Source organism: Photobacterium arenosum, from assembly GCF_014841115.1.
Classification (GTDB): domain Bacteria; phylum Pseudomonadota; class Gammaproteobacteria; order Enterobacterales; family Vibrionaceae; genus Photobacterium; species Photobacterium arenosum.
On the sequence record NZ_JACYTP010000011.1, the window covers coordinates 1 to 57671 of the forward strand.

Consider the following 57671-nt stretch of genomic DNA (forward strand, 5'->3'; position numbering starts at 1 on the left):
GGCTTCAAGTTTAAACTCGGGGCTAAATGTTCTTCTGCTAGGTTTTGTCATTGTGTCACCTGTTAACTTCTGAGGTGATGATATCACCTCTAATCAGGTGGCCAAATTAACTATGCCACTACAGTAATCCGCCAGATGATAGGGGATTCCTTCTTGCGTGCTGTTGTTTTGGCCAATAAAAGGATAGAGGTAAGCCACACTGGCTTTGGGATTGCGCGAGTTATCGAGACGGAATTGGACTGACGTGAAGTCTGATGTTTCCGGTGTTTCAGCTATACCGGCACGGACGGGGTTTAAATCGACATACGCCATAGCTGCGGCCAGTGCTTTATCATCCAGCAGGGCCTGACTTTTGAATCGTCCCTCCCAGAAGTGTCCGCTACAGCCATCTTCTTTATTCGCTTCGGAAGCAATGAATTGATTGAGCAACCGCATAAACCAGCTGATGCTGTAGAGACGCTGTCGCCAGGTCTGAATGATGGAACAGACTGCGTTGTATTCATCCTGGGTATGAATATCACCCCGCAGATAGCGTTGGATCAAGACGGGAGGATTGTGAAATGATAGCCAGCGATCAATGACGTCACTGTCAGTCAAAGAGTCGGCTTTGGCTTTGTTAATATGCAGCACAAGGTGATAGTGATTACTCATGATGGCGTAAGCACAGAGGTCGATGCAAAACACTTTTGCTAATGCAAACAGCCTGTCTTCAACCCAGCTACGGCGGTGCTCATAACTGACACCGGACTCCTTATCCTGTCCGCAGAGGAAAGCGCGACGCACACACCGGGAAATGCAGTGGTAATAGGCGGTGGCTTCAAGGCAAATTTGGTGGTGTCTGGCTGTTGTCATGGAAGCGTTCACAAATAAATGACTGGATGTATGAACAGTATATGAGGGCGGTTTGGATGAGAAGTCGGATAGTGAAAAAATCGATGCGATGCACAGTGAGGTGTAATTGAGATAGCTGTAACTTTCAGGTAATCCGCAGAATCTGTCTTGAAGTGCCTGTCCTTTTATGGGTCCGTCCTTTTATGGATCCTCTTGCGAGCTTTAATCAGAGGAGAAAGAGTGACAGCTTTTATGCTGCCACGCTTGGTCATTCTTTGTTGATAATCAGCTCTGCGCCCTTTCGGCAAAAGTGCCTGTCCCGTTAACTAGCTTCCCATGCAGAGGCTAGCTTGCTCTCTTCAGCATTCCTGCTGTTTCAATAAACTCGATGATGGCTTCAAGTCCTTGTTTTTCTTTGAGGTTGGTAAACACATATGGTTTGGTCGGACGCATGCGCTGGGTGTCGGCTTCCATCACTTCCAGAGACGCGCCTACATACGGGGCAAGGTCGATTTTGTTGATGATCAGCAGATCGGAGCGGGTAATTCCCGGGCCACCTTTACGGGGTATTTTTTCCCCTTCTGCTACATCGATGACATAGATGGTTAAATCAGCCAGCTCCGGGCTGAAGGTGGCACTGAGATTGTCGCCACCGCTTTCTACAAAGACCACGTCCAGTGTTTTATGGCGTTTCGCCAGTTCCTCCACAGCGGCCAGGTTCATGGAGGCATCTTCACGAATCGCGGTATGAGGGCAGCCGCCGGTTTCTACACCTATGATGCGGTCGGCTTCCAGCGCTTCGGCACGAGTCAGAATTTTGGCATCTTCCTGGGTATAGATGTCGTTGGTAACCACCGCGATGTTGTATTTATCACGGATGGCTTTGCACAATACTTCCAGTAAGGCGGTTTTTCCTGAACCGACCGGGCCACCGACGCCAATGCGAAGAGGTTGTTTGTAATCCATTATCATGTCTCCTTAGGAACGGAATAAGCGTGTGTATTGGGTTTCATGCCGGCTGGAGGCAATGGCTTGCGCCGGAGCGAAGCTGCTCACATCATCATCTTGTATGGCTGCAGAACATGCGACTGCCTCCGCCAGCAAGGACGACAGTTCCAGCAGTAGCTGTTGTCCCGCCGTTTGTCCCAGAGGGATGAGTTTCACGCCCGCCATAGTGGTATTTTCCAGCCAGCTCCACAGGTAGCCACGACAAAGCGCATCCAATTCTATTCCCCAATGCGTGGCAGCCAGAGCAAAGCCGGAAAGCTGGTTATCTCCTACCAGTCCCACATGTTGTGGCAACGGTATCTCCAGTTGTTGCAGCAGTGTGGCCGTTGCCTGCCCACGCTGTTTTTCTTCCTGTCTGAGTTCTTTGGTTTCCCGGCTGGCGTATAGCCACTGATTCCATTTTGCTATCGCCTGTGTGTCTTCACATTGCCAAGCCTGATACAGCCGTCTGAGAACAGGCAGTTCAAGAGTGATCAGGCTTTGATTCAGCATGTCTCTGAGCCAGTTCCCCAGGGTGATTTTGTCATGGATCCAGCCTTGTTCGACCGCCCATTCCAGTCCCTGCGAATAGGTAAAAGCACCGATTGGCAGGGAAGGGCTGATCAACTGATAGAGCCGAAACTCAGCCGTGGTATCAGAAAAAGGGGTAACCATCACTAGGAAGCCAGAGCCAGCATTACGCCGCTAAAAGCCAGTACCGGACTTAGCCAGCGGGCCGGAACTGCCCGGCCAATGAAATTACCGGCAATCAGGATTCCGGTAGCGCTGACCAGCATACCCGGCGCAAAAGACAACAGCGCTGAGGCCGGTGCTTCAACACCGTGTGCCCAGCCGTGTGCCAGTAACATGGCGACAGATAACATTGAGCCGAGGGTTGCAAGGTAACTGCGGCCAAAGGCTTTAAAGCCCAGCGTAGCGGCGGCGACAAATACTGAACCCAGAATCAGGATTTCCATACCACTGAAACCGCCGGTGATCGCACCAAACGCCAGGCCAAGCAGAATGCTGGCCAGTGCGCTGACCATGAGAGACATCTGCTTTTTCAGTCCCGGGGTCTGCGCTGACAGGAAACCCACCCCCAATAGCATGGCCAGGTGATCAAGGCCGGTCAGTGGGTGAGTTACGCCAGCCATAAAAGAATTGATGATGGTGCCGGCTTCCTGGCCATGACCGACGTGGGCAAACGCCGGCGCTGACAGTAAAATGCCTGTCCCGATAAAGGCAATACGTTGTTTATTTGAACCTTGGTGCATGTGAAGTTCCTTTTCTTATGAAAGTCATTCTATGGTGGAAAAACAGGTGTGATCCGGGCTTAATGCTCGTGCTCATGATGGTGGTGATGGCTGTGTCCGCCACCTTGCTGGCCGCCATATGCCCCGGATTCGGGCTCAAACGGCGCCTGTTCTACAGTGACTGTCCCGCCAAGGCCATGCACCATGTCATCGAGCACATGATCATGTTGATAACGCAGCCAGTTCGCATGAATCTGTAAAGGCACATGGCGGTTGCCAAGGTGATAACACAGGCGGGCCAGCAGGTGTGAATCGTCGCAGTAGACGCTGGAGACAGACTCTGGCGCGGCCAGGACAGTCACTGCAAAGCCGTCATCGTTTGTGAGCAGATCACCATCGCGCAAAATGTAGCCGCGCGGCAGAAAAAGCCCGGCGGCACGACCATCATCCAGAGTGACTTTCAACCGGCTTTTTTTACGAGAATCGATGGGCAGGCTTAAGGTGGCATTGCTCGCATTGTCTGTGCGTTCCGCGGCGGGAATAAAGCGGGTTAACTCAATCATAATTGCATCCTGCTGTTTTGATTAGAATAAGAAATAACGCTGTGCCATAGGCAGTTCAGTGGCCGGTTCGCAGATCAAGAGTTCGCCATCGGCACGAACCTGATAGGTTTGTGAGTCCACTTCAATATTGGGCAACCAGTCGTTGAGTTTCATGTCTGACTTACGGATGGTACGGCAACCCTTCACGACGCCGATTCGGCTTTGCAGCCCTAGAGATTGGGCCACACCTTCTTTGTAGGCCAGCTGAGACAGAAACAGCATAGAAGTCTGTTGGCTGGCTTTGCCAAAGCTGCCGAACATAGGGCGGTAATGCACGGGCTGCGGTGTCGGGATCGAAGCATTCGGATCGCCCATAGGTGCTGCCGCTATCATGCCGCCTTTGATAATGGCACTGGGTTTGACGCCAAAAAAGGCCGGTTTCCACAGCACCAGATCAGCCAGTTTACCGGGTTCGACTGAGCCGACTTCGTGGCTGATCCCATGAGTTATCGCTGGGTTAATGGTGTACTTGGCGATATAACGCTTAAGGCGGAAATTATCATGATGTGACGGGTCTTCTTTCAAGCTACCACACTGTACTTTCATTTTGTGTGCCGTCTGCCAGGTGCGAGTGATCACTTCGCCAACACGGCCCATGGCCTGTGAATCTGAAGAAATCATCGAGAAAGCCCCCAAATCATGCAGTATGTCTTCAGCGGCAATGGTCTCGCGGCGTATCCGGGACTCGGCGAAAGCCACATCTTCGGCAATCGAGGGATTCAGGTGATGACATACCATCAGCATATCAAGGTGTTCATCCACGGTATTGATGGTGTACGGCCGGGTCGGATTGGTCGACGATGGCAGCACATTGGCGATCCCTGCGGCACGAATAATGTCCGGCGCATGGCCACCTCCAGCCCCTTCTGTGTGATAAGTATGAATCACACGATCGCCGATCGCAGCCAGGGTCGATTCCACAAAACCGGATTCATTCAGCGTGTCGGTGTGGATGGCAACCTGGATATCGGTGTTCTCTGCAACGCTCAGGCAGCAGTCAATGGATGCAGGCGTAGTTCCCCAGTCTTCGTGCAGTTTCAAGCCAATGACACCGGCGGCGACCTGTTCGTACAATGCGTCCGGCAGGCTGGCATTGCCTTTACCTAACAAACCGAAATTCATCGGAAAGCTATCCAGTGCTTCTAGCATGCGGTGAATATTCCACGGCCCTGGCGTGCAGGTCGTCGCATTGGTGCCAGTCGCCGGTCCGGTACCACCGCCAATCATAGTGGTGATGCCCGACATCAGCGCTTCTTCAATTTGCTGGGGGCAGATGAAATGGATGTGAGCATCAATGCCACCGGCTGTCAGTATCTGACCTTCGCCGGCGATGATTTCAGTACCGGGGCCGATGATGATATCGATATTCGGCTGGATATCCGGGTTGCCTGCTTTACCAATGGCACTGATGCGACCGTTTTTGACAGCCACGTCGGCTTTGACGATACCCCAATAATCGAGGATAACGGCATTGGTGATCACCAGATCCGGGGTCTGTGATGAAGGTCGCTGACTCTGGCCCATGCCGTCCCGGATCACTTTACCGCCACCAAATTTTACTTCGTCGCCATAAACGGTGTAGTCTTTTTCCACTTCCAACCACAGCTCGGTATCCGCCAGCCGAAGCTTATCGCCCGTTGTCGGACCAAACATTTCCCCATAGGCCTGTCTGGACATGGTTGCCATAATTATTGCTCTCCCTGCTTATCATCCGTGGGCCTGTCGCCGGCCTGGTCCAGCGATCCCATAACCTTTCCCTGAAAGCCATAGACTTTCCGGTCTCCGGCAAAAGCAACCAGCTCTACCGTGCGGCTCTGGCCCGGCTCGAAACGAACTGCGGTGCCCGCTGCGATATTGAGCCGGAAGCCTCGGGTCTTATCACGATCAAACTGCAGCGATTCGTTGGCCTCGCAGAAATGGTAATGCGAACCGATTTGCACCGGACGATCGCCGAGATTTGCCACACTCACCTGACAGGTTTCGCGGCCAGGATTGAGGGTAATGTCGCCGGCGGCGGTTCGCAGCTCACCGGGGATCAGTGTGGATACTGGTTTAGCCTGTCTGTCCTGATTCGTTTCCTTACTCATTAAAGTGTCTGTCCTTTTAGAAGTCGCTATACGATGGGTTCATGAACCGTGACCAGCTTGGTGCCATCCGGAAAGGTTGCTTCAACTTGTACATCGTGAATCATGGTGGCGACACCTTCCATGACGTCATCCTGGGTCAGAATTGTGCGTCCGTAGTCCATCAGTTCAGCGACTGTTTTGCCCTCGCGGGCACCTTCAAGAATTTCGGCACTGATCAGCGCAATAGCCTCGGGGTAATTGAGCTTGAGGCCTTTGGCCTTACGGCGTTCAGCCACCAGAGCCGCGGTGAAAATCAGCAACTTATCTTTTTCTCTTGGTGTTAATTCCATGTTTGAGCCTTGTGTCAATCAGGTTGCCCATATCCGGGGTGGCAGGGGAAAAGTGCCAGACCAGTGCGCACGTGTGTGCTGCCAGATACGGGTGAAAAGTTGTAAGAGAGGTTCTGTGCCCTGTGCCAGAGCACGAACCGCAAGCAGGCCGTCAATATGAGTCACACCTGCTATCAGATTGTTTTTACTTGCACTCTCATGATGCTGATTTAGCAAATCCTGTACCACAATGAGCAGTTCGTCGTTTTCTCCGGCAATCAGTAGGGTCGCATTCATCGGAAAATCGCGCAGGCTGGCGGCACGAGAAGGCTGGGACAGCGAGGCATTGAGGTTCATGCCTTCGGCCAATACGAGGGCGTCGTCAAGAAATACCCGACAGTGCCCTGCGATATGCCCTGTTTCGAAGCACTCATTCAGTGCAGGGCGTCCAAAACAGTGCATTTCCCAGCCGATAAAGCGCCCGCCTGGTGCAATGTGAATATCTGTGTTGAATCTGACCTTCGCTCCTGGGAAGTGGATGTTTTCCTGAGGCAGCCACTCCAATTGTGCCCCCGACGTCACGCTGAGGATTTGTCGCTGGTGTGCCAGCTTGCCGTCAGAGCGATAAAATTTCGTCGCTCCGGGTGTTGTCACCAATGCGTGAGCACCTTCGCTGACGTGCGCTGTTATCGTCAGTTGATCACCACCGACGACACCGCCGGGCGGGTGAAGCAGATAGGTGTGACAAACCGGGCCTTCGGGATAAAGGGGTCGCTGTACCGCCAGCGGTCCTTTCTGGCTTCGTTGCCTGAGCACGGTTTTGTCTCCGCGATCAGCAAAGCCCAGCTGTATCTCTGCCAGCCAGCCTCTATTTGTGTCTGTCCCGTTTAGATTGCTGCGCTCACTGGGCTGAAGTGACAGTCCCTTTAGTTTTTCGCGTGGATTGCCCGCTGCTGATTGTGTCTGTCCCATTAGAGGTAATGTGCCTGTCCCTTTAAGTTGGGCTGCCTTCAGATCGCTCTGCGTCATACGGTGAGGTACTCCTTGATGTGAGTCTCAGAGAGGTTGGCCATTTCTCCACTGGTGACTGTTCGTCCCCTGTCCAGCAGACAAAAGCGATCGCCGACTTTACGTGCAAAAGGCAGTTTTTGCTCCACCAGCAGCACAGTCAGGCCGAGCTCGTGGTTTAGCTTTCGGATGATGTCACCGATTTCTTGTACGATATTGGGCTGTATGCCCTCGGTGGGTTCATCCAGTAAGAGTAATGTCGGGTCCAGCACCAGTGCCCGGGCGATCGCTAGCTGTTGCTGCTGCCCGCCTGATAAGTCGCCACCCCGTCGGTGCAGCATGTCTTTTAACACCGGGAACAGGTCGTAGATGTAGGAGGGAATACGTCTGTCACCGCGCGGGCGAACTGGCAGGCCAATCTGCAGATTTTCTTGTACAGTCAGTAGGGGAAAGATTTGCCGTCCCTGAGGCACATAGCCCAGGCCGCAGCGCGGGCGGGCTTCGGTTGTCAGCGGTAATAAATTCTGCCCGTTAAAGGTAATTTGCCCGCTGCGGGCTTTGATTAAGCCCATGATGCATTGCAGCAGTGTGGTTTTGCCCACGCCGTTCCGACCCATCAGCACGGTGCACTGGCCTTCGGGGACAGACAGTTCAAGATCCCACAGGGTATGGCTTTCACCGTAAAACTGGTTCAATCCTTGTATTTCTAACATAGTGATTCCTTTTTACGATCAGTGAGAAACTTACTGACCTAAATACACTTCCCGGACTTTGTCGTTGCTCTGAATATCTGCCATGTTGCCTTCTGCTAGTACATGTCCCTGATGGAGAACGGTCACTGTGCTGGCGATGGAGCGAACAAAGTCCATATCGTGCTCGACAACTACCACAGAATGCTGTCCTGCCAGTGAGCGCAACAGCTCAGCGGTCCGGTCCATTTCCTGGTGCGTCATGCCTGCTACCGGCTCATCGACCAGCAGCAGTTTGGGTTTCTGCATCAGCAGCATGCCGATTTCCAGCCACTGTTTCTGACCGTGGGATAAATTTCCCGACAGCATCTGGCGCTGCTCGGTTAATCCAATCAGTGCCAGCACCTGTTCAATGTTGTCTTTTTGTTCGCCAGACAGCTGGGCTCTGAAGGTCTGCCAGACCCCTCTGGTTCCTGTCATTGCCAGTTCCAGATTGGTCCGGACCGACAGGCATTCAAAGACGGTGGGTTTTTGAAATTTACGGCCAACACCGGCAGTGGCAATCTCAGCTTCATCCATCTCCAGCAGGTTGAGGTTCGAACCAAGCCAGACCTGACCGCTGTCAGGGCGCGTTTTTCCGGTAATGATGTCCATCATGGTGGTTTTACCGGCCCCGTTTGGCCCTATGATGCAACGCAGTTCCCCTTCTTTTATGTAGAGGTTGAGATCCTTGATGGCCTGAAAACCATCGAAAGAGACGGAAACCCCTTCAAGGTACAGCAGAATGTTGTGTCGGGTATCGATAAGCGGATGGTGCTGAGGTTTCAGGAAATCAAAGACTTCATGACGACGGGTCAGCGGCTGTAACGGATTGTGCGTCAGCAGCTTATCCAGCCGTGATGGCGTTGTGCTCGGGTGAAGCGTGGTGACTGTTGTCATGCGGATACCTCCCGACGTTGCAGCAGGCCGGCAAGGCCTTTGGGCAGAAACAGGGTGGCGAGGACAAACAGGCTGCCGAGAGCAAAGAGCCACACTTCCGGGAACTCCACCGTGAACCAGCTTTTGGCATAGTTGATAAGTACTGCACCGATGACGGCGCCATACAAAGTGGCACGACCGCCAAGCGCGACCCATACCACGATTTCAATGGAGTTCAGCGGGGCGAATTCTCCCGGGTTGATGATGCCAATTTGCGGTACGTACAGTGCACCGGCAATGCCTGCCAGCACCGCGGACAAGACAAAAATCGCCAGTTTGACATGCTCCACTTTATAGCCAATGAAGCGCGTGCGGGCTTCGGCATCGCGGATGGCGATCACCACACTGCCTAACCGGCTGGCGATGACTGCGCGACAAACCAGATAGCCAAGGATCAGGGCCAGCACACTGGCAACAAACAGGGCCATTCGCGTGGTGTCGGCCTGCAAGTCGGCACCAAGCAAGTCTTTAAAATCCGTCAGGCCATTATTGCCGCCAAAACCCATCTCGTTGCGGAAAAAAGCCAGCATCAGCGCAAAGGTCAGTGCCTGTGTCATGATAGACAAATATACCCCAGACACCCGTGAGCGAAAGGCCAGCCAGCCAAACACAAACGCTAGTGCCCCGGGGATCAGCACTATCATCAGGCAGGTAAACCAGAAGTTATCGAACCCGTGCCAGAACCAGGGTAATTCTGTCCAGTTCAGGAAGACCATGAAGTCCGGCAGTTCGGGGTTGGCGTACACCCCCCGATCACCAATCTGGCGCATCAGGTACATACCCATGGCGTATCCGCCCAAGGCAAAGAAAGCACCGTGGCCCAGACTGAGAATGCCCAGGTAACCCCAGACGAGATCGACGGCCAATGCCAATAAGGCGTAACACAGGTATTTGCCCAGCAACGAGACAGTGTAAGTTTCCAAATGAAGCGGATGCCCCTGCGGGACAGCAAGATTGAGGACAGGCACGATGACCGCGGCCGCAATCAACAGGGTCAGCAACACCTGTCCTCCGCGATCCTGTCTGAGTATTGAGGTCAGCATAATGAATCCTTTTATTATCCTTCAACGGCTCTGCCGCGTTGCGGGAACAGGCCACGCGGGCGTTTTTGAATAAACAGAATGATAAAAACCAGTACCAGAATTTTCGCCAGCACGGCACCGGCCCAGGGTTCGAGGATCTTGTTGAAAATGCCCAGGCTCAGGCCGGCAACCAAGGTGCCCCACAGGTTGCCGACACCACCAAATACCACCACCATGAAGGAATCAATGATGTAGCTCTGGCCCATGTTCGGCCCGACATTGGTCAGTTGGGAAAGCGCAACTCCGGCGATACCGGCAACGCCGGATCCCAGTCCGAACGTCATGGCATCGACCCATTCGGATCTGACCCCCATTGCTCGGGCCATGCCTCTGTTTTGCGATACGGCGCGAACCTGCAGGCCAAGCGAAGTTTTTTTCAGCACCAGCAGCAACAGGGTAAAGATCAAAATACAGAAACCTATGATGATCAGTCGGTTCCAGGTCAGGCTGAGCATAGGGGTGATTTCCAGCATCCCACTCATGAAATCCGGCGTCGTCACTGAGCGGTTCAGCGGAGAGAAAATACTGCGAACGGCTTGTTGCAGGATTAGGCTGATGCCGAATGTGGCCAGCAGGGTTTCCAAAGGGCGGCCGTACAGAAAGCGGATCACGCTGCGCTCAATGGCGACGCCGACAAGTCCCGACACCACGAAAGCCGCCGGAATGGCAAGGAGCAGGGCCAGTGCCGTTTGCTGGGGCATGAGTTGCTGCAGCACATAGGTAGTATACGCCCCCAGCATAATCAGCTCGCCATGGGCCATATTGATCACCCCCATGACCCCGAAAGTGATGGCCAGACCAATACCGGCCAACACCAGCACCGACCCCATGCTCAATCCGAAATACAGGGTTTCGACACCGTTGTAGACGCGTTGCCGCTGCTCATAGGCGCTGAGCGCACGTGTCAGTGCGCTGCGAATCTCGGGATCTTTTGCCAGGGGTTCGGCTTGAGCCAGAGCGCGTTGCGCGGCAGGGTGGGCGGCATCTGATAACGACTGAATCAAGGCCAGCTGGCTTGCATTGCTGTCTGCGGCACCGCCACGCTGGTTATCATCGGCCTCGTTGTCAGTGGCCTGGCTGAACTGGCCCAGTCTGGCGATGTTGAGCGCCAGATTTATGGCCGCTTTGATCTCTGGGCTGGTTTCCTGGCTCAGTTGCTGGCGAAGCGCTTCAATGATGTCCGATTCGGTGTTGCCTGTCAGCGCCTTGACTGCTGCTAATCGGACAGACAGATCAGTGCTGCTCACATCAAGTGTGGAAAGCCGCCGTTGAATCGCAGTGCGCAGCGCATTATTGATGGCCACTTTTTTGTAATCACGCGGGTTATCGAGCGTCACCGGCTTATTACTGCTTAGCAGTAACGCATTACGATTATCCTGTAACAGTACCAGAGCGTGAGTGTGTTTCTGGTAAGCAATGGCGCGATTGAGCAGGCCATCAAGAATGGTTTTGGTTTGCGGATGGTGCTGTGTAATCAACCATTCAATGGCTTCGGCTTTGCGCTCGAAATTGCGCTGGGCGAAGCTGTTTTCCACATCGGTGAAGTTGTTGACTGAGCTGGCGTAAGCCGTCGAAACCACTATAGGCAAGCAGATCAACAGCATCAGCAGTTGCCGAACATAAGCGATGGAAGTCTGGAGCAAAGTCAGCAGTCCAGACAGTAGCTGTTTGGTCATGAGTGTCGTCCGTGAGTGCAGGAACAGGTCCAATCGTCCGGCAATCCGGGCCGGACGATTGAGTGACGCGGGAAGGTGTTATTGATTGCTACCCGCACATTTGCCTGAGACAACATTGAAGCTGCCGCAGGACATGGGCTTTTCCCAGCTGGCGAACAAGTCTTTTGAACCGGGCAGAAAATCGGACCAGGCGTCACCGGCCACTTCGTCTTTGGTTTCCCATACTGTCACGAACTGGCCGTCATCCTGGATCTCGCCAATCAGCACCGGTTTGGTGATGTGGTGGTTCGGCATCATGGTGGCATAACCGCCGGTCAGATTCGGGACAGTCACCCCAATGATGGCATCCTGTACTACATCGGAAGCTGTTGTCCCGGCTTTTTCGACCGCTTTCACCCACATGTTGAAGCCCAGATAAGAGGCTTCCATCGGATCGTTGGTGACACGCTGGTCATCTTTGATGAACTTATGCCATTTTTCGACAAACTCGTTGTTCTGCTCTGTGTCCACACTCATGAAGTAGTTCCAGGCGGCGAGGTGGCCAACCAGAGGCGAGGTATCCATGCCGGACAATTCTTCTTCACCGACGGAGAAGGCAACCACCGGAATGTCTGAAGCTTCGACCCCCTGAGCGGCGAGTTCTTTATAGAAGGGAACGTTGGCATCGCCATTGATGGTGGAAACAACGGCCGTTTTCTTACCCGTTGCGCCAAATTTCTTGATATCAGAGACGATTGACTGCCAGTCGGAATAACCGAACGGCGTATAGTTGATCATGATGTCACTGTCGGCGACCCCTTTATCTTTCAGGTAAGCCGCCAGGATTTTATTCGTGGTACGCGGATAGACATAATCGGTACCGGCCAGCACCCAGCGTTTCACGCCCATCTCGTTCATCAGATAATCTACAGCCGGAATGGCTTGCTGGTTGGGTGCCGCACCTGTGTAGAAAACGTTCTTGGACGATTCTTCTCCCTCGTACTGCACCGGATAGAACAGCAGGCTGTCGAGTTCTTCAAAAACGGGCAGCACAGATTTACGAGAGACAGATGTCCAGCAGCCGAACACCACATCCACCTTGTCTTTCTCGATCAGCTCACGCGCTTTCTCAGCAAACAGCGGCCAGTTAGAAGCAGGATCGACAACAACAGGCTCCAGCTTTTTACCCAGAACGCCGCCTTGTTTATTTTGCTCGTCGATCAGCATCAGCATAGTGTCTTTGAGAGTGGTTTCACTGATCGCCATGGTGCCGGAGAGAGAATGAAGGATACCGACTTTAATGGTGCCTTCTGCGGCTAACGCATTGAAAGATAAAGCCATTGAGGCGGCAAGTGCTGCCCATTTAAGTGTCACTGCTTTTTTATCCATTATGTTTGCTCCTTTTTAGTGTTGTTACAGACAGAAGCAAGGGGCAGGCCAGAAAATCGTCTTCAGATAAAAATAAAAGAGTAAATGAAAAACAATAAGTTACCTTGGTAGAGTTGAAGGCGCATTGGGAAAGTATTGCGGAACTGTCCATTTGTGGTGCAAGCTGATGAGCTGGTGCACAATGTTGAGTCAGGTGTCAGTATCCACTACTTGTTGATCCTGTACCCAAGTAGGACTTGGGAACAGCAGTGCGGCGCAGAGTGACTGATTCAACTGCCAATTTCAGGTTAAGCCGGGCACATGTTTTTACTCTGGTATTGGCTTTCTGGGAGCGAATTGGCAGGTTTATGGTCTGTGCTGGCGGTATACTGCTTGTTAATAAACACAAATAACAGTGAGAAAGCTATGTTGAAATACATTGTGATTGCCCTGGTGGGCCTGGGGATTTATATCGGAGTGACCTATAAAGATCAGATCGAAGATGCGATGAACGCACGTCCGATGGAGGAGGCGCAGGATCTGTTTGAGGATATGGGTGATCAGGCCGCAGAGGCCAAAGATGCCTTAGACAAGCAGTTGGAGACATTACAAAACTGATTGGTATCGTATGATTTTTTAAGTCATTCATACAACAATGGCGACCTTAGGGTCGCCATTGTTGTTAGGTGCTAATGTCAGATGCTCAGATAAAGCGTTAAGCGTTATACTCAGGCTTTAACTGGATTAGCAGCGGCTTCTTGCGCTTCTGCAGCACGGCATGCAGCCGCAGTGAAGATTACGTCAGTCGAGCTGTTCAGAGCTGTTTCAGCTGAATCCTGAATAACACCGATGATGAAACCGATAGCAACAACCTGCATCGCAACTTCGTTGGATACACCGAACAGGCTGCAAGCCAGTGGGATCAGCAGCAGAGAGCCACCGGCAACACCGGATGCACCACATGCAGACACGGCAGCCACCACGCTCAACAGCAGGGCAGTACCCAGATCAACCTGAATACCCAGCGTATGGACAGCAGCCAGAGTCAGAACAGTGATGGTAATCGCTGCACCTGCCATGTTGATGGTCGCGCCCAGAGGAATCGATACTGAGTATGTATCTTCGTGCAGATCCAGATCTTTACACAGCTGCATGTTCACCGGGATATTTGCCGCTGAACTACGGGTAAAGAAGGCGGTGATACCACTTTCGCGGATACACTTCAGAACCAGAGGGAATGGGTTCTGTTTAGTTTTGTAGAACACGATAACCGGGTTAACCACAAAGGCAATAATCGCCATTGAACCAAGCAGTACGGCCAGCAGGTGCGCGTAGCTGGACAAAGCAGAGAAGCCAGTCTCAGCGAAGGTTTGTGATACTAAACCGAAGATACCGATAGGTGCCAGACGGATAACAAAACGAACGATCAGCGTGACGCCGTTAGACATGTCGTGGAACACTTGTTTGGTCGCATCGGATGCAGAATGCAGAGCAAAGCCCAGACCTACAGCCCATGCCAGAATACCAATGTAGTTGCCGGTCAGCAGAGCGTTGATTGGGTTATCAACAACTTTGAACAGCAGAGTATTCAGTACTTCTGCAATACCTTCAGGAGCAGCCTGATTTGCAGTACCTGCGTCCAGAGTCAAAGTAGTCGGGAAAAGGAAACTCATGGTAACGGCAGTTAAGGCGGCCATCAGTGTACCGAACAGGTACAGCATAATGACGGGCTTCATGTTGGTATGTGCGCCTTTTTTCTGATTTGCAATCGAAGATGCAACCAGAATGAACACCAGCACAGGAGCTACAGCTTTCAGAGCACTGACGAACAGGCTGCCCAGGAAACCGACTTTCAGTGCGGCATCAGTTGAGACAGCGGCTAGGACGATACCTGCCACGATACCAATAAGGATCTGGATAACCAGACTGCCATTGGCAATTTTAGCTAGGAATGGTTGTGGTTGACTCATACTACATCCTGAATGTTTTGAGTTGGTGTGGAAGCGTTTTATGTTGTTTGCGGGAGGTTTTTTAACAGGATAATCGAACGATTTCCACTACTCTTTTTAGAAACTTTTAGGTTACACATTTTTAACGTTACTGAACGCTGATATTTGTGAGCGGTTTATCACTAACATTTATCTGCTTCTGGCGGTATTGGCCTGCTATTATTCCGCTTTAGGCAGTGTCCATCAAACCTTGCTCTGAGTCTGGATGCTGAACAAATAAAAAATCCTGCCCGAAGGCAGGATTAACTATCACGCAATCTTTCAGTCACGGCTCCTCACAGTCACACAAGGACGGATGAAACTCGCGCTCTGAGAGCAGGCATCTTAACGGGTCAGCTGAGTCATTTTCGGTCTGCCGCCGGTATCTCAGGCACCAGAGGCTCCAGCTCATTGGCCGTTTGCGCCTTTTTGCGGCTTTTCTGCTGGCGTTGCAGCAGAGCCAGCAGATCACTCTTGTCCCACGTTTGCGGGGACTCACTGTAATATGCAGCCATCATGGCGCTAACCGCCTGATCCAGTTGTTGTCGGTGTTTCGCTGGCAGGTGCGATTTATCCCAGGCATTGTAGTAAGTTTGCACCTGCATGGGCTGACATGCTGTCACTGCAGCGATCAGCTTGTCTGAGATGCTGCTATTGGCACTGGCAGAACTGACGGATTCTGTGGTAAGTGGAGGCTGTTTTCGGCTCCGCAGCCACATCATCAGAGTACCAAGCCAGAGAAGGGTGACGACCAGCGTCAGCCAGGGCCACCAGGCAGAGACGCCCTGAACCTGCTGATTCACGGCAGCAGGATGTGCATTGCTACCCTGCGGATTACTGATCCCGGCCTGTGAGGCACCGTTACTGTGTTCATCCGATGGACGCATGGCGCCGGGAATACTGGCTGTGGCATCTGGCTGAACCTGCAGCACTTTACCTTCAACCTGGCTGATGACTTTTTCCCCTTTATCGGTATTCCACCAGTTAACTGTCAAAGATGGCAGGGTAATCGTTCCGCTCCTGCGGGGTATGATGACCTGTTTCAGCGTCATGACACTGTAATCGTTCTCTTGTTGGTAAACGGGTTTCTCGCTGTATACCCGGACTGAGTCAGGGTAGATCAGGGATAAGTCAGGCAGATTACTTTGTGGTGTGCCTTTCATTTTCAGTGTCAGGGTGCGCGAAACCGGCTCACCCACCTTAATGTGCGGCTCGTCCTTGTTCCATGTCTGTTCCAGTTGAAGATCTGCAGTTGGTAACCACAACCCTTTATAGTCATCAGGCTCAGCAAGGACAGTCAATGGCATAGGTTCGGCCTGAATATTGACGGGGATCCGCATACCAAAACGCCGGCTGCTGTCACTTTTGAAGGCTGTGCCAGTGAGTTTGGCGCCCTGAAGGGTGATATCACCCGGTTTGGTTGCTGTGATTCGGTACTTACGGTTAATGATGGTGTAGCGTCTGCCATTCAGTACGGTATCTGCCTGGTGATCATCACCCACCTGAACCACTTCCAGTCCTTCGCCCTGAGGGGCGATTAAACTGGCTTTTTCCAACTGTTCTCCGAGCTTGATTTGTACCATGTAGCTCTGACTTTCACCGACATAAAGGCGGCTTTTGTCCATACGCCCGTTGACCTCAATTGCAAGATCGGTAGTGGAAGCGGCAGCATCTGAATGCTCACTGACCTGAATCCGGATAGGATCTGACGCGGACGCGCCAATACGAAAGGCCGGAATGGTGAAATCACCTTTCGCTTTGGCAGCGAGCGACACTTGCCACTGGGTTTGTCTCGACACTGAACCGTTAATAAAACGGTTCATGGAGCGGGTACTGGTAGTACCGACAATGAAATCATTGTTGAGTGGCGATAAGTCAAGGGCACTGGCGCTGACATTGTCATCTATGCTGACTGTCAGCTCAAAGATCTCATTCACCCCAACCTGGTTGGATGACACAGTGGCCACAACCTGGGCGGCATACGCCGAATAAGAGAGCAGGCTGCCAATCAGCAGCACGACACTTAGCCAGAGCTTTGTCCGGCAAAATGCGGAAAGAAAAGTAACATACTTAGAATGCATTGTGAGTCCTTGCTTCTGTAACTGTCTGTGGCTACCAACGATTTTCAGGTGCGTCCGGGGCTGGCTTTTCTCTTGCCTGGAGAATGATCTGAGCCCTGAGCAATTCCCGGGTGCTGTCTGGTATCTGCTCCAGTTTTTTTAATGTCGGATGGCTTGCACTCAGGCCACTGGTTTCATCGCCACTGTCTTCATCGCTAACGTCTTCATTATTACCGGCTATTGGCTGCTCGCTTTTCTCAGCGTTTGCATTGGCTTGTTCGCCAGCGGGCTCAATGCGCGACTGGGCTGCATTGCCAGCGGAATTGGCTGGGTTAGGATCTGAACCGGCCTGGACTGGATGTCCCGCTTGTGATGGCTGCTGACCGTCAGCCGAAGGAGGGGATACTTCTCCGGCACTGTCATCATTATGACCCGATGCCTGCTGGCTTTGTTCATCTTGCCGTGATTGCCTTTCTTGCTGCGCATCGCCAGCAGACGCAGAAGCTGTCTGGTCAGACTGACTGGCGTTACCAGACTGGCCGGTTTGACTATTTTGCTGGCTGGATGGCTGCTGCCCTGAAGCAGACTGTACATTGCTATCTCGGGATGAGTTGCCAGCTTGTTGCCCGGACGGCGATCCTTGGCCTTGCTGACCTTGCTGACCTTGCTGACTCTGCTGGTTCGCTTGTTGCTGGCTGAGCTGCTGCTCGACGATATCCAGATTGGTTTTTGCATCTGTGTTATCCGGATCTGCGTTCAGCAAGTCCTGATAGATATCGCGGGCCTTATCCAGCTGGCCAGCTTGTGCGTACGCATTGGCCAGGTTGTAACGAGAGGCCGGGTCAGTTAAACCTGACAGGGATTCGATGGCGCCTTCATAATCGCCCGCCTGATATTTGGCCGCTCCTTGCCAGGCGGGTGACTGGAACAGATCCGCCGCTGCCTGATATTCCTGTTGCTGATAGTGTTGATAAGCGTCTTGATCCTGATTTAGCCAGGGAGACGCAACGCTTTTCTCAACCGGCAGGAAAACGATCAGTAAACAGGAAAATGCGATGCCTTTGCGGCAGGCGGGCAAAAAGAGCAGGATCAGCGGAATCAACAGCCAGAATCCACCATTGAGTTTTTCCTCAATGGTCTTGTTTTGCGCTTGTTCAGACTGCGCTGTGAGATGAGTCGTAGCCTCAATAAGAGCCAGAATATCCTGATCATTACCCCGCCATCTCACCATGATGCCACCATGGCTGGCTGCCAGTGTTTCGAGCCGCCGGGGATGCATTTTGCTCAAAACCGTGTTGCCTTGATTGTCTTGTAACAGCCGGCCGTCCGGCATAGTGACTGGTGCACCTTGCGGGGTAGCGACAGCCAGAATGGACAAGCGGTATTGATTGTCTTGCAGCAACTGGTCAGTTTGCATAGCTTCTTTCTCACTGAGTCCGTCGGTGATCAAGATCAGATCCCCCTGAGGGTGCCCGGCTTGTCTGAGCAGATCGATGGCGGCTTTCACGCCTGCGGCAGCGTTACTACCCTGAATAGGCAAAATAGCAGGGGATAATCCCGGTATCAGGTGAGTCAATGTCGTACTGTCTGCGGTCAGCGGGCTGATGATGTAGCCATCTCCGGCATAGGCTATCAGGCCTGTGCTGCCTTCCTGCCAGTAGGGCAGAAGGTCCATGGCTTTATAGCGGGCCTGAGTCAGACGGTTAGGGGGCAGATCGGTCGCGTACATGGAGTTCGACATATCCATGATAATCACTCTGGCGCCGCTCAGGTTAGAGGCGGGCAACATTTGTTTTTGCCAGCTGGGGCCGGCCATCGCAATCACCGCCAGTATCCATCCGATGCTGAGGAGCAGAAGCGATAGCACGCGGACTCGCTGAGAGGAGGGTTTATTGTCGGGTTGAAGGTGCGCAGCAATCAGCCCGGACTGTGCACGGCGTTGAGCCAGCCAGAGTAAAAGGACGGCTAACGGAATCAATGCGAGTAACCAAGAGGGATGTAAGAAAGTAAAATCAGCCATATCGCCTCCAACGGATTGCCAGCAGGACGCTGAAGAGCAGTGCCCCTGCCAGCGGGAAACGAAACAGCTCCTCTCTTGGCCGCCAGGTTTGCTGAGCGGTTGATACCGGCTCCAGATCGTTGATTGACTGGTAAATGCTGGCTAATTCCTGCGGATTCCTTGCCCTGAAATACTGACCCTCTGTGAGGGCTGCGATTTGGGTAAGCGCATGCTCGTCCAAATCCTGCGAGGGGTTAACCATACGATCACCAAAGAAACTGCGTTGCACCATTTCATCGGCACCTATGCCGACTGTGTATATTCTGACCTTGTTCTCAGCGGCCAGCTTTGCCGCTTCCATCGGATTGATCACCCCGGAAGTATTGGCTCCGTCACTGAGCAGGATAATCACACGTTGCTCGGCGTCACTGTTGATAAAACTTTTCGCTGCGATGCCCAGCCCTTCACCAATGGCGGTGCTTTGCCCGATCAGTCCGAGCACAGTTCTGGCTAATTGCTGCTTTACCGTGTTCAGATCGAAGGTCAATGGTGTTTGCAGGTAGGCATGATTGGCGAAAAGTACCAAACCCAGCCTGTCGCCCTGGCGCTTGCCGATGAAGTCGGTTACCACCTGTTTTACCGCAGTAAGGCGATCGACAGTGTTACCCTGACCATCGACCATATCTTCAATTGACATTGAACCGGATAAATCGACAGCCAGTAACATGTCTCTGTGTTCAGGCTGTATTTGAACGGGATCACCAAACCAGACTGGCCTGGCGAGCGCCCCTAGCAAACTGACCCAGCACAGCAGAGCCAGAATGCTTTGCCAGCGTCGAACCGGCTTTTTGACCAGATTTTCCGGCAGTACCGGCAATGTGATGACTGCCTCGGGTTGAACCGGCCTGGTAAAGCGGTAGATAAACCAGGGCAGAGGAAGCAATACGAGCGGCCACCACCATACAAATTCAAACATGCCTGTCCTCTTTTGCTGCATCCCCTTTCATCGCTGGGGTATGTTGAGGGATACGGGGCGGAAGGGCGTGCCTTAACCAGATCTCAGCCTGATGCCGGCAGGCATCACGAATGTCATCTCTGGTTTCTGAGGCATAAAGAGCCTGTGTCCATGCATCATTCAGCAACACAAATCCCCGGTGTTGTTCGGGTAACTGATGATCTAAAAATGCCATCCATTGATGGCCACTCAGCCCCGCCACCTGCTCACGGGGAAAGTAGGTAAGTGCGGCCTGTCTGAGTAAGGTGTTCAATTCTGACACCGATTGAGCGTGTTTGAGTTGTCTTAATGCTTGTTTTTTACCAGCCTTTAACCCGCGTCTGGCCTTGAGCTGATTCACGACCAAATACAGCAGGGCAAGCAGGATAATGATAAGCAAAGCACTTGCCCACCATCCCCAGGCCAGAGGCCAGGGATCCGGCAAAGCTGGCAAGTGGAGATCGGCCAGCTGCAATGGATGCGTATGTGTTTGTGCCATAAAAGTTACATCTTGTTCTGTACAGAAGGCTCAGACGCCGGGTGAAGCGCTTGAGTGCTCCCGATTTGTTTCAATAACGGAATGCCAGCAGAAACAGCATGCAGAGGTATTGCCAGTGATGAAGCCAGCTCTGTCAGGTTCTGCAGGTGACGGGAAAATTGCTGTGCCATTTGCTCCCGGGTTCGCTGGGCCCCAAAATTAATCCAGGCCGACTGCTGGCTGTCAGTGACGAATTCACCGCCGCGAAAACCCGTGTCACCCAGCTCAAGAGGATCAAACAGGTGCACAAACTGCACTCTGTTATGGCTTCTTAACTGACTGAGCCGCTTTTTATCACTGGTCTGTAAAGCATAGAAATCACTCAGAATGACAATTTCACTGCCTTTAGGGCATAGGTGGTGCATGTGGCGCAGCACATCAGAAAATGTCAGCCCGTTATCCTCAGAGGCTTTTGAGTTGCTCTGATGCATGTTGATCATGGCATTGATAACTGCCAGCGGACCTTGCTGACGAGCCGTCGGTTTGCACTCACTTAACCTGTATCCGTTGTACACCAGTGCACCAATGCGATCCTGCTGCTGCACGGCCAGCCAGCTAAGCAGGCTGGCAAAGTGAGCAGCCTGTACCGATTTCAGCAACAGCTGGCTGCCAAAGCGCATACTCTGACTGAAATCAATCAGTAACATCACAGGCTGTTCGCGTTCTTCGCTGAACAATTTGGTATGGGTCTTTCCTGTCCGGGCTGTGACACGCCAGTCTATCGCGCGAATGTCATCACCGGCCTGATAGGGGCGCACTTCAGTGAAATTCATACCCCGGCCTTTTTGCCGGCTTTGATGTTGTCCATTGAGTTGAGACCACACGCTGCGAGCTGGAGGGAGCCACTTAACGGACTGATTTTTGTACTGTAACAGCTCGGCAAGGCACAATTCATACCCGTTACTGTGCGGTGGCAGCAGAGGGGGTGTTTTCGCCGTTGCTTTTATCATGCACTGGTTACCTGCTGAATCAGTGAATGAACGATGCTGTCCGGGGTGATGCCTTCAGCTTGTGCTTCATAGCTGAGCAGTAACCTGTGTCTCAGTACGGGATAAGCCATGCGCTGCACATCGTCCGGCGTAACAAAATCCCGACCATTTAACCAGGCGTATGCCCGTGCGCAGCGGTCAAGCGCCAGCGTTGCCCTTGGACTGACCCCCAATTGCAGCCAGGCTGCCAGTTCATCGCTGTAACGCTTTGGTTCGCGTGTCGCCATGATGAGGCGGATAATATAGTGTTCAATGTCTTCTGCCATATGGATCTGCAGTACTTCCTTGCGGGCACTGAAGATATCAGCCTGACTGATTTGCACGGCTTCAGAAGACTTGGGGATGTTGTCTTCCAGTGCTTCGCCGCGGTTCAGCCGTAAAATAGCAAGCTCACTGTCGGCATTTGGATAATCAACGTTCAGTTGCAGTAAAAAACGGTCCAGCTGGGCTTCGGGTAACGGATAAGTCCCTTCCTGCTCAATGGGGTTTTGTGTCGCCATCACCAGAAATAATGCTGGCAGAGGATAGGTATTCCTGCCTGCGGTGATCTGCTTTTCTGCCATTGCTTCAAGCATCGCGGCCTGAACTTTTGCAGGCGCGCGGTTTATCTCATCGGCCAGTAACAGCGAGTTAAAGATTGGGCCGGGCTGGAACACGAATTCGCCGGTTTCGGGGCGGAAAATATCGGTCCCCGTTAAGTCTGCGGGCAGGAGATCCGGCGTGAACTGGATACGGTGAAAATCGCCTTCAATGCATTCGGCAAGAGTTTTGACTGCGCGTGTTTTGGCCAGCCCCGGAGGGCCTTCTACGAGGATATGTCCGTCTGCTAATAGTGCAATGAGTAATTGTTGCACCATTTCGGCCTGGCCAATGACCTGTTGTTGTAAGTATTGATCGAGTTGTTGGAAGGTCTTTGCAAGCATGTGTTTTTATCCCTTGGAGCGACTGTTTGTCCTGCACACTATGAGGCGTGTTGTATACGCCAATAACGTATTAAAAAGAATGACGTTATTGGTATTCGACTTTGTTCCGCCAGTGAAGTTCACAGTAAATATCAAGCAAATGATAAATGTTATTTCACTTTTTTACATTACAAGGTGATTTTTGTCACTAATCTGATAAAAAATGAAAAACAGGGAAAAATAATGAATTACTTAAAACTGTTTATCGTGAGGTCAGATGTGTTTTTTTTGTTGCACTAATGCTGCATTTCTTTACCTGCCCATTAAAAATCACGTTCTCAACACTTATTTATGTACCAGCTTAAAACTGGTGCAACCTTGCACTAATAAAGTGCGATGAATCGAATTTTACGGCAAAAGAATTAATCCTGAAGCGTGAAACGGCTTGATTCATAGCATTTTGTAAACTTGGCATTTCTTATGCATTGAAATATTCCGTTAACAAATCGAACTTACTATGTAATCGATTAATTTCAATTTAGTTGATTCCATATAGGGATTTTATGAATAGAATGAATTCCCTGTGTTGATATCTATATGTGCTTATGTTCTTATAATGATTGTGCAATGGAAACTTCACACAAGTGACTTGTGGAGTGGATACGCTGCGTAATCGTGGTGCAGGGAACAAGTCTGGTTCAGATGTACAGCAGTAGGTTCTCTTCAGAAAAAATACAAAATCAACCATCAATGAGATGCGTTTTTTGTATTGGCAACGGATGGAAAGGAGTCTGGTAAATGACAAAGGTAGCATTAGTAACTGGCGCTAAAGGTGGTATTGGTTCTGCAATTACTCAGGGTTTAGTAGATGCAGGTTATCGTGTTATTGCCACATATTTCCCAACAGGTGAAGAGAAAGCCAAAGAGTGGTTTGCTGAAAATAACTACTCCGATTCTCAAGTTCGCTTATTCCCTCTGGATGTTACGGATGCTGCATATTGTGAAGAGGCACTGACTACTCTTTTAAAAGAAGAGGGTAAGATTGATGTGCTGGTTAACAATGCAGGGATTACCCGTGATAGTACGTTTAAGCGTATGACTGTCCAGCAATGGAAAGAGGTGATGTCCACAAATCTGGATAGCCTGTTTAACGTTACTCATCCTTTGTTTGCTTCAATGTGTGATAACGGATTTGGCAGAATCATCAATATTTCCTCTGTTAACGGCCTGAAAGGGCAGTTCGGCCAGGCAAACTATTCGGCGGCTAAGGCTGGCATGATTGGTTTCACCAAAGCACTGGCTGCAGAAGGAGCACGTTACGGTGTTACTGTTAATGCGATTGCACCAGGTTACACGGGTACACCTATGGTTGAAGCAATTAAGCCAGAAGTGCTGGACGCGATTAAAGCTGAAATCCCAATGAAGCGTCTGGCGCAACCCAATGAAGTATCAGCATCAGTGAACTTCCTGGCCAGTGATGCTGCAGCCTATATTACCGGAGAGACCCTCTCGGTAAATGGCGGCTTATACATGCACTAATTTAGTAGTAAGGATACTCGACACATGACCAAAGTTTATATTGTTGCAGCCAAACGTACTCCAATCGGCAGCTTTAATGGCGCACTGAAATCAGTCTCGCCAGCGCAACTCGCTGCTGTTGCTATCAAAGGCGCCATCGCTCAGGCAAATGTTGACCCCGCTAAAATCGACGAATTGATTTTAGGTAACGTAGTGGGTGCAGGCCAGGGCATGGGACCAGGACGACAGGCGGCAATTTTTGCAGGTATTCCTGATCAGGTTCCGGCCTACAGCCTGAACATGGTCTGTGGTAGTGGCATGAAGGCGGTAATGGACGCTGCTGCACACATTAAAGCCGGTGATGCTGAGTTGGTGGTGGCTGCTGGTGCAGAAAACATGTCGCAGATTCCGTTTACCGTACCTGCTTCCATCCGTGATGGACAGAAAATGGGCAATATGCAACTGACTGATTTACTGATTAACGACGGTCTGACCGATGTGTTTAATCAGTATCACATGGGTGTGACGGCTGAAAATGTCGTTGAAAAAGTGGGTCTGACCCGTGAACAACAGGACAACTTTGCGCTGGCAAGCCAGCAAAAAGCAGTCGTTGCTATTGAACAGGGCAAATTTGCAGAAGAAATCGTTTCTGTTGAAGTGAAAGTGCGTCGTGAGACGAAAACGGTTGATACAGATGAGTATCCGAAAGCCGATGCAACATTGGAAGGCTTGCAGAAACTGCGCCCGGCATTCAAACCTGAAGGTTCAGTAACCGCAGGAAATGCATCTGGTATCAATGATGGTGCGAGTGCAATCATTGTGGCTTCTGCTGCCGCCGTAGAAAAATATGGCTTAACACCGCTGGCAGAAATCGAAAGTTATGCGCAAGCGGGTGTTGCCCCAGAAGTCATGGGTCTTGGCCCTGTACCTGCGGTAATGAAAGCCCTGGAGAAAGCCGATTTAAACATTGATTCAGTGGGTCTGTTTGAGTTTAACGAAGCCTTTGCCGGTCAGGCATTGGGCGTGTTGCATGAGCTGGCTGACAACTTGAATACCAAGGTCGAAGATTTGGCCGAACGTAGCAATGTTAATGGTGGTGCGATTGCCTTGGGTCACCCTCTGGGTGCATCGGGTAACCGTATTATTGTCAGTCTGCTGCACGAGATGCGCCGCCGTGGAACAGAGTATGGCCTTGCCACACTGTGCGTCGGTGGCGGTATGGGTACAGCTATCGTACTGAAAAGTGTCTAAACGACTCGTTAACTAACTGGCGTCAGTATTCACTGGCGCTGAAAATAGCACTTAAATTAAGGAAACATATTATGTATACGGAAATGTTTAAATCTTTCTCTGAGCAAACTGAAAAATCTCTGGCACCTTATGTGAAATTCAACAAGCTGTTCACTAAGAACGTGGAAGAGCTGACTGAGCTTCAACTGGCAGCGGTACGTGCTTACAGCGATTTGGGTCTGTCTCAGCTCAAAGCAATCAGTGAAATCAAGGATCTGCAGTCACTGACTTCTTTCCAAAGCCAACAGCTGGAAAACCTGACTAACCTGTCTAAACAACTGGTTGATGACAGCAACAAGTTTTCAGCACTGGCTCAAGGCTTCAAAACTGAAGTGGAAGAGCTGGTAGCAGAGAATGTAAAGCAAGTTACACCCGCTTAAGTTCTTTTCCTGTCTTAATGCCGTCCCGTCTTGCGGACGGCATTTTTAGTCCAAAAGCAGAGGTCATTGCGATGAACCCGAATTTTTTCACGGACTACTTTGCTAAACTCCAGGAAATGAACCAAGCGTGGTGGAAGGAGTTTGATTCCGGCAAGGCAGCCATTAATACTCCGCTCAATAAAGCGCTGAGTGAATTGAATCTGGAAGACACAACGGCTTGGCTGGAAAATGCATCTGCGCAGCCTGCTGTTATTGCAAAAATTCAGATGGATTGGTTTGAAAGCCAAATGAAGATTTTGCAAAACGTCACTATGTCTGGTGACAATCAGGATGTTGTTACTCCGGCGCATGATGATAAACGATTTATCGATCCTGCCTGGCAAAACGAAGCTTTTTACAACTGCATCAAGCAATCTTATTTGCTGTTCAGCAATAAGATGAAAGAGACCATTGATTCTATTGAAGGTCTAGACGATAAAGCGAAAGAACGTTTGAACTTCTTTTCGCGTCAGGCTATTAACGCACTATCGCCGACCAACTTTATTACCACCAACCCTGAGCTGGCAAAACTGACGGTTGAAACCAATGGTCAGAATCTGATTAAAGGGATGGAACTGCTGCATGAAGACATGCAGTCCAGTGCGGATGTACTGAAAATTCGCATGACAAATGGCGATGCATTCCAGGTGGGCGATAATATTGCCAACACGCCAGGACAAGTCATTTTCAAAAATGACTTGTTTGAACTTATTCAGTATAAACCGCTGACAGAAACCGTGAATGCGACCCCTGTACTGATTGTTCCGCCGTTTATCAACAAATATTACATCATGGATCTGCGAGAAAAGAACTCTATGGCTCGCTGGCTGGTTGAGCAGGGACATACTGTCTTTATGATTTCATGGCGTAATCCTGATGCGACAATGCAGGATGTGGATTTCGATACCTATGTATTGGAAGGTGCGCTAAAAGCATTGGACGTTGTCGAAAGTGTTAGCGGTGAAAATCAAATTCATACCGTAGGCTATTGTATTGGCGGTACATTGTTGGCGTCAGCGCTAGCGTACAGCTCTGCGAAACGTATGCGTAACCGTGTGAAGTCTGCCACTTTCTTTACCACAATCCTCGATTTCTCTCAGCCGGGTGAAATTGGCGCTTATATCAATGATCCGATCATTTCGGCCATTGAAGCCCAGAATGAGCTGAAAGGCTATATGGACGGTCGCTCACTGAGTGTGACCTTTAGTCTGCTGCGTGAAAACAGCTTGTACTGGAACTATTACGTCAACAATTACCTGAAAGGTAACAGCCCAATTGATTTTGATCTGCTGTTCTGGAATGGTGATAGCACCAATGTGGCCAAAGCGTGTCACAGTACACTGTTACGTCAGTTCTATCTGGAAAATAAACTGATGGATCCTAAAGGGTATAAAGTAGGTGGCGTGTATATTGATTTGTCGAAGATCAAAGTACCGACTTACTTTATCTCTACTCAGGAAGATCATATTGCTCTGTGGCAGGGCACTTATCGCGGCTCGAAAGTACTGAAGGGTGATTCAGTGTTCGTGCTGGGTGAGTCCGGTCATATTGCAGGTATTATTAATCATCCTGACAAAAACAAGTATGGTTTTTATACCAACGATAACGCTGAATCTGATCCCGAAGCCTGGTTAGCGGGGGCGACCCACCACGACGGATCATGGTGGCAACACTGGAATACCTGGTTGAATGGCTTTAATTCTGAAGAGCAGGTATCTGGCCGTGATATCGGTAATGAAAGCTTCCCGCCCATAGGTCCAGCGCCTGGTGATTATGTGAAGCAAACACTGCCGATTGAGTTTTCAAACCCAAATTAATCGTTTGATAACAGTATCGACATTGCAAAAACCAGTGGCATGCCACTGGTTTTTTTATGGTTGAAACGCAAGCGTTGTTTACTCGTCTGAATCATTGGTGTCTGCCCAGGACAGCAGGCTAAAGTGCCTGTCCCAACAATACTCGTCTGCAAGATTCATCTCTCTGTATTTGAACGCTTTATCTCTTAAGAAATACCCTCATTTAAAGCGTCCCTATCTATACTGGTTTTATGACTACCCAAAGAGGTAAGGACGGCATGCATCACGAGCAGCAAACTGCAGGGATAACTGGGTGTGAGGAATGCGGCTTGGTGGTTGCACTGCCAGCGTTAGAACAGGGGCAGCGTGCATGTTGTCCGCGTTGCGGGCATTTGCTGATGAAAACCATCAAACATCCTCAGCAGCGGACATTTGCCTATGGTACCGCTTGCCTGGTAATGCTGGTACTGAGTGTGAGTTTTCCTTTTATGTCCTTCAGTGTGCAAGGTATTCAGCAAGAAATTACCCTGATGCATTCTGCTCAGATGCTCGCTCAGTTCGAGAACAGTTTATTAGGTTTATTATTGTTAATGACTGTTGTTATTTTACCGGCTTGTTATATCACCTCTGTTTTATACCTCTATTGGGTAAGTACAGAACATGGAAAGATTGATAGCGACAGTGTCAGCCACAGAGTCAAAAGCTTGTGCCGGCTGACTCTTCGTATCGAACCCTGGCTGATGGTGGATGTTTTCCTGATAGGCATTCTGGTCAGCCTGATCAAAATTGCTGCGCTGGCTGATGTCGGACTGGGCATGTCATTCTGGGCATTTTGCCTTTATACCATGCTGGTTGTGAAATGTGTTGCCATGGTTGACAGAACCTGGCTCTGGCTGCAGTTTGCCCCTATGGTGCCATTGCCGGATGTAAAAGCTGGCGACAGCCACCATTCTCATAACCATATCTCCTGCCATACATGCGCGCAGCTAAACCCTGTTGCTGATGGGCACCAGCAAAGGTGTATTCGCTGTGGCGGGAAGCTGCACCCTTATCACCCGGCTAAAAACCTGCAATATGCCTGGGCGTTATTGCTGGCTTCGGCTGTCTTTTTATTCCCGGCAAATCTGTATCCGATGATGTACACGGTAAGTTTGGGTAAATCAGAAGGCTCAACCATTATTGGTGGGGTTGTGCTGCTCTGGCATCACGGGTCCTATCCCATCGCCATGGTGATCTTTATCGCCAGCGTGGTGATCCCTTTGGCGAAGATCTTTGCTCTTGGATGGCTCTTTTTTGCGGCAGCGCGAAACATTGACGATGAAGAAAGAAAAGCCATACGGCGTTTAAAGCTATACAGGATGGCTGAGTTTATCGGCCGGTGGTCGATGATTGATATTTTTGTTGTGGCGCTTCTTGTTGCTTTGGTGCAGTTACAGAATTTGATGGCGATTTATCCGGGACCGGCAGCGCTGTCTTTTGCCTCGGTTGTCATACTAACCATGTTAGCGGCGATGGTATTTGACCCGCGTGTTTTCTGGCAAAACCTGCTGCCAGGAGAAAAAACAGTTCAGTCCACCAAGCCGGAACAAGGTGCGAGTACGACCATTATTCATAAGGAACCCCATTCATGAGCGATCAAACGCCGCCAAAAGCTGAAGTCAGTCAGATTCGACAGCTATCACTGATCTGGCTGGTCCCGATTGTTGCTGTATTGATTGGCTTTTGGATGCTGATACAGTTTCTGGCCAGTAAGGGCCCTGAAGTAACACTTAAGCTCAATACCGCAGAAGGTCTCGAAGTGGGTAAAACTGAAATCAAAGCTTTGAATGTCAAAGTGGGTGTTATTACCAATGTAAAACTCAGTGATGATTACAATTCAATTTTAGCGACCGCCCAGATGGACAAAGACGCCGCCAGAATGTTGAGAACCGACACGCGGTTTTGGGTGGTGAAACCACGTATCGGTAAGGAAGGGATCTCCGGGTTAGAAACCTTATTATCCGGTGCGTATATTGAATTGCAGCCCGGTGTGAAGAGTGATGAACAGCGAACATTTACTGTCCTGGATATTCCTCCGGTAGCACCGTTGGATGCGAAAGGCTTACGTCTGATCCTGACCCATAATGAGGCAGGAAAGCTAAGCGTTGGTGATCCTGTTCTTTACGAAGGGTTTACTGTCGGTCGGGTGGAGCAGGTCAGCTTTGATACTCAGTCTAAAAAAGCGAATTATCAGCTATTTATCTTTGAACCTTATGACGGTCTGATTCGAAAGCGCACCCGATTCTGGTTAACATCCGGTGTGGAGCTGAACATGTCGGCAGAGGGCTTTAATCTCAAAATCGGTTCGGTGGAATCTCTCATCACTGGAGGCGTGAGTTTTAATATTCAGCAAGGCGCCGATCCTGGCGAACTTATCACCAAACAGCTCAGCCGGTTCCGGCTTTACAACAATCAGAATGAAGTGCGGGAGCGTTATTACGATCAGTACCTGGAATATGTGTTGCTGTTCGACGAATCGGTACGTGGTTTGAGTGAAGGGGCGCCAATTGAATACCGCGGAATCCGCATTGGTACTGTGTCTAAAGTGCCCTTACGCTTGCCCAACCAAACTCGCGGCTTTTCCAATCAGCAAATTCCGGTACTTGCCAGATTAGAACTCGCGCGAGTGCAGGAGTATGTAGGGACTGAAAACCTGCAGGCATTACAAGAAGATCTCAGTCATCAGTTTCGGGAAGGCTTACGTGCTTCATTGAAAACCGCTAATTTCTTAACCGGGCAATTAATGGTGGATGTCGAGTTTTACCCGGAAGAACCGGATCCCAGGCTGCTGACCTACCAGGAATATGATGTTTTTCCCACCAAAGCCGGCGGGTTTGCAGAGATTCAGAAGCAGGTCGCTTTGTTACTCGATAAGCTAAATAACTTACCCGTGGAAAGCACTCTGAAGGGGCTGAATCAGACGCTGGCCGCGACAGAGCGTACTTTGAAAGCCGCCGAGCAGGCTGCAAAAAGTGTGAATGTGTTGCTTGCACAGCAGGATACAAAAGCCATACCAGCGGAACTGCGAAACAGCCTGGCTCAGATTCAGGCGACGTTAAACAGTTACGGTTCTGACGGTGCTACTTACCGGAATCTCGAACAGGTGCTGATACGGTTTGAGCAGGTGATGAAAGAGTTGCAACCGGTACTAAGACAAGTGAACGACAAACCTAACTCGCTGATTTTTTCAGACAGTAAAGGTAAAGATCCGATACCCGCAGCAGGAGTAGAATAATGAAATTTCGTCACTGTTTACTGTCTGCCGTTTGGCTGGCTGGGTTGGTATTGACAGGTTGCAGCAGTCAGCCCGAAGAATCGGACATCACGACGTATTTATTGCCTCAGTCGTCTGAGCAATCGGTGCCGGCGTTAGTCACACAACAGCCAATATTAGTGATATCACCGGTTGAGATGGCGCTGCATTTGACGGGTACAGGGCTAGTTTATCAAACCAGTCACACGGCTGTGGTTCAGGCGCAGCAAAATCTGTGGGCAGAAGATATTACCCGCCAGCTCACGCGGCGCATTAACGGTGATCTGCGTCTGAAGCAGTCACGCTACTGGCCGACAGAGTTATCGGCAGCGATAAAAACGGCCAATGTGCCTAAACTGCAAGTCAGGGTAAACGCCTTTAATGGCCATTTCAGCGGTTCGGCGTATTTCAGTGGTGAATGGATTTTGACAGGACAAAGCGGAGACCTGAAAACTGTGCAGCCATTCAGTTTTCAGGTTCCTTTAAAAGAGCCGGGGTACAGTGCACAGGTGGATGCCTTGTCGGAAGCAGTAAATCGGCTTACCACTCAGATCGCTCAGCGTGTGTCAGCCGTGACTTTGTATTCCGGGGAGCGCAGCAGCCTTTAGCGTTGCTGTAATCGGTAATACCCGTTCATCCAGCACTCGGGCAACCCTTCACCTGACGGGAAAGCCAGGTGCTGTTTGTCCATCGAGACAGGATCAGCCAGATCTTCACCGGACTGAAACTGTACAGTGACATGGCGCTTAAAGGGGTTGGTGAGTGAGGCCATGTCTACCACATCAACCAGATCCCCGGTTTTCGCTTCTTTCAAAAACATAGTACCAACCTCCTGCAGTCATCAGGTCATGGAAGGGGTATTCTAATTATGGTCGATTTTATCTCAGGCGTGGAAAAGGACGATTTTTAATGGATCAGTATTATTGGGGCATAGATCTGGGAGGCACAAAAGTGGAGTGCGCGGTGATGGCACGCTCAGATGATCGCTGCGTACTTCGCGAGCGCATTCCCAGTCAGGCTGAGAAAGGCTATGCACATCTTCTGCAGCGAATAAAGTTGCTGGTGGATAGCTGTGCGGAGCAGCTTGGCTGTTACCCGAATGCGATGGGTTTTGGTACGCCGGGTGCGTTGGATCCTGCTACAGGCGTAATGAAAAACTGTAATTCCACGGCGTTAAATGGTCAGCCTCTGGATGCTGACCTGGCTCAGTTATTGAACGTGAAAGTCAGGCTGGCTAACGATGCGAACTGCCTTGTGCTTGCAGAAACACAATTAGGTGTGGTTCAGCAAGTGAGCCCTGATGCTAACGTTGTTTTTGGTATCATCATGGGTACTGGTGTGGGAGCTGGGATTGTCGTTAACGGCAAAGTTATTAATGGCTTGCACGGCATAGCCGGTGAGTGGGGACATAATGTTATCGAGCCAGAAGGGCGAGCCTGTTATTGCGGAAAATACGGCTGCCTCGAAACCGTGATATCCGGGCCAGGTTTGGAGCAGGTTTACCATGCCAGAACCAGCGAGCACTTATCTTTGAGCGAGATTATGCGACGGGCTCAGCAGGGCGATGTTGATGCAAGGTATGTGGAGGAGCGATTAATTCATTATTTTGGCCTTGCAGTTGCACAGGTGATTAATATTCTGGATCCTGATGTGATTATCGTCGGCGGTGGTGTTGGCAATATCGATAAGTTATACGATGAGGGCAGGCAGGCGATAATGCCGCACTTATTTAATTCCGTGTTAAAAACCCCTGTTGTGAAACCGATTTTAGGGGACAGCGCAGGTGTTTTTGGTGCTGCAATGTTAGTGAAATAAGCAAAGTGTTTTCTGCCAAGCAGCAAGATAATGGCATGCCTTGGGATATCGCCCTTGCTTCTTGTAAGAGATATCTCACAAGGATGTGGGAGATTACGTTTATTTCATTGCTGTTAATTCTCATGGAAAATAAATTAATCTTTATCATTCAATCTGATAGGTTTAATTACTGCGTTGTTACTTTAATTGACATGCAAAGTGTGATCTCCGTTCGTTGCGCAGAATCCTGAATCGAGTAATCTGTACCGCGTCGGAAGGAACTGACGGAACGGAACAGGAACAGGCCACGGATTTTGGCAGTCTCAGGATGAGACAGGTACATCAGGAAGGTGTATCGACAAGGACTGTGAAGGGAACAATCGGATGGATTCGATTCAGTAGGTAGGATGCTTACTGGTCAGGATGACACAAGGACCACTTCGGGAAGAAGTAAGGGACACCTCCAGGACGGAGAAGAGAGTTGTAACAGGACGTTGCAATGGGTCAGGGTAAGACCAAGTGGAACACCTCCGGGACGGAGTTTTAGGGAAACGCTGAAGGATACAGCAATATCAAGGAATGATGCAGGGAGCACATTAGTAGCTGGATTGCTGCAAGTAAGACCTAAGGGCGCAACGAAAGTTGCGCCCGCTCTTTTTCATAGCCAGAAATTTTTGTATCCCGAAAACTTCCTGTCAACCCGCTACAATCTGTGGTTTCTGCTTCAGACTGACAATCAACATATAAACCGCCGTGCTGGCCAAAGCAACAAAGAAGAAGTTGTTCAGTCCATGCTCTTGTTCCAAAAAGGTACCGGCGACCAACGGACCGGCAACAGAACCGAAGCTGTAGCTGAAGAGCATGATCTGTGTTGCTGAAACTATCACTGATGAATCCAGCTCATCACATGCCAGTGAGATTGCAATCGGGTACAGAGCAAAAGAAGACATACCCAATAGCGCCAAACCCACCACCATAATACTGTAACCGGGAATAAGGCTCATCAGTCCGGTTGCAAAAATACCTAACAGACAGGCCGCTGCCATCAGCAGGGTTTTACTCATCTTACAGGATAACGCGCTGACAACAGGTTGAATGGCCATGCCACCCAGAACGGTCGAAGCCATTAAGCCACCGATTTGCTCTGCTGTCAGGTTTTGCATCTGCAGCGAAATGGGCAAAAGACCATATACCGAGCTCATGACAATACCTGAGACGAAACAACCCAGTACCGCAGGTTTGCTCAATGCAAAAATCTGGCGGGCAGACAGGCTGATGTGTTGTTCGCAAGCCGGTTGCGACTGCTTGCATGCCAGCGCGGGAATTGCCGCCAGGGCGATCAAACCCAGAATACTGACAAAGGGCAGCAATCCTTCCACACCAATGAAGCCAATGCCAAACTGCCCCAGAGTGCCGCCGCCGTACAAGGCTGTCATGTATAAACCCAGGCGTTTGGCGCGCTCTTTTTTGTTATCGCCAATCAGAAGCCAGGATTCAACGACCACAAAGATGCCTGCCACAGCGATACCGGCCACAAAGCGTGCCATCAGCCAGGTCAGCTGTTCAGGCACTATCGGCATAATGACAATAGTGACTGCCAGCAGTGCCAGAAAACTGATAAAGGCAATTCTGTGCCCGGCACGAGCCACCACTTTTTCGACCAGCAATGCGCCAATCAGCAATCCTAAATAAAACGTACTGGCCAGCCAACTGGCCAGAGAAGCAGGCAGAGCAAAAAAACTTAACGTCAGTGGGATCAGGCTCATTAGATAACCTGATGCAATAGCAAAAATCGCCAGGCCGGCAACCGGTACAAAAATACCGCCGGACTGACGCGTAGCAGTGATATGACTCACTACACTAATCTCCAAATTAAAGGGTGCAGGCCTTGCAGGGGAGCTGTTTGGGTCTACAGCTTTGGGTGGACCTGCGCAAAGACGTTACAGGCGATGCCTGTGTATATGGCGCAGAATATGGACTGAAAAACGATGAAGGTAAAATGAGAAAAAGTAATATCCAGAGCCGGTTTTTCTCACACATATTATATGGAAAAATAGCTATTTAGAGCTGTTAGTGTTTAATCAGGTTAAATTAGTGTTAATTTTAGTTTTGTTTATTATTTTTCAATAGGTTATTGGTATTAAAAATAGAATTTAGCCAATTATTTAGATGTGTAAATATTTGTTGTCTATCAAATAGTTGTGGTTAATTTTTAACCAATAAAAGGCTGGCAGCATAAAATAATTTCTTTTTTGCCTAATTGTCAGCATTAGTCTCGTGAAAAGAAGCCTGGTAGTTCTTTTTGGTGCAAAGATTCACTTATTCAGTGCAAATTTTTATGGTTGTTTTTGGCTAGTAAGCGGAAGGGATTATAATAATCTATTTAAAATCAATAAATTAAAAAGTTGGCACGATACGTGCTTTATTATGATCAGGCTGTGGTGGTGAAAACTTGTAATCTTGCAGGTCATTGATTACAAGCGATCTCCATGCCACTGCAGACTACTGAGTGTAGGTACATTTTGTCGATGATTGACTGTGGTGCTGTTCCGCGTAGCGGGGGAACAGCACCTTTTTTTATGCGGCGTTTATCGCTTGTTTCTCAGATAGCGTTTGCGTCTTTCTTCTTTGTTCTTGGCTTTATCGGCCGCTTTACGTTCATTATCCAGAGCGACATCAATCAACTCCTGAGTGATCATTTCAGGCCGTTCCATGGTGATTTGTCCCAGTGTGCCATTGCGCAGCTCATTGATCAGAATCTCGGACGCTTTGTGTAAATCTACTTTGCCGCCTGAACGCAAGCAGCCACGTTTACGGCCAATGGCTTCCATCAGCTCAATTTCAGATTCCGGTAATTCATCTTCCAGCTCGTAACGCTTCTGCAAAAGGCTCGGGTAGGCGTCTTTTAAATATTCCACCGTAAAGAAAGCCACATCAATATAGTCCATGGCGGTATCTTTTACGGCACCGGTAGCGGCCAGACGGAAACCACTGTGCGGGTTTTCTACTTTCGGCCACAAAATACCCGGAGTGTCAGACAGCACAATGCCGTTTTGCAGATTAATGCGCTGTTGCTGACGGGTAACGGCTGGCTGGTTTCCTGTAATGGCAACCGATCGGCCTGCGAGGGTATTGATGATGGTCGATTTGCCGACATTGGGAATACCCATGATCATGGTGCGAATGTTTTTGCCCATTTCTTCACGGTTGGGCACCAGCTTACGGCACAGCTCCAGAATCTTGTGAACTTCATTCTGGTTTTCTGTGGTGATCGCCATGGCTTTCACATTGTGCTCTTTCTCCAGATGCGCAATCCACAGCTCTGTCATTTCCGGATCGGCAAGATCGCGTTTGTTAAGCACCTTAATAACCGGTTTATCGCCGCGCAAAGATGCAATCAGCGGGTTTTCGCTGCTGAAGGGGATGCGGGCATCAAGCACTTCAATAATGACGTCGACTTTTGGAATGGCTTCTTCAATTTCTTTACGGGCTTTGTGCATATGGCCCGGAAACCATTGGATAGTTGTGCTAGACATTTGAAAAATAAACCTTTTACTTGTAATGGTAGTGCTTTGAGTTTGAAAGCGCTTTTCAATATCGGGTAAGGCACACCTCAAAAAACTGATGTTTCTGATGATGGTTCACCTGCTCAGAAAACAACCCTCAAAGTCACAATGAATTGCAGTGATCTTAACACTATAACGACTGGACGTGGTAGGTGGATGGCGCGAGTGGTTTGTCTGATGTCAATGATTCAATTGATCTCATGGCTGCGAATCTTTAGTGAATTGAAACGAAACAGCCTTGGGAAATCTTATCGTTCTGTTGAGTTATTGTCGAATAGCTGCCATACCATATTAAGGCTGAATGACAGGCAGTGCGCAATACTGAATGCTGCAACTCTGGTTACAATTTAACTCAAACCTGTTCGCGTGTGCCTTCATGCAATAGAAGGGGAGGATGAATGCAACACCATGAATTGCTTATTTTCTTTGCGTTATTACTGTTTGCATTTGGCTTATTTTCAAAGCTGGCGGAACGCAATTGGCTGACCGGTCCCATGGTATTCATGAGTATCGGTATTCTTGCAAGCCCATTGGCATTGAACCTCTTTAGCGTGGCACCAGAGCTGGAAGCGGTCACACTGATTGCTGAACTTGCACTGACAATTGTACTGTTCACTGATGCATCACTCATTGATTTGAAAACGCTTTCGCATTCATCGTCCAGAGTTCCCGCGCGTTTACTTCTGATTGGATTACCTCTGACGATGCTATTTGGCACGGTACTCGGTGTGTGGATGTTTGACGGCAACAATATCTGGGCAATCACACTGATGGCGCTGATTTTGTCACCTACTGATGCGGCTTTGGGACAGGCTGTGGTTAAAAGTAAAGAAGTGCCGAATCACGTCAGACAGTCAATCAGTGTGGAAAGTGGACTCAATGATGGTATCGCGTTACCGCCGATACTGTTTTGTCTGGCTATCCTGAGCGCAGAAGCAAAAGGCGAAGGATCGGAGTGGTTACATTTTCTGTTCATGCAAGTGACTCTGGGTCCTGTTGTGGGTCTGGCCGTCGGTTATCTTGGCGCGAAGCTGATAGAGCATGCAGCTCGTCATGACTGGATGGATGAAGGCTTTTTACGTTTGTCGGCATTACCTATGGCTATTCTGGCGTACGCATTTGCTGAGAGCACCGGTGGGAACGGCTTTATTGCTGCATTTTGCGGGGGAGTCGGGCTGCGTCTTGGCACAATTTCTGTTGAAATCCGGCATCAGATGCAGGAATTTGCAGAAACCGAAGGTTTGCAGCTTGTCCTGGTGATATTTCTGATCTTTGGTTTGGCAATGGTGCCTGATGCCGTTTCTTACTGGGGGTGGACAGAGCTTGTGTATGCACTGGCTAGCCTGACTGTTTTACGCATGCTTCCTGTTGCGGTTTCTCTGCTTGGGGCAAAGCTTGACTGGCCGTCCATCTGGTTTATTGGCTGGTTTGGCCCAAGAGGAATTGCGTCGGTGCTGTATGTGCTAATGGCTCTGGCTGCGATTGGTTTCAACGGGTATGAGCAGATCATGTCAGTGATTGTGTTGACGGTGGCAATCAGCGTTTATGTACACGGACTCAGCGCTGTGCCGCTGAGTAAGCGGTTTGGCAGCAGGCGAAGTTGATTGCTTTCCGATATCGTAAAGTGATCAGCGTTTTCTGTATCGTTAGCACAGGTGTAACTGACGGGGGTCCATCAGATGGAGGGATAGCATGTTGATCAACATTATTCTGGGTATCAGTGTCATGCTTCTCTGCCTGATGTTCCAGAGTTTACTGCTGGTTGTGTCGTTATCTTTTTATGTCAGTCATCATGTCTGGGTAGAGAGCCCGCGGTTGGGGTCGCGTTTGCTCTTGCTGATGAGTGTGATGACGCTTTTGCTCATAGGCAACCTCGTACAGATTGGTGTTTGGGCCTGGCTGTTTTACGGATTAGATGAGTTCACTGATTTTGCAACGGCTTATTATTTTTCTTGTGTGAACTTCGCCACCTTGGGATATGGCGATATTGTGATGTCCGACCGCTGGCGCTTATTAGGGCCGATTGAATCGTTAAACGGGATTGTCATGGTGGGTGTCTCCACCTCGACTCTGTTATGGGCGCTACAGGACACACTGCGAATCATGAATCAGGAAAAACGAACAGACTGAGTGGACGGTGAAAACTTAGCAGCGTGACCAGAATGCTGAACCAGTTATCGAACTAACCCGTGTTGCCAACATTTTACTTGAGCGCCGTCACACTCGGGATTATAGTGCGTTGTTGATTATTGAGTTGGCATTTTATGTCCTGGCATATTATTCGCGTGTTCTTGTTATCGTTTTTTGCGCTGTTCTTCTCTGCGCTGGCGATGTCGTGTCTGGATGGTCAAGACACTGAAGCGACGGCTAAGCGCTTAGTCGTTGCAGAATCCCGTCTGATTGATGCCGTTCTCAGCGAACCGACTTCCCGTCAAAACAAATCCTCTGATTCAGCACCGGCAACTCAATCACAGCATTCTGGCTCTGCGGTCGCCATTCTTCATTCTGTCCGCTGGCACATCTCGCAGCGATACAATGTTCATGATGGTGACTCGGATCGTCTTGATCTGGCTCCGCCTTGGTATCAGGTCAGCGACGCCCGTCTGTTGCAGCGTTTAGCTCAGTCACCCAGATACCTGGCTTATCAGGATTTTCGCCCTTCTTATCGTCTTTCCGGCTGGAAAGAAACCAACGCCATGTATGTGGCACTGAACAGCCATTACTTCAGCTGATAGTCCCTTTCAAATTAGTGACATCGTCACATTTCTTGTTTTTTAACTCGGCACATTGCTGAGGGGATATTGATGAAGAAAAATCATACCAGAGCATCAGTACGGGTGCTGAATCATTACGCTGCCTGGAAATATGTGGTGCTGGCGGTAACCGTTGTGATGCTGACATTCAGTGCCATTCCGACCTGGTACGGCGAGCAGCCGTCTATTCAGATCCAGTCGGCCAGCGCCGGAAGTGAGCTGAATCATGTAGCCAGCGTGAACCGATACCTGAAACAGCAGGGCATTGAGGCACAGGAAATTAAACAGCAAAACAATCAGATGGTCATCGTTTTTGATAACGAATCTGATCAGTCTAAGGCACGTGAAGCGCTGGATAAGCGGGTGAAAGAAGGTGATAACATCACCTATTCATACGTCTCCGTGGCACCTGAGTGGTTCGGAAAAATGGGCTTCAGCCCGATTCAGCTGGGTCTGGACTTACGCGGTGGCGTGCAGTTCCTGCTTAATGTCGACCTTGATACTGCGTTTCAGGAACAGCGCGCTGCGATAATGGATGATGTGACAGAGATGCTGCGCAGTGAGCATCTGCGCGGGGTACGCATCAAACAGCACGATACGGATGGTTTCAGCGTTGAGACCAAAGCAGAGACAACAGACGCCACGGTGCTGAACCAGATCAGCCAGTATGTGAAAAAGCATTATCCGGGCTGGGATGTCAAACGAGGTTCAGACAGCCTGACCGTAATGCCGACCAAACAAAACAAGCTTGATTTCCAGTCGGCGACGCTGCAGCAGAACCTGAAGATCATGCGCGATCGTATTGAAGAGCTGGGCATTACTGAAGCACTAGTTCAGCGTCAGGGCGAGCACAGTATTCGCATTGAGCTGCCTGGTGTGCAAGACCCGTCACAGGCTAAAAATGTTATTGGTGCCACCGCCAGTCTGGCATTTTATGAAGTGAAATCGGATTTCGAAGCAGGTTCCGGTGATGTGATCAGACTGAAAGATAACAGTGGCCGCACTGTGACTCTGAATAAACGTCCGGTACTGAGTGGCGAACATATTGTGAATGCGCGGGCAGGTATGGATCAGGTAGGGTTCTCGGAAGTGAATATTTCGCTTGATCATGCCGGCGGCAAGATCATGAGCGATTTCTCGGGCAAACATATCGGCAAGCCGATGGCGACCGTCTACCGTGAATACAAAACCAATGCCAGGGGTGATACCGAGCGCAGCGAGCGCGTTATCAGTGTTGCTACCATTCAGTCGCAGTTGGGTAACCAGTTCCGTATTACCGGAGCGGGTTCCCCGGATGAAGCGCAGCAACTTGCTTTGCTGTTACGTGCTGGATCGCTGACGGCGCCGGTGACTATCGTCGAAGAACGCACTATAGGCGCATCGCTGGGTGCGGAAAATATAGAAAACGGCTTTTCCGCACTGGCACTGGGTATGGCGCTGACGCTGACCTTCATGGCCTTGTGGTATCGCCGGCTTGGCTGGGTGGCCAATGTCGCGCTGATGGCAAACATGATGTGTCTGCTGGGCCTCATTGCATTGCTGCCGGGTGCTGTGCTGACTCTGCCGGGGATCGCCGGACTGGTGCTAACGGTGGGCATGGCGGTGGATACTAACGTGCTGATCTTCGAGAGAATCAAAGACAAACTGGCAGAAGGCCGAAGCTTAGCTCAGGCCATAGACCTGGGGTTTAGCAGTGCATTCAGTACGATACTGGATGCCAACATCACGACTATGATTACCGCACTGATTCTGTACTCCATCGGAAACGGGCCTATTCAGGGCTTTGCTTTGACATTAGGGCTGGGACTGCTGACCAGCATGTTTACCGGCGTGTTTGCTTCACGGGCATTGATTAATCTGATTTGGGGCCGCGACAATCGTCGTGATGTGAGGGTGTAAAGATGGCTGGTTATTTGAAATCCCGAATTCGGAATATCCGTTACATCACCAGTATTGTGTCTATCGCGCTGATGGTGATTTCGCTGGCAGCTTTTGCCATCAGAGGCCTGAACATGGGGCTGGATTTTACCGGCGGCATGGTGACCGAGACGGCGATCAGCCGATCGGTCACCAGCCATCAATTGCTGGATGTGCTGAAACCGGCGCTGGGTGATTCCACCTCAGTGACAAAGTCCGGGGCTGACGGGCGCTGGGTAATTCGCTACGCATTGCCAGAACAAGGGGGAGAAGCAGGACAGACAGTCCCCGATGTTGAACAGTTGCTGCATCAGGTGTCCGGCCAGGTGGAGATCATCAGCAACAGCATGGTGGGATCTCAGGTCGGACAGGATCTGGTTGAGCAGGGAGGATTAGCACTGCTGGTGTGCATCCTGTGTATTTTGGGTTACCTCTGTTTCCGTTTTGAGTGGCGGCTGGCCAGCGGGGCCTTGCTGGCGCTGATGCACGACGTCGTCCTGGTGTTGGGCTTTTTTGCGCTGACCCAGATGGAATTTAACCTAACGGTATTTGCTGCAGTGCTGGCAATTCTGGGTTATTCGCTTAATGATTCGATCATTATTGCAGACCGGATTCGCGAGATGCTGGTGGCGAAACAGCAAACGCCGACGCCGGATATCAATGATCAGGCGGTGATTGCGACGTTTTCACGTACCATGGTGACCTCAGGAACCACGCTGATCACCGTTGCCGCGCTCTGGTTAATGGGCGGGGCACCCTTGGAAGGTTTCGCGACCGCAATGTTTATCGGTATTATTTCCGGTACATGGTCATCGATTTCGATTGGGACTGTTTTGCCTGAATGGTTAAAACTGGAGCCAAAACATTATCTCCCGGCTGAGGTCGATTCGGCGCCTTAGTTTGCTGTTGCTAAGAGAGGTCAGCTCGTGCTGACCTCTCTTTTTTTGCTTTACTGTTAAAATCTGGTGTGCCCTTGTCATTGCCAGATTTCAACACCTGTCTCAATCTTCCTGAGTCGGTTTATTTCTACAACGCAATGATCTTGTGGCAGGTTTTCTCCAGCGCTATTTTGTCATGGCTGATAAGCACTAAAGCACAACCCACCTCCTGAGTCAGTTCCACAATCAGCTGGAGCGTACTGGCCGCCGTAATAGGGTCGAGACGCGATGTCGGCTCATCGGCGATCAGTAGCTTAGGTTTCATCAGCAATGCCCGCAGAATGGCAAAGCGCTGCAGTTCACCACCAGAGACCTGAGTTGCTTTACGGCTCAGCAGATCGTCTGAAAGTGCCAGTCGCTGCATCAGCGGCTGAATATTGCGGGTATCCAATTGATGGTGACGGCACAAATCATTGATCAGAGTTTGCAGCGTGGCGCTTTTGGCAAGCGCGCTGGGGGGATCCTGATACAATTTCAGTGCATCACCTGTTCTGAGCTGCTGTTTATTGATAATGCGCCCCGTCGAGGGGCTCTGTAAACCCAGTATCAGATCCGCGAGTGTTGATTTACCACAGCCACTGTCGCCGCTGATGCCGAGAATCTCACCTTCTGCCAGGGTAAAACTCAGATCGCGGAACAGGGTTTTATCACCAAATTGCATGGTAAGCGATTCGGCTTCTATCAGCGGCTGATCTGTGTCCGGCAGTCTTGTCTGCGGCCAGAAACGGGGATCGGCGGCAATCAATGCTTTGGCGTACGCCGATTCCGGCTGCTGCAGGAGGTGTTCTGCCGGACCGCGCTCCTGAATCACACCTTTTCTCATCACTATGATTTCCCCACCTAAGCGCTGGGCGACTTCAATATCGTGGGTAATGGTCAGAACGGCGCCTCGTTGTTTGTGGCTGACGAGTTGCCCGATGATCTGATCTTTGCGGCTGGCATCCAGCCCTTTGGTTGGCTCATCGGCGATCAGCAGCTCACCGCCTGCCTGCGTTGCACACAGGTACGCCACCCGTTGCGCCATGCCCCCGGAGAGCTGGTGCGGGTACTTCGCCATGTCCTGATCCAGCTCCACGCTGGTGAACGCGCGCTCGGTCTGTGATTGTGCCTGCGCTGGGTCATTATTGACTATCTCATGCACTTCACGGACCTGTTCACCCACGGCCATCAGCGGGCTCAGTGCATACCAGGGCTCTTGCGGCAGTACCGAGAGTTTTTTTCCCCACAGCTTCTGCCGCTCGGACAGACTCAAATTCTGCTGGGCCTGTCCGAACAGACTGATACGCCCTTGCATCGACAGTGTGCCGGGCAGGGTGCCGATAATGGCATTGGCTAACAGGCTTTTTCCTGAGCCGGTTTCACCGAGAATAGTGACGGCTTCACCTTGTCGCAATGCGAAGGAAAGCGGATTGACCAGCATTTGCTGCTGTGCCTGTACCGAGAGGTGTTCGACATTTAATAGTATGCTCATGACTGCTTACCTTGTGCCAGCAGGTGGAAACTCATCACCAATAAAAAGACCACTGCGATGGGTTGCATCAGCACCCAGGGGGCCTGCTGGTAATAGCGGAACAATTCCACCATCATCAGGCCCAGCTCGGCTTCGGGCGGCTTGAGTCCGACATAGAGAAAACCGATGGAGGCCAGTGCCAGAATGGCATTGCCGGCGCCAAAACAACCCAGAGTGAACAGATCTGTTTTCAGCTCTGGCCAGAGATGGCGCTTGAACTGGTACCACACGCCGAAACCATAAAGGCGGGATGCCTCGATCTCCGCAGAGCGCAGCAGCACCAGTGTACGGCTGCGAACGACCCGGAAATATTCAACCCAAAGCATCAGTGAAATCGCCAGATACAGGATCATAAAGGAGCCCGGCACCATAGCGCCAAACAGCAGCACCAGAATCAAACCCGGCAACGACAGCAAGATGTTCACCAGCCAGGACAGGGTTTTATCCCACCAGCCGCCTTTCCATGCTGCGATGATGCCAGTCAGCAGGCCGAGCGCCGCAGAAGTCGCCACACTTACCAATGCCATCAGCAAAGATGTTGTGATGGCGCTGCCAAGGCGGGCAAAGTTACTGCGCCCGTAATGGTCGCGGCCCAGCGGTTCCTGCCAGCTCGGCGCAGCAAAAACCTGAGACAGCGATTGCTGCGCCGGATCGCCACGGAAAACCAGTGTTTCGATTGCGGTGAACAGTATCAGTGCGGCAAGTACAGAAAGACCCAGCCACTGACTGCGGGATAGCGATGTGAATACTGTCATGCCATCACCTGCTGCTTAGCCAGCCGCTGGCGCGGATCAAGCAGGTACTGTGAGATATCTACCAGTGTATTGATGGCAACAAACAGCAGGCCCATCAGCAGGGCGGCACCCTGGATCACAGGAATATCGCGACGAAAAATCGCGTGAGATAAAGCATGGCCGATACCGGGCCAGGAGAACAGCGATTCAATCATCACAATACCTTCCACCAGGCTGACAGCCTGAATGCCAACGAAAGCCATTACAGGCAGCGCAATATTCAGCTGACCGTGGCGGGTAAAAGCCTGTTCGTGGCTCAGCCCTTTCAGTCTGGCAAACTGAAAGTAGGGAGCGTTCAGCACCTGATGTGTTGAGTTGCGGATCATGCGGCTCGACATGGCCGCCATACTGAGTGCCAGTGCAAGTGCGGGCAACACCAGATATTCCGGACTGCCGAAACCAGCCACAGGGAACAGGTTGAAATGTAAGGCGAATACCAGAACGAGCAGCAGGCCAATCAGAAATACCGGCTGAGCTTTAATGATAATGGCGCTGAACAGTGCAACATGGTCGCTCCACTGATTGACGCGGCGTCCGCAATACAGACCGACCGGAATCGCAATGAGCAGCGACAAACCAGTGGCTGCTGCCGCCAGCAGTAATGAGTGACCTAACTGATGAGACAGCGCCTGTACCACAGGTTCGCCGCTGACCAGAGAGTTACCCAGGTTAAAGTGCAGCAGATCCCACAGCCAGTTGAAATATAACTCAATGCCGGAGCGATCCAGCCCCAGCTCAGTCTGAACGGCTTGTGCTGCTTCGGCATCGACGTAGTCGTAGCCATAGCGTCCTGCTGCAATACGATAAGCGATGTCACCCGGAATCAGACGCATCAGCACAAAGGTCAGTGTGCCGACAGACCAGGCGACAAACAGTGCCTGGCAGACACGAGAAAACAGAATCTTAATCATTGAACTGCATCTCCGACACCCGGTAATTGATTTCAAACGGGTCGAATGAGAAGTCACTGATCTTGTCGTTTACCGCAACAATCTGACGGTAATAGGTTACCGGAATCAGCGGCATTTCATCGGCTAGTAAGCCGGCAGCCTGCCGGGCCAGTTGGCGATATTTAACTGAATCTGGCTCAGCAGCCAGCTGCGCAAGCAGGTGACTGAAGGTTGGCGAAGACCAGTGCATCGGTCCCCAGTCTGAGCCTTTTTCAGTAGCGAAGTCATTCATCAGCAGAGGCAATGGGTCTGCCAGGGTACCGAAGTTACGTGCGATCAATGCCATTTCCAGACTGTTATCATGATGCTTGGCCGGGATCGCGCTGGAGTTATCAATAGAAATCTGAACATCAATACCCAGCTCACGCCATTGTGCCTGGAGCGCGGTACTGATCAATGGCAGTTCCGGGCGGTCGGAGTATGTGACAAGCTGAATACGGAAAACCTTGCCGTCTCTTTCCAGCAGACCCTGATCGTTGGCATGCCAGCCTTGTTCCGCGAGCAGGTCTCTGGCCCGTTCAAGGTCGCGCTTAGCCGTGGCTTGCTGAACGATATGCCAGGCCCCTAATGCCGGAGAAAATAGCTGATAGGCTTCCGAGCCCGGTAAACGCAACACCGATTGCGCAATCCCTTCCCGGTCCAGCGCCAGACTCAATGCCTGACGCACCGATTTGTGGTTGAGAAACGGATGTGCATTGTTGAGTTTTACCAGCACAGTACGCGGCATGGACTCCACATGCAGCTGCAGATTGTTGGCGGCTTTCAGACTCTCAATACTGATAGGGTCCAGCGTGTAAACCAGATCCATCTGACCACTTTGCGCCAATAATGCCCGGCTTTCAGGGCGGTGGCCTGCCAAATATTCAATGGTTTCAATGTGTGCTTTTTGGCCCCAGTAGTCGGAAAAGCGGCTGGCCTTAGCTTTGTGTGGCGGCTGCAGCTCTTCGATTTGATACGGGCCTGTGCCCTGAAGTGCCACTATCTTACCGCTATCGCTGAAAGAACCGGGGATCACGATAGCGGTAGTGTAGTGCGCCAGAACAGAAGGCAGAGCGCGGAATGGGCGGTCCAGCGTGATTATCACCTGGTTATCTCTGGCCTGAATCGACTGTATAGGCACCTGGCGAATAACACCCGGCTTACGAAGCGCCTGATTGAGTGACTGAGCTGCAGCTTCGGCCGTCAGCAGGCTGCCATTGTGGAATTTGACTTCGGATCGGATACTGAATATCCAGTTCAGGCCGTCTGCACTTTGCTGCCAGCTGTCTGCCAGCAGCGGATAGAGTTCTGCCTGTCCATTGATGCCGACAAGTGATTCCACCACTTGCAGGCGGGAAAACAGATATCCGTCTTTCGACATATCCTGGCTGTTAAATTCAAACGGGCCGGAAATGGCCAGAGTCTGGTGGGCCGGCGAAGATGGTTTCCAAAATATGAGGATGCCAGCCGCCACCACTAAGGTGAGCAATAAGATTTTTTTCATGTCCCTTCAAATTGTTTTGTTATAACATAACAATATTCCAGCATGAGAAAGGTTTTCATGTCCAGCAGAATTTTTATGGAGCATAAGAAAAGTGAATGATCTCGAAGACTAATGGCTGAAACCAGGTAATGCAGGCATGTATATCTGAAGCGGCTTCTCGTGTTCGTGGTAAGCGAAAAAATGCTAACAACTCATGGTCTGTTCAAGCTGCATTCAACTTTGTTGTGCGAGGCTGAGTGTTCGGATGCAGGTATTGTCCTGTTTCCTGTACCTGATAATGAGGTGACAGATGAAAAATATCCTTACTGGTGTGATCGCACTGGTTGTAGGTTTCTTTGCGCTGACCTTTGCGGCAGTCATGGGACTGACGATGGCATTGATTGCATTTATTGCTCAGCCATTCCTCAAGCGCAAGCTAGCGAAAGAATTTGCCACTTTCAATGCGGCGCAAGCTGATAATACGTCGCCAAAAGGGCGCGTTATTGAAGGTGAGTACGAGCCGGTTCAAAGCCGATAAGGTTCACACATGCCAGACATCGAACGCCAGCACACAGTGCTGGCGTTCGCTATTTCAGTGGTTGTGGTTTTAACTGCTGAGACGACACCTTGCGGCTTTTCTGCTTATTTTGTGACTTGGTTTCTCAGGCAATCAAGAAAATCATCCAGATGCCCTTCCTCCAGATAGAATCGATAGTGCTTGTTGGCACTACGAAACTCAAAGCGGCCTTCATCTTCTGCGATTAGCCTGACTAATAGGTCAAAAGCTTGTCGCGAGCTAGTGCTGCCTAATCTGACCAAATGGGAAATACTATAACTGCGGGAAGAGTCTGACAGGTTCAGATTGCCGTAATACTTTTTCCAGTCTGCGGTAAAAATCTCAACTGGCTGACCGGTACGAAAATAACTGAAGTTTTCGAAGCCAAGCGGATAAGAGATATCAGCTTTCAGGGCGACATACCGCCGGTTAAAGCCATTATCCGCGACGAGCGCAATCTGAAAATCAGGTTCAATATTGTTGTACTGATTCTTGGCCAGATGGTAAAGGTCTAGCCGGCAGGAACGGCTATCCAGTTTTGTGGTGCTGGTCGGCAGAGGTTTTGGTGGAGCACTGGCAGCAGAGTACGCTATGAACAGTATGAAAAACAATTGGATATGACCATACATCACTTGATTTTCCAGTTCATCGAGACAGGCATTACCCAGTTCAACTCGAGATCTTATTGAATTGTTCGTTACTAATAGCATAGCGACTGGGTGACTATCAGTGTGACCGGGATGCGGGCTAAACCATTGATCCGGCAATTAAGTGATGCGGAATCTCATAAGTGAGTAATTCAGGCTTGGTATATCTTCGCTTTGACCATATGGCGGTACTGAGACGGGCTCAGCGTAAACTGTTGCTGGAAACGGGTACTGAAATGATGGGCGTCACGGTAACCGACCTGTTCTGCGACATCCTGAACAGATAACCCAAAGTCCCGCAACAGGATTTGTGCCGCTTCCATACGCAAAGACTGCAAATATTCATGCGGAGTCTGGCCGACCTGGGTTTTGAACCGGCGTTGAAAAGTCCGTAATGGCAAGCCGCACTGTTCTGCAACGTCTTTTGCTGTGATGGGGCGGGATAAGTTGCGTTTGAGCCAGTCCTGCGCCAATGCGATGGACTCATCAAACTGAACTTCTCCGCCTATCTGATAGAAGGGCTGCTGATCAGACTGAGAAATTTCATGCCCGAAATGCGTTTCGACTGTTTTCGCCACACTTTGGCCAAAATGCTCACGTATCAGGTACAGGATCAGCTCTGATTGCGAGTTGATACTGACGGTACAGTACAAACCATTCGCAACAGTAATGGACGCCTGGCGGTTCAGAACAACTGCCGGGTAACGTGCGGCAAACTTATCGTAATAGTACCAATGCGTGGTTGCTACTTGCTGATCGAGCAGTCCGGTTTCGGCCAGCCAGCAGACGCCTGTACCTGTGGCGATAATTTTGGCGCCCTGCTGATATTGGTGAGTCAGCCATGACACCAGTTCCGGGCATTGCTTCAGCGCGGAGATCGGGTTGCCCCAGATGGGCGGCAAAATCACAAAATCGAATTGTCCTGATTCTTTCAGGGTCAGATCCGGTTGTAACCGCAGGCCGGATTTGACCGCTGGCGGTGAAAGACTCTCTGCAACAACCGAAATTGAAACGGGTTTTGACCTCTGATCCTGTTTGGGCCTCAGGCTGGCAGCACTGCTCAGCATCTCTGCAGCAAGAGAAATACCTGTGATTAACGCACGCGGATAAAGGACAAAGGCAATCTTCATAGTCAGCACTCTGTTTTAAACGTAATGGAGACAGAAACGGGGTGATTTTTTCTGAACCTGAGCTGAAGCTGGTTACTCATGCCGACACAAATTCGTCTTCTTGATCTGGTTTGGCGTTTATGTCAGTAATTATGGCGTAAAAGCCAGGTGAAATACCAGTGGAACTTGGTAATCTGATAGACAAATAAATCATGAAGCAAGAAGCATACAATGAAATTACCTCTGATTGTCGGAATGGGCGGTATCAATGCCGCAGGTCGTAGTTCAGGTTTTCACAGTTATAAACGTATGCTGGCAGACATGCTGCCGGCCAGCGATATGCATTCAACCTGGCAAGATCTGGCGCACCGAATGGGCCTGGCAGACGGTGACGTCACTGACACTGTGATTGAGGCGATCAAGGACGGCACCTTAATCCGCCGTATTGAAACCTTCGATCCTGATCGCGTACTGCAGCAATATAAAACAGCGATTTCAGGCGGTAATGAACAGATCTGTTTCACATTGCGTAAATCAAAGCTGCCTGCGCATGTACCGGAGAACTGGCGCCTGGAAGAAGAGGGCAGCAAAGTCCATATCACAGTAACCGGTGAGCTGGATGCACTGCTGGCCGATTATGTCACTTTTCCTGTCAGCAGTGGCGGCAACATTCCCCGTGGCTTTGAACCGGGTAAGTTATATAACTCACGGTTTCATCCGCGCGGACTGCAACTGACCATTTATGGCGCCTCAGATGCGCTCAATTCCCTGGGTGTTGACTGGTCGGAAATACTGACCCATATCCGCCCTGACGAGGTTGCCGTGTATGCCGGTAGTGCGCTGGCGCAGATTGATGATCAATCCATAGCCGGTATGGTTGCCGCACCGCTTACCGGCGGCCGGGTCAGCTCGAAAATGATGGCTTTATCGCTGGCTGAAATGCCGGCCGATTTCATCAACGGCTATGTGATTAACAGCGTAGGGACAACGGGCACCAACATGGGGGCCTGTGCAACCTTCCTGTACAATTTGCGTCAAGGCATGCAAGACATTCAAAGTGGTGCGGCCAAAGTGGCGATTGTCGGAAACGCTGAAGCGCCTGTGGTCTCTGAAATCATGGAAGGTTTTCGTGTGATGGGTGCGTTAGCTGAAGACGCACAAATCTGCGCGCTGGATGACAGTGACACCGTAGATAACCGCCGTGCCTGTCGTCCGTTTTCTGATAATGCCGGATTTACCATGGCAGAATCAGCCCAGTTTGTCGTGCTGATGGAAGAAGAGCTGGCCTTGAAGCTGGGGGCAAATATCTATGGTTCTGCTGCCGATGTATTTATCAATGCTGACGGCAATAAGAAATCTATCTCAGCACCGGGGGTAGGCAACTATGTCACTGTTGCGAAGGCTGCGGCACTGGCGAAGGCCATTCTCGGCCCGGACGGTGTGAAGAAAACCTTTGTCCAGGCCCATGGTACAGGCACACCGCAAAACCGAGTTACGGAAAGCCACATACTCAACGAGGTGGCAAAGACCTTTGGCATTGAAAACTGGCCGGTGACGGCGATTAAATCTTATGTTGGTCATTCTATGAGTGCGGCAGCCGGCGATCAGCTGATGGCTTCTCTGGGGGTCTGGCAGTACGGCTGGATTCCGGGGATTAAAACGATTGATCATATTGCCGATGATGTGCATCAGTCCAATCTGAATATTTTGATGGATCATTACTTTGCCGGCACAGCGGGTGATGATATGCAGGGCGTGATCATTAATGCCAAAGGCTTTGGTGGCAACAATGCATCAGCGCTGGTGTTATCGCCACAGAAAACCCTGGCGATGCTGCAAAAGAAATACGGGCAGCTTGCTATCGCTGAATATCTTGCACGTAATGTTAAGGTGCGTGGTGTCACCGCGGCGCATGATCAGCAGGCTTGTCAGGGACAGGAAGAAATCCGCTATGACTTTGGTGAGTCTGTGATGGATGAAACCTCAGTGACAATGACACAGGACAGCCTGACTCTGTCGGCCTTTGATGAAGCCATTGCATTGCCAACGGCAAATCCGTACGCCGATTACGAATAACCGATTCGTTGTCTTCAAAAAAAACGGGCAGCTTAAAGCTGCCCGTTTTTTTTATTGCACTGGTAAACGATCACTTGTTGCCGTGGTGACGGTTGCGGTGTTTATTCTTCCCACTGGATAAGCTGATCTTTTGGCCACTGACAGCCGGTATCGTGATACTGTTTTTCCAGCACATGACGTTTAATTTTCAGTGTAGGGGTCAGAATACCGTTCTCAATACTCCAGGGTTCTTTGATCATCAGAACACCTTTTATCTTGGCGTGTGATTCCAGTTCTTTATTGATGGTGTCGATTGCCCGGCTCACTTTTTTCGCATATCTGTCCCGGTCAAAATTAGGGTAAGCATGCGCTACCGCCAGCAGTATGGGGGCGGGCATACCTGAACCCACCACACACATCATTTCAATGCCACAAAGTTCAAAGAGGCGTTTTTCAATCGGAACCGGTGAAACGAATTTACCTTTCGCTGTTTTGAAGTTGTCTTTTTTCCGGCCCTGAATTGTCAAAAAGCCTTCTTCATCCAGACTGCCCAGATCGCCGGTATGCAGCCAGCCTTCATCATTGAAGCTTTCTTTGGTTGCGATGTCATTTTTGTAGTAACCAGAAAACAGGCCTTTGCTACGCACCAGAATTTCATCATCTTCGGCGATCTTGATGTCCACACCCGGCCCCGCACTGCCTACCGTGCCGATCTTGTCGCTACGAAACGGCAGGTTGAGTGTGCCATAGGCATAGTTTTCCGTCATACCCCAGGCTTCGGTGATATTGAGTCCGATACTCTCATACCAGCGCAACAGGGCCGGTGAAACCGGTGCTGAACCGCAGCCTAATACGCGCGCTTCATTCAGGCCCAGTCCATCAGCCAGTTTGCGTTTGATAAGACCGGACACAAAGGGGATTTTCAGCAAAATGTTCAGTTTTGTCTGCGGCAGTTTTTCCAGAATCCGTTGCTGGAACACAGTCCAGAGGCGGGGAACTGAAATAAATAATGTCGGGCGGTGCATTTTCACATCGTCAATGAAAGTATCCAGTGATTCAGGAAAAGCCACCTGTACACCTGCCATCATTGATGTGCCCAGGATATAGACACGCTCGGTGATGTGAGCCAGGGGAAGGTAGGAGAACAGACGTTCATTGTCGACGATGCCGATATGCTCAATGAGGTTCTGCGCCGAAAAAGCAAAGCCACCGTAAGAGAGAATGGCCCCTTTGGGTAACCCTGATGTGCCGGATGTATACACCAGCGACATCACGTCGTTGTCCTGATGGGAAGGGCGCTCTTCACTCGGGTTGTGCGAGTCAATTAACTCATTGAATGAGTGCTTACACTCTGGGGTATTCGGGTACGGGAAGCTGACAGTGATGATGTCTTCCAGATTGTTACAGACGGTATTGATCGCGCGGTTATCATCCAGCTTACCAATGAAAATCAGCTTGGCTTCACTGTGAGTCAGACAGTGCTCTATGGTGTCTGCACCTGCCGTAGGAAAGACAGGCACGCTGATGTAACTGCCGAGCATCATAGCCAGATCGCAGATATACCATTCAGCGCAGTTTTTCGATATCAAGCCTAGCTTGTCCCCTGGCATGAGGCCTTGCGCACGTAATGCGCTGACAAGGCGTAGTGCCTTATCTACGACCTCGGCATAGGTAAAGTCGGTAAACTGCCGGTTGATGATCTGGCGGAGAAAAATGTCATCCGGGCGTTCTTCTGCCCATTTCAACATGCGTTCATGAGGTAATGCTTGCGTCATGAGCGAATCCCTTAATGTGTTTGGCTGTAAAGGCAAAGTCATTGTAATGTTCCATTCCGTGGTTGTTATTATCTTGTTAAATAATTAAATGCGGCTTTAGGTGGAGCGTCAAGATATTACTGTATTGAATTTGCGGTAAAAATCTAACTCAGTGATCAAAAATAACGGTTTAAGTCATTGAGAAAGCAGGAAGAGATACTGACTAGCTGTACACCTGCAGCAGCTCTGTGAATTGTCAGAGCTGCGATGCAGTATGCATGTGTTTTTGTTACTGAATGTAAACAGTAACCTGAATGAAGGATTTCAGTTACTGTGCTTGTGGTGTGACAGGTGCCTGATACGCTTTGGTTCCCCAGAGTGGCACTGTAGACAGGCTGTGCTTATAGCTGCCTGATGTTTCTTTGGTGGAATAAGACAGATACATCAGTGTCTGGCTGTCGTGGTCAAACACCCGGCGAATTTTCATGGTTTTGAAAAAGACACTTTTCGACTTCTTGAAAACCACATCACCCGATTTCGATTTATCAATCGCGGCGATCATTTCCGGGGTAATTTCACCGGTTTGCCGGCAGGAAATGGATGAATCACTGGGATCTGAAAAATCCAGATCCGCTTCAATACTGGCAATGTGGCAGGTGACGCCTGGTATCAGCGGATCACTGAGCACATTCAGTTTGATGTCTTTAGTGGTAAATACGCCCAGACTGACGTCACCGACTTCGTTGTCTGAACAGCCTGCCAGTAAGGATGCTCCTGCGATCATGGCAGAAAAGAGCAGAGCGCGCTTCATTCAAAGTCTCCATTGTTCTGTAAGAATAGTGAGTGGAACGGTGTTGGATAATAATCACGCTCTCGCGGATTGTGCGTATATTTAGCGTTTTCTACTGCTTTTCATGGCTGCATGCCGTTCCAGGTACCAAGATAGCAATCCGCCCAGCATGACTCCAGAAAGATTTGCCACGGCATCGGAAAAAGAGCTCTGGCGCCCAAGATGAAGAACGCCCTGGAAAACTTCGAGCAGACTGCCAAAAATCATCAGTCCGATCAGCAGGGTAAGGTAGAAACGGTATTGCTGGCTGACACAAAGTGCCAGCATGGCAAAAAGCATATAAGTCAGTACATGAAGCAGTTTATCCAGGCCGGATATGCCGTAAGTATCTAAGTCGGCCAGTGATCCTTTCTCTGCGGCTGGCATTAAGGTCAGCCCTGCGATAGAAGCAGCATACAAACTGAATAGCAGCCATATCCATATCAGTAATTGCCGCTCTTTCAATGAAACATACAGTGAGATCGGTTCAGCATGTTTTCTCATGGTTTATAGCGTGAGCTTAACAGCTGATTCAGGTGCCGAACGGGAATGGCATAAGTGATGGCACTCGGCTGACTCAGTGCGTTTTCTTTGCTGGTTTGCACTAAGACCTTATTGATGACAGCGATGACTTCACCTGTGTCCTGATGGTAGACCGGACTGCCGCTGTTGCCGGGATAGGCTGTGGCATCAAACTGATAGACAACATAAGGGTTTTTCAGGTATTTGAGGCGTGCAACTGAAAGCTCTTTTGCTGTACGGGCCGGTACTGCAATCGGCGTAATGCTGGATACCATGCCTCTGTGTGTCACCGGGTACAGGCCGAGCACTGCACCTATAGGGAAGCCAGTGAAGCTGTATATTTCACCTTCACGCACCGGCCGCGGAGAGAGACGCAAGCTTGGTAAGGGGCTGCCAGTGATTTTCAGTAATGCCAGATCGTGCTCACTGTCACGTGCAACGACTGTTGCGGTGCGGACATCCGGTGAAGTGCCAGTCCCGACAAAGACAACAAAGCCGGTGTTTGTATCCACTTCGATGGAAGTGGGGACAACGTGATTATTGGTGGCAATCAGTGTGCCATCGCCGACGACAAAGCCAGTCCCGATTAAATTAGCCCGTGGTGTCGCCAGTTTGTTGTAAGTGCCGACTCCGACAACTGAAGGTTTAATTTTCGCAATAACGTCTGGCAATGCGGCTTGTGTGTTCGCGGTGGCAAGCAGCATGCAGCCGAGGCAGAGCAGAGTTCGTACGATGAGCAGAGTGACTCGACGGGTACAGAAAAGCATGATTTTTTGTCCTTACACGCTGGCAGATAAAGGGGTGAACCTATCGCCCCGCACTGCGGGGCGTTGAGTTTACAGCCGGATTTGTTCTTCCAGTTTGCTCTTTAGCATCAGCAGTTTAGGATCGGACGTCGTCACGCCAATGAGAATTTCTCGTGCATTTTCCTTCATATTGTTTGCCAGCAGGCTTTCTGCATAGTGAAGGGCGATCTCAGGGTTAGTCTGTGCCTGCTTGTAGGCTTTTTCCAGCATTGGCAGTGCATTGGCGGCCTGTCCTGATTTCAGCAGACAATAACCGTAGGTATCCTGAATCTGTGGGTGCTCCTGAGCCAACCCTAAAGCTTTGGAAGCGCTGTCGCAGGCTTGCGGATACTTTTCCTGAGATAAATACAGCCAGGCAAGATTATTTAAAGCCACGACATTATCTGGCTGTTGCTCCAGAATGCGCCGGTACTGCGCGATAGCCTGTTCAGGTTGTTGCTCAAATTGCAGTTGGGCCAGTGTCAGGCGCAAGGGCGCGGCTTTATCACCGTATTCTTTGATGACCCCCTGCAGAAATGCAATGGCTTCCTCAGCTTGCTGGTTTAATGAATAAGCAGTGGCCACATCGTTGGCGCTGGCGATCCCCGGTGAGGCAGCATAGCGTTGCCGTTGCCATTCAACAGCTCGGGTATAGTCTTTGCGCTGCAGGTAATTCAGGGCTTGTAATCGCATGAAATACGCTTGTGTCTTTACGTTGTCCGGCAGGGCATCCAGTGTGGCCTGGCTGGCGCTGGCATTGTCCAGTTTCAGTTGCAGCCCGGCTTTCATCAGTGAAAAGATCGCCGTGTTCTGAAATAACTGCTCGGCCTTTTCGGCCAGTTGCAGGCTATCTCTCATTTTGTTGTTCAATTCTTTAATCTGGATATTGCGCATATACGCTGGCTGGCTGAGTACATCTTGCTCAAGCCATTTGGTGTAAGCCGGTTCGGCCTGACGGTAGTCGCGCTGACTGAAATAGATATCACCCAGCAGTCGCCAGCTTTGGGCGGTTTGCTGCTGGGGTGTCAGACTAGTCATGAGGCTGAGTGCCTGGTCCGGGTGTTTTTGCAGCATATAACCGCGAGCCAGATCCAATTTCAGTGCGGTATTATCCGGGTGTGCTTCGACCTGAGAAGCAACCAGAGATACAGCCTGGTCAAGTTGCCCACTGAGCTGACCATATTTGTACAGTGTCCGGGTGGTCAGATTCTTTCCCGGGTAATGGGAATAAGCGGTGCGCGCATAACCGAAAGCGGCGTCCATATCATTTTTGCTGGCGGCAATCTGGCCAAGCCCCAAAGTGGCTTGTAAGTTCTTGGCGTCTTTTACCAGTACCTGCTGATAGATTGCTTGCGCCTGATCGGGCTTTTTCTCAATTTGCAGCACCAGGGCATTGAGCATCTGGGCAGTCTGATCGTTTGGATTGCGTTCAAGCCAGGCAGTGACAAGTTGTTTGACCTCGTTGGCCCGGCCTTGTTTTAAGTAATAATAGGCAAGACCCAAATTCGCTTCTGCGAGGGACGGGTCGGTATCGAGAATGCGCTGGAGAGTGTCGACCCCAGTCGTATCATTACTGGCTAACTGAAGCAATCCTAAGCGAAGCTGCTTGCTGGTGGTTGGGTTATGATTGGCTTTTTCTGCCAGAGACATAGCGGCATCATTACGGCCGATTTTGGCGAGTTCCAGGCTCATATCTGAGATAAAGTCGCTGCTCGCTTTGTCTGTGGCATCGAACTGATTCATGGTTTGCATGGCACCGTCAATGTCACCCAGCTTAAGCTGGCTGGAGGCATACAGGCGTTGGATCATATGGTTTTGCGAGACAAAAGGCGCGACTTTTTCAAATCGCTCACTGGCCTGTTCATAATTTCCCTGGTTATAGGCAACGACACCCGAAATCAAGTAAGTGGGCAGATTTCTGGAACCGTTTCGGATGGCTAAATCGGCGTGGACTTTTGCTTCACTCTGTTTCTCTTCGGCGTAAAGAATGGTGGCTTTCAGTTCATTGCTCAGTACGTGACCGCTTAATACCGTCAGCAGATTATCGACATACTTTTCTGCTTCCTGGTACTGCTCTGTTTTCACCAGCGCCTGTGCCAGGTACAGGGTGTTTTGTAAGGCTTTCGGGGCGGTGTCTACAGCTTTGCGATAGCTCTCTGCTGCGGCTTTGTTATGACCCATACTGGTTTCAATATGGCCTTTCAGCAGCCAGGCATCACTGCTGGCGGGATACACTCGTACGATATTGCTGACCTGGCTCAGTGCAGTATCATTGAGTTCTCTGGTGGCATCTAAGCTGGCTCTGGCAAGGCGCGTGTAGAGCGTGATCTGTCCGGTTTTTTCGGCTCGCTGAAAGGCTTGTTCAGCGCCATCGGGATCGTTATCGAGCAACAAAGCCAGTGATTCTATCGCGTAAATGTCTGCCAGTGCTTCAGCTTGCTGGCTGCGGGGCCGTTTGGCCAGGTCAATGATATCCGTTGTTTTTTTCTGGGCCAGATAGGCCTGGGCAAGCAGTGGTTCAATCGTGTCCTGCTCGTCGGCGCTTCTGAGTGCTTTATACAATTCTTTTTCAGCACTGGCATAATCGCCCTGGTCCAGGTAAATCTTACCCAGCATCAGCCGGGCCTGATTGGCATCAGGATGTTGCTGTATGGCATTTTTCAGCTCAATAACTGCAGCATTGATTTGATTGCTGCTGAGATAGGTATCGGCTTTGGCCATGTACTCATCGACAGACTGTTCACCACAGGCTGTGAGTGTGACAGCGACAACACCAGCGAGTGCCAGCACATGAAAGGTGGTGCGAGGTAAAAAAGCCATAATCATCCCTGTCAGAATTTTCAGATGGACTTTTTTTAGGATAGTCACATTTTTGACACTGCGGCCAATCGCTTTGACATAAAACGTCTGTTTGTACTCACTGTGCTGATAAAAATAGCCTTTAAAGTACCTGAAAAGTGCGTTGCCCTTTGCTCTGCTATGCTTGATGCGAACGGATAAATTACGGCGCAGGGTAGAAAAATGGAAAGCAAAAACAGTTCGATACAGTGCGAATGGATTGTTAACCCCGATCATAAGTGGTTAGCAGAACACTGGT

General features: G+C 50.4%; 51 protein-coding genes and 2 pseudogenes (1 of these 53 running past the window's edge). 18 read left to right on the forward strand and 35 right to left on the reverse strand.

Going from position 1 to position 57671, the window contains the following annotated elements; genetic code table 11:
* Window positions 1–123: 123 nt before the first annotated feature.
* The 4 genes and pseudogenes from IFO68_RS15810 to IFO68_RS15825 form a co-directional block, all read right to left on the reverse strand.
* Window positions 124–852: pseudogene (locus tag IFO68_RS15810) on the reverse strand (transposase); the annotation flags it as partial.
* Window positions 853–1176: 324 nt separating this feature from the next.
* Complete coding sequence (gene ureG, locus IFO68_RS15815) at window positions 1177–1800, reverse strand: urease accessory protein UreG (protein ID WP_192016924.1); 624 nt, start codon at window positions 1798–1800, stop codon at window positions 1177–1179.
* Window positions 1801–1809: 9 nt separating this feature from the next.
* Window positions 1810–2493 carry an urease accessory protein UreF gene (locus tag IFO68_RS15820; protein ID WP_192016812.1) on the reverse strand — a complete coding sequence of 228 codons (684 nt, stop codon included), beginning with the start codon at window positions 2491–2493 and terminating at the stop codon, window positions 1810–1812.
* 2 nt (window positions 2494–2495) lie between these two features.
* Window positions 2496–3092 (reverse strand): HupE/UreJ family protein, encoded by a 597-nt coding sequence (locus IFO68_RS15825; protein ID WP_192016813.1) that lies wholly within the window; start codon window positions 3090–3092, stop codon window positions 2496–2498.
* A gap of 17 nt (window positions 3093–3109) precedes the next feature.
* Here IFO68_RS15825 and IFO68_RS22180 point away from each other — a divergent pair.
* Window positions 3110–3190: pseudogene (locus IFO68_RS22180) on the forward strand (hypothetical protein); the annotation flags it as partial.
* On the opposite strand, the gene ureE reads toward IFO68_RS22180, so the two are convergent.
* The 10 genes from ureE to urtA all read right to left on the reverse strand — a co-directional run bounded on the left by ureE (window position 3152) and on the right by urtA (window position 12869).
* Window positions 3152–3634, reverse strand: a complete 483-nt coding sequence (ureE, locus tag IFO68_RS15830) for an urease accessory protein UreE (protein ID WP_192016814.1) — start codon at window positions 3632–3634, stop codon at window positions 3152–3154. The pseudogene IFO68_RS22180 and the gene ureE sit on opposite strands and share 39 nt — an antisense overlap.
* A gap of 21 nt (window positions 3635–3655) precedes the next feature.
* Window positions 3656–5359: an urease subunit alpha gene (gene ureC, locus IFO68_RS15835; protein WP_192016815.1), complete on the reverse strand. Its 1704-nt coding sequence runs from the start codon at window positions 5357–5359 to the stop codon at window positions 3656–3658.
* Between the two features lie 2 nt (window positions 5360–5361).
* The gene (locus tag IFO68_RS15840) at window positions 5362–5760 is read right to left on the reverse strand and encodes an urease subunit beta (RefSeq protein WP_192016816.1); all 399 of its coding nucleotides are present in this window, start codon (window positions 5758–5760) and stop codon (window positions 5362–5364) included.
* Window positions 5761–5786: 26 nt separating this feature from the next.
* Window positions 5787–6089, reverse strand: a complete 303-nt coding sequence (gene ureA / locus IFO68_RS15845; protein ID WP_192016817.1) for an urease subunit gamma — start codon at window positions 6087–6089, stop codon at window positions 5787–5789.
* Window positions 6090–6107: 18 nt separating this feature from the next.
* Window positions 6108–7097 carry an urease accessory protein UreD gene (locus IFO68_RS15850; RefSeq protein WP_225445282.1) on the reverse strand — a complete coding sequence of 330 codons (990 nt, stop codon included), beginning with the start codon at window positions 7095–7097 and terminating at the stop codon, window positions 6108–6110.
* Window positions 7094–7789 carry an urea ABC transporter ATP-binding subunit UrtE gene (gene urtE / locus IFO68_RS15855; protein ID WP_192016818.1) on the reverse strand — a complete coding sequence of 232 codons (696 nt, stop codon included), beginning with the start codon at window positions 7787–7789 and terminating at the stop codon, window positions 7094–7096. The genes IFO68_RS15850 and urtE overlap by 4 nt, the downstream gene beginning before the upstream one ends.
* A gap of 30 nt (window positions 7790–7819) precedes the next feature.
* On the reverse strand, window positions 7820–8704 hold the full coding sequence (gene urtD, locus IFO68_RS15860) for an urea ABC transporter ATP-binding protein UrtD (protein WP_192016819.1): 885 nt from the start codon (window positions 8702–8704) through the stop codon (window positions 7820–7822).
* Window positions 8701–9786 (reverse strand): urea ABC transporter permease subunit UrtC, encoded by a 1086-nt coding sequence (gene urtC / locus IFO68_RS15865; RefSeq protein ID WP_192016820.1) that lies wholly within the window; start codon window positions 9784–9786, stop codon window positions 8701–8703. Before urtC ends, urtD begins: the two co-directional genes overlap by 4 nt.
* Window positions 9787–9800: 14 nt before the next feature.
* On the reverse strand, window positions 9801–11429 hold the full coding sequence (gene urtB, locus IFO68_RS15870; protein ID WP_419555450.1) for an urea ABC transporter permease subunit UrtB: 1629 nt from the start codon (window positions 11427–11429) through the stop codon (window positions 9801–9803).
* A gap of 150 nt (window positions 11430–11579) precedes the next feature.
* A complete protein-coding gene (urtA, locus tag IFO68_RS15875) occupies window positions 11580–12869 on the reverse strand; it encodes an urea ABC transporter substrate-binding protein (protein WP_192016822.1) in 1290 nt (429 codons plus the stop codon).
* A gap of 405 nt (window positions 12870–13274) precedes the next feature.
* Between urtA and IFO68_RS15880 the strand changes: the two genes are divergently transcribed.
* Window positions 13275–13466, forward strand: coding sequence for a YtxH domain-containing protein (locus IFO68_RS15880; protein ID WP_192016823.1), 192 nt, complete (start codon window positions 13275–13277; stop codon window positions 13464–13466).
* A gap of 110 nt (window positions 13467–13576) precedes the next feature.
* Here IFO68_RS15880 and sstT read toward each other — a convergent pair whose 3' ends face one another.
* From sstT to IFO68_RS15915, 7 genes are all read right to left on the reverse strand, one after another.
* Window positions 13577–14818: a serine/threonine transporter SstT gene (gene sstT, locus IFO68_RS15885; protein ID WP_192016824.1), complete on the reverse strand. Its 1242-nt coding sequence runs from the start codon at window positions 14816–14818 to the stop codon at window positions 13577–13579.
* 380 nt (window positions 14819–15198) lie between these two features.
* Window positions 15199–16917 (reverse strand): BatD family protein, encoded by a 1719-nt coding sequence (locus IFO68_RS15890; protein WP_192016825.1) that lies wholly within the window; start codon window positions 16915–16917, stop codon window positions 15199–15201.
* A gap of 31 nt (window positions 16918–16948) precedes the next feature.
* On the reverse strand, window positions 16949–18916 hold the full coding sequence (locus IFO68_RS15895) for a vWA domain-containing protein (RefSeq protein WP_192016826.1): 1968 nt from the start codon (window positions 18914–18916) through the stop codon (window positions 16949–16951).
* The gene (locus tag IFO68_RS15900; RefSeq protein WP_192016827.1) at window positions 18909–19871 is read right to left on the reverse strand and encodes a vWA domain-containing protein; all 963 of its coding nucleotides are present in this window, start codon (window positions 19869–19871) and stop codon (window positions 18909–18911) included. The genes IFO68_RS15895 and IFO68_RS15900 overlap by 8 nt, the downstream gene beginning before the upstream one ends.
* The gene (locus IFO68_RS15905) at window positions 19864–20388 is read right to left on the reverse strand and encodes a DUF4381 domain-containing protein (RefSeq protein WP_192016828.1); all 525 of its coding nucleotides are present in this window, start codon (window positions 20386–20388) and stop codon (window positions 19864–19866) included. The genes IFO68_RS15900 and IFO68_RS15905 overlap by 8 nt, the downstream gene beginning before the upstream one ends.
* Before the next feature lie 5 nt (window positions 20389–20393).
* A complete protein-coding gene (locus tag IFO68_RS15910) occupies window positions 20394–21377 on the reverse strand; it encodes a DUF58 domain-containing protein (protein WP_192016829.1) in 984 nt (327 codons plus the stop codon).
* The gene (locus tag IFO68_RS15915) at window positions 21374–22339 is read right to left on the reverse strand and encodes an AAA family ATPase (protein ID WP_192016830.1); all 966 of its coding nucleotides are present in this window, start codon (window positions 22337–22339) and stop codon (window positions 21374–21376) included. The genes IFO68_RS15910 and IFO68_RS15915 overlap by 4 nt, the downstream gene beginning before the upstream one ends.
* A gap of 777 nt (window positions 22340–23116) precedes the next feature.
* Here IFO68_RS15915 and IFO68_RS15920 point away from each other — a divergent pair.
* The 7 genes from IFO68_RS15920 (at window position 23117) to IFO68_RS15950 (ending at window position 31241) form a co-directional block, all read left to right on the forward strand.
* A complete protein-coding gene (locus IFO68_RS15920) occupies window positions 23117–23857 on the forward strand; it encodes an SDR family oxidoreductase (RefSeq protein WP_192016831.1) in 741 nt (246 codons plus the stop codon).
* Window positions 23858–23881: 24 nt separating this feature from the next.
* A complete protein-coding gene (locus tag IFO68_RS15925) occupies window positions 23882–25087 on the forward strand; it encodes an acetyl-CoA C-acetyltransferase (RefSeq protein ID WP_192016832.1) in 1206 nt (401 codons plus the stop codon).
* A gap of 71 nt (window positions 25088–25158) precedes the next feature.
* Window positions 25159–25506, forward strand: coding sequence for a phasin family protein (locus tag IFO68_RS15930; RefSeq protein ID WP_046220227.1), 348 nt, complete (start codon window positions 25159–25161; stop codon window positions 25504–25506).
* 71 nt (window positions 25507–25577) lie between these two features.
* Entirely contained in the window at window positions 25578–27362 is a 1785-nt protein-coding gene (gene phaC, locus IFO68_RS15935; RefSeq protein ID WP_192016833.1) for a class I poly(R)-hydroxyalkanoic acid synthase, read from the forward strand.
* Between the two features lie 257 nt (window positions 27363–27619).
* Window positions 27620–28972 (forward strand): paraquat-inducible protein A, encoded by a 1353-nt coding sequence (locus IFO68_RS15940; RefSeq protein WP_192016926.1) that lies wholly within the window; start codon window positions 27620–27622, stop codon window positions 28970–28972.
* The gene (pqiB, locus tag IFO68_RS15945; RefSeq protein ID WP_192016834.1) at window positions 28969–30615 is read left to right on the forward strand and encodes an intermembrane transport protein PqiB; all 1647 of its coding nucleotides are present in this window, start codon (window positions 28969–28971) and stop codon (window positions 30613–30615) included. The genes IFO68_RS15940 and pqiB overlap by 4 nt, the downstream gene beginning before the upstream one ends.
* Window positions 30615–31241, forward strand: coding sequence for a PqiC family protein (locus IFO68_RS15950; RefSeq protein WP_192016835.1), 627 nt, complete (start codon window positions 30615–30617; stop codon window positions 31239–31241). Before pqiB ends, IFO68_RS15950 begins: the two co-directional genes overlap by 1 nt.
* On the opposite strand, the gene IFO68_RS15955 is transcribed toward IFO68_RS15950, so the two are convergent.
* Window positions 31238–31453, reverse strand: coding sequence for an acetyltransferase (locus IFO68_RS15955; protein WP_120512904.1), 216 nt, complete (start codon window positions 31451–31453; stop codon window positions 31238–31240). The two genes, IFO68_RS15950 and IFO68_RS15955, sit on opposite strands and share 4 nt — an antisense overlap.
* Before the next feature lie 89 nt (window positions 31454–31542).
* Here IFO68_RS15955 and IFO68_RS15960 point away from each other — a divergent pair, with 89 nt between their 5' ends.
* A complete protein-coding gene (locus tag IFO68_RS15960) occupies window positions 31543–32448 on the forward strand; it encodes an ROK family protein (protein ID WP_192016836.1) in 906 nt (301 codons plus the stop codon).
* Between the two features lie 674 nt (window positions 32449–33122).
* Here IFO68_RS15960 and IFO68_RS15965 read toward each other — a convergent pair.
* Window positions 33123–34283 (reverse strand): MFS transporter, encoded by a 1161-nt coding sequence (locus IFO68_RS15965; RefSeq protein WP_192016837.1) that lies wholly within the window; start codon window positions 34281–34283, stop codon window positions 33123–33125.
* A 732-nt stretch (window positions 34284–35015) separates the two neighbouring features.
* Window positions 35016–35963 carry a ribosome biogenesis GTPase YlqF gene (gene ylqF / locus IFO68_RS15970; RefSeq protein WP_192016838.1) on the reverse strand — a complete coding sequence of 316 codons (948 nt, stop codon included), beginning with the start codon at window positions 35961–35963 and terminating at the stop codon, window positions 35016–35018.
* Window positions 35964–36391: 428 nt separating this feature from the next.
* Here ylqF and IFO68_RS15975 point away from each other — a divergent pair, with 428 nt between their 5' ends.
* From IFO68_RS15975 to secF, 5 genes are all read left to right on the forward strand, one after another.
* Window positions 36392–37597 (forward strand): cation:proton antiporter, encoded by a 1206-nt coding sequence (locus tag IFO68_RS15975; protein WP_192016839.1) that lies wholly within the window; start codon window positions 36392–36394, stop codon window positions 37595–37597.
* Window positions 37598–37685: 88 nt separating this feature from the next.
* Window positions 37686–38123, forward strand: coding sequence for a potassium channel family protein (locus IFO68_RS15980; protein WP_192016840.1), 438 nt, complete (start codon window positions 37686–37688; stop codon window positions 38121–38123).
* Window positions 38124–38257: 134 nt separating this feature from the next.
* The gene (locus IFO68_RS15985; protein WP_192016841.1) at window positions 38258–38725 is read left to right on the forward strand and encodes a hypothetical protein; all 468 of its coding nucleotides are present in this window, start codon (window positions 38258–38260) and stop codon (window positions 38723–38725) included.
* A gap of 72 nt (window positions 38726–38797) precedes the next feature.
* Window positions 38798–40645 (forward strand): protein translocase subunit SecD, encoded by a 1848-nt coding sequence (gene secD / locus IFO68_RS15990; protein ID WP_192016842.1) that lies wholly within the window; start codon window positions 38798–38800, stop codon window positions 40643–40645.
* 2 nt (window positions 40646–40647) lie between these two features.
* Complete coding sequence (gene secF, locus IFO68_RS15995; RefSeq protein WP_192016843.1) at window positions 40648–41562, forward strand: protein translocase subunit SecF; 915 nt, start codon at window positions 40648–40650, stop codon at window positions 41560–41562.
* Window positions 41563–41689: 127 nt separating this feature from the next.
* On the opposite strand, the gene IFO68_RS16000 is transcribed toward secF, so the two are convergent.
* From IFO68_RS16000 to IFO68_RS16015, 4 genes are read right to left on the reverse strand one after another with little or no spacing between them, the layout of a single operon-like run.
* Complete coding sequence (locus IFO68_RS16000) at window positions 41690–43072, reverse strand: ABC transporter ATP-binding protein (RefSeq protein ID WP_192016844.1); 1383 nt, start codon at window positions 43070–43072, stop codon at window positions 41690–41692.
* The gene (locus IFO68_RS16005) at window positions 43069–43866 is read right to left on the reverse strand and encodes an ABC transporter permease (RefSeq protein WP_192016845.1); all 798 of its coding nucleotides are present in this window, start codon (window positions 43864–43866) and stop codon (window positions 43069–43071) included. The genes IFO68_RS16000 and IFO68_RS16005 overlap by 4 nt, the downstream gene beginning before the upstream one ends.
* Window positions 43863–44816 (reverse strand): ABC transporter permease, encoded by a 954-nt coding sequence (locus tag IFO68_RS16010; protein WP_192016846.1) that lies wholly within the window; start codon window positions 44814–44816, stop codon window positions 43863–43865. The genes IFO68_RS16005 and IFO68_RS16010 overlap by 4 nt, the downstream gene beginning before the upstream one ends.
* On the reverse strand, window positions 44809–46338 hold the full coding sequence (locus IFO68_RS16015) for an ABC transporter substrate-binding protein (protein ID WP_192016847.1): 1530 nt from the start codon (window positions 46336–46338) through the stop codon (window positions 44809–44811). The genes IFO68_RS16010 and IFO68_RS16015 overlap by 8 nt, the downstream gene beginning before the upstream one ends.
* A 289-nt stretch (window positions 46339–46627) precedes the next feature.
* Here IFO68_RS16015 and IFO68_RS16020 point away from each other — a divergent pair, with 289 nt between their 5' ends.
* Window positions 46628–46855, forward strand: coding sequence for a hypothetical protein (locus tag IFO68_RS16020; RefSeq protein WP_192016848.1), 228 nt, complete (start codon window positions 46628–46630; stop codon window positions 46853–46855).
* Window positions 46856–46959: 104 nt separating this feature from the next.
* Here IFO68_RS16020 and IFO68_RS16025 read toward each other — a convergent pair whose 3' ends face one another.
* Complete coding sequence (locus IFO68_RS16025) at window positions 46960–47502, reverse strand: hypothetical protein (RefSeq protein WP_192016849.1); 543 nt, start codon at window positions 47500–47502, stop codon at window positions 46960–46962.
* A 170-nt stretch (window positions 47503–47672) separates the two neighbouring features.
* A complete protein-coding gene (locus IFO68_RS16030) occupies window positions 47673–48650 on the reverse strand; it encodes a GlxA family transcriptional regulator (protein ID WP_192016850.1) in 978 nt (325 codons plus the stop codon).
* A gap of 210 nt (window positions 48651–48860) precedes the next feature.
* On the opposite strand from IFO68_RS16030, the gene IFO68_RS16035 reads away from it, so the two are divergent.
* Window positions 48861–50705 carry a beta-ketoacyl synthase gene (locus IFO68_RS16035; protein WP_192016851.1) on the forward strand — a complete coding sequence of 615 codons (1845 nt, stop codon included), beginning with the start codon at window positions 48861–48863 and terminating at the stop codon, window positions 50703–50705.
* Window positions 50706–50806: 101 nt separating this feature from the next.
* Here IFO68_RS16035 and IFO68_RS16040 read toward each other — a convergent pair whose 3' ends face one another.
* From IFO68_RS16040 to prsT, 5 genes are all read right to left on the reverse strand, one after another.
* Window positions 50807–52459, reverse strand: coding sequence for an AMP-binding protein (locus IFO68_RS16040; RefSeq protein ID WP_225445284.1), 1653 nt, complete (start codon window positions 52457–52459; stop codon window positions 50807–50809).
* 307 nt (window positions 52460–52766) lie between these two features.
* On the reverse strand, window positions 52767–53249 hold the full coding sequence (locus IFO68_RS16045) for a CreA family protein (RefSeq protein ID WP_120512930.1): 483 nt from the start codon (window positions 53247–53249) through the stop codon (window positions 52767–52769).
* Between the two features lie 81 nt (window positions 53250–53330).
* Entirely contained in the window at window positions 53331–53771 is a 441-nt protein-coding gene (locus IFO68_RS16050; protein WP_192016853.1) for a VanZ family protein, read from the reverse strand.
* Window positions 53768–54556, reverse strand: coding sequence for a S1 family peptidase (locus IFO68_RS16055; RefSeq protein ID WP_225445285.1), 789 nt, complete (start codon window positions 54554–54556; stop codon window positions 53768–53770). The genes IFO68_RS16050 and IFO68_RS16055 overlap by 4 nt, the downstream gene beginning before the upstream one ends.
* Before the next feature lie 69 nt (window positions 54557–54625).
* Window positions 54626–57394: an XrtA/PEP-CTERM system TPR-repeat protein PrsT gene (gene prsT / locus IFO68_RS16060; protein ID WP_192016854.1), complete on the reverse strand. Its 2769-nt coding sequence runs from the start codon at window positions 57392–57394 to the stop codon at window positions 54626–54628.
* Between the two features lie 201 nt (window positions 57395–57595).
* Between prsT and IFO68_RS16065 the strand changes: the two genes are divergently transcribed.
* Window positions 57596–57671 carry the start of a GNAT family N-acetyltransferase gene (locus IFO68_RS16065; RefSeq protein ID WP_192016855.1) on the forward strand. It continues 1151 nt past the right edge of the window, so the window shows 76 of its 1227 coding nt (coding positions 1–76); it begins with the start codon at window positions 57596–57598; its stop codon lies off the right edge, out of view.

Bases quoted from the DNA above. Each gene is read 5' to 3' on its own strand.
- IFO68_RS15975 (WP_192016839.1), top strand. From the start codon at position 36,392: ATGCAACACCATGAATTGCTTATTTTCTTTGCGTTATTACTGTTTGCA.
- IFO68_RS16030 (WP_192016850.1), bottom strand. From the start codon at position 48,650: ATGAAGATTGCCTTTGTCCTTTATCCGCGTGCGTTAATCACAGGTATT.
- IFO68_RS15905 (WP_192016828.1), bottom strand. From the start codon at position 20,388: ATGGCACAAACACATACGCATCCATTGCAGCTGGCCGATCTCCACTTG.
- IFO68_RS15915 (WP_192016830.1), bottom strand. From the start codon at position 22,339: ATGCTTGCAAAGACCTTCCAACAACTCGATCAATACTTACAACAACAG.
- sstT (WP_192016824.1), bottom strand. From the start codon at position 14,818: ATGAGTCAACCACAACCATTCCTAGCTAAAATTGCCAATGGCAGTCTG.
- secD (WP_192016842.1), top strand. From the start codon at position 38,798: ATGAAGAAAAATCATACCAGAGCATCAGTACGGGTGCTGAATCATTAC.
- IFO68_RS15920 (WP_192016831.1), top strand. From the start codon at position 23,117: ATGACAAAGGTAGCATTAGTAACTGGCGCTAAAGGTGGTATTGGTTCT.
- IFO68_RS15980 (WP_192016840.1), top strand. From the start codon at position 37,686: ATGTTGATCAACATTATTCTGGGTATCAGTGTCATGCTTCTCTGCCTG.
- IFO68_RS15940 (WP_192016926.1), top strand. From the start codon at position 27,620: ATGCATCACGAGCAGCAAACTGCAGGGATAACTGGGTGTGAGGAATGC.
- IFO68_RS15820 (WP_192016812.1), bottom strand. From the start codon at position 2,493: ATGGTTACCCCTTTTTCTGATACCACGGCTGAGTTTCGGCTCTATCAG.
- IFO68_RS15840 (WP_192016816.1), bottom strand. From the start codon at position 5,760: ATGAGTAAGGAAACGAATCAGGACAGACAGGCTAAACCAGTATCCACA.
- IFO68_RS15890 (WP_192016825.1), bottom strand. From the start codon at position 16,917: ATGCATTCTAAGTATGTTACTTTTCTTTCCGCATTTTGCCGGACAAAG.
- IFO68_RS15960 (WP_192016836.1), top strand. From the start codon at position 31,543: ATGGATCAGTATTATTGGGGCATAGATCTGGGAGGCACAAAAGTGGAG.
- IFO68_RS16025 (WP_192016849.1), bottom strand. From the start codon at position 47,502: ATGTATGGTCATATCCAATTGTTTTTCATACTGTTCATAGCGTACTCT.
- IFO68_RS16055 (WP_225445285.1), bottom strand. From the start codon at position 54,556: ATGCTTTTCTGTACCCGTCGAGTCACTCTGCTCATCGTACGAACTCTG.
- pqiB (WP_192016834.1), top strand. From the start codon at position 28,969: ATGAGCGATCAAACGCCGCCAAAAGCTGAAGTCAGTCAGATTCGACAG.
- ureE (WP_192016814.1), bottom strand. From the start codon at position 3,634: ATGATTGAGTTAACCCGCTTTATTCCCGCCGCGGAACGCACAGACAAT.
- IFO68_RS16050 (WP_192016853.1), bottom strand. From the start codon at position 53,771: ATGAGAAAACATGCTGAACCGATCTCACTGTATGTTTCATTGAAAGAG.
- IFO68_RS16000 (WP_192016844.1), bottom strand. From the start codon at position 43,072: ATGAGCATACTATTAAATGTCGAACACCTCTCGGTACAGGCACAGCAG.
- IFO68_RS15925 (WP_192016832.1), top strand. From the start codon at position 23,882: ATGACCAAAGTTTATATTGTTGCAGCCAAACGTACTCCAATCGGCAGC.
- IFO68_RS15850 (WP_225445282.1), bottom strand. From the start codon at position 7,097: ATGACGCAGAGCGATCTGAAGGCAGCCCAACTTAAAGGGACAGGCACA.
- IFO68_RS15910 (WP_192016829.1), bottom strand. From the start codon at position 21,377: ATGATAAAAGCAACGGCGAAAACACCCCCTCTGCTGCCACCGCACAGT.
- IFO68_RS16040 (WP_225445284.1), bottom strand. From the start codon at position 52,459: ATGACGCAAGCATTACCTCATGAACGCATGTTGAAATGGGCAGAAGAA.
- IFO68_RS15985 (WP_192016841.1), top strand. From the start codon at position 38,258: ATGTCCTGGCATATTATTCGCGTGTTCTTGTTATCGTTTTTTGCGCTG.
- urtD (WP_192016819.1), bottom strand. From the start codon at position 8,704: ATGACAACAGTCACCACGCTTCACCCGAGCACAACGCCATCACGGCTG.
- secF (WP_192016843.1), top strand. From the start codon at position 40,648: ATGGCTGGTTATTTGAAATCCCGAATTCGGAATATCCGTTACATCACC.
- prsT (WP_192016854.1), bottom strand. From the start codon at position 57,394: ATGGCTTTTTTACCTCGCACCACCTTTCATGTGCTGGCACTCGCTGGT.
- ureC (WP_192016815.1), bottom strand. From the start codon at position 5,359: ATGGCAACCATGTCCAGACAGGCCTATGGGGAAATGTTTGGTCCGACA.
- IFO68_RS16035 (WP_192016851.1), top strand. From the start codon at position 48,861: ATGAAATTACCTCTGATTGTCGGAATGGGCGGTATCAATGCCGCAGGT.
- IFO68_RS15825 (WP_192016813.1), bottom strand. From the start codon at position 3,092: ATGCACCAAGGTTCAAATAAACAACGTATTGCCTTTATCGGGACAGGC.
- IFO68_RS16015 (WP_192016847.1), bottom strand. From the start codon at position 46,338: ATGAAAAAAATCTTATTGCTCACCTTAGTGGTGGCGGCTGGCATCCTC.
- IFO68_RS16045 (WP_120512930.1), bottom strand. From the start codon at position 53,249: ATGAAGCGCGCTCTGCTCTTTTCTGCCATGATCGCAGGAGCATCCTTA.
- urtE (WP_192016818.1), bottom strand. From the start codon at position 7,789: ATGTTAGAAATACAAGGATTGAACCAGTTTTACGGTGAAAGCCATACC.
- phaC (WP_192016833.1), top strand. From the start codon at position 25,578: ATGAACCCGAATTTTTTCACGGACTACTTTGCTAAACTCCAGGAAATG.
- IFO68_RS16010 (WP_192016846.1), bottom strand. From the start codon at position 44,816: ATGATTAAGATTCTGTTTTCTCGTGTCTGCCAGGCACTGTTTGTCGCC.
- IFO68_RS15900 (WP_192016827.1), bottom strand. From the start codon at position 19,871: ATGTTTGAATTTGTATGGTGGTGGCCGCTCGTATTGCTTCCTCTGCCC.
- ureA (WP_192016817.1), bottom strand. From the start codon at position 6,089: ATGGAATTAACACCAAGAGAAAAAGATAAGTTGCTGATTTTCACCGCG.
- urtC (WP_192016820.1), bottom strand. From the start codon at position 9,786: ATGCTGACCTCAATACTCAGACAGGATCGCGGAGGACAGGTGTTGCTG.
- IFO68_RS15950 (WP_192016835.1), top strand. From the start codon at position 30,615: ATGAAATTTCGTCACTGTTTACTGTCTGCCGTTTGGCTGGCTGGGTTG.
- IFO68_RS15880 (WP_192016823.1), top strand. From the start codon at position 13,275: ATGTTGAAATACATTGTGATTGCCCTGGTGGGCCTGGGGATTTATATC.
- IFO68_RS15955 (WP_120512904.1), bottom strand. From the start codon at position 31,453: ATGTTTTTGAAAGAAGCGAAAACCGGGGATCTGGTTGATGTGGTAGAC.
- IFO68_RS15930 (WP_046220227.1), top strand. From the start codon at position 25,159: ATGTATACGGAAATGTTTAAATCTTTCTCTGAGCAAACTGAAAAATCT.
- IFO68_RS16005 (WP_192016845.1), bottom strand. From the start codon at position 43,866: ATGACAGTATTCACATCGCTATCCCGCAGTCAGTGGCTGGGTCTTTCT.
- urtA (WP_192016822.1), bottom strand. From the start codon at position 12,869: ATGGATAAAAAAGCAGTGACACTTAAATGGGCAGCACTTGCCGCCTCA.
- IFO68_RS15895 (WP_192016826.1), bottom strand. From the start codon at position 18,916: ATGGCTGATTTTACTTTCTTACATCCCTCTTGGTTACTCGCATTGATT.
- urtB (WP_419555450.1), bottom strand. From the start codon at position 11,429: ATGCTGTTGATCTGCTTGCCTATAGTGGTTTCGACGGCTTACGCCAGC.
- ylqF (WP_192016838.1), bottom strand. From the start codon at position 35,963: ATGTCTAGCACAACTATCCAATGGTTTCCGGGCCATATGCACAAAGCC.
- IFO68_RS16020 (WP_192016848.1), top strand. From the start codon at position 46,628: ATGAAAAATATCCTTACTGGTGTGATCGCACTGGTTGTAGGTTTCTTT.